This window comes from Nitrospirota bacterium, from assembly GCA_040757595.1.
Taxonomy (GTDB): Bacteria; Nitrospirota; Nitrospiria; order Nitrospirales; family Nitrospiraceae; genus JBFLWP01.
Genome location: JBFLWP010000007.1, coordinates 8,203 through 64,868, shown reverse-complemented (window position 1 = coordinate 64,868; position 56,666 = coordinate 8,203). Strand labels below are relative to the sequence as shown.

The following is a 56,666-nucleotide window of genomic DNA, read 5'->3' as shown; positions in this document are numbered from 1 at the left end:
TCCAGATCGCTCATGACCAGGAGCCGCTCCCCTTTGATCTCCAGGAAAATGAAAGGGTCGGGGGCCACGAACTTGGTCGCGTAGTAGAGGTTGGAATCGGCCTCGCTGGCCGCGATCATGAGCGTCGCTCGTTCCACGGTCATGACGGAGCCCCTGGATTCAACGGCTGGTTTCGGGAAAGAATGAAGAGAAACCCGTAGGCGAACCGATGCTATCACGCGATGCCGCGGGGGTCAAGGCGGCCGGATCACTGGTTGGTCGGCGGGCTCGCCTGGTCCCCGTCCTTGGGCCCGGCCTGGGGCGCGGCCGCCCCTTCTTCGTCCGGCGCGAGCAGATTCTTGGGCAGGAGCAACGTGTTCTTGAGCACGTCGAAGGCCAGGTGGGCCACGCCGGTCAGCCCGGTCGTCAAGGATTGCAGAGGGAGGTACTTGACCTCCGGGTCCTTGAGCGGGCCCTTCACTTCGAACAGGGCGGTGAGGATTCCCCTGCGCTCGCCGGCGAACAGCTTCCCGAAGAGCGGGATGCTCTCGACGAGGTTGGAATAGGAGCCGAGGGGACTGACGACGACGACGCCGTCCAGGCGGTCGGTCGGCAGGTCGTAGTTTCCAGCCGCGCTCATCTTGACGACCGGGCTGTCCATCACAAGGTTCTGGGTCGCGAACTGCCCGTTCTGGATGGTCAGGGTGCCGGTGACGGCCTCGAACGAAAGGCCGTCATTTGTCAGATCCACCTTCCCCTGAAGGAGCGCGGGCAGGTTGAGGATCTTGATGATCTTCGGGATCACGGTTCCGCGCAGGATGCGACCCTGCCGGAGGGACAGGTCGATTTTTCCGTTCAGGCTGTGGGCGGGACCCTTGGGGTCCTTGCCGGAGCCGGTGACCTGGGCGGCCAGCGTCAAGGTTCCACTGACCTGACGGTCCTGGTCGCCGAGGAGTTCCAGAACCTTCGCATAGGGCAGGTCCGTCGTCTTGAGCCAGACCGATGCCTCGGCGGGCCGCCGCTTCGGCAGGTGCACGAGCAGGCGGCCGCTGATTTGGCTGCCCTCGGACTGGCCGCTGATCCGGTCGACGTCGAGGGTGCCCTCCTGAATCGCGAGCCGCCAGGACAGGTTCGTGAGGGCCAGCGTCCGGTACAGGCCGCGCTCAATCGAGATGTCCGCAGCCAGCCGGCTGGTGGCCGCAAGCTCCTCCAGAGCGTCCCGGACCGGCGACCGCTCTCCTTTCGGAATCAGGAGATCGAGATCGAACTGGGACGAGTTCAGTTGAAGCGCATAAGTCGGCACCTTGTTCCAATCGCGAATCGTGCCGGACAGGCGCACGTCGCTGTCCTTCATCGTGAACGACAGCATCTTGACGTCCGCCCCGTTGCGGAGCAGCTTGAGGCGCAGGTAGAGGTTGGACAGGGGCGCGTCGAGTCCCTTGGCGGCGATCCGGCCGTTCGTCACCGCCACCCATCCGTGGTATTGCCAGTTTTTCCAGTTCGTGCCCCTGCCCTTGACGTCCAGGGCCACTTCCAGGATTCCCGCTTCCAGTCCTCCAAGGGACAAGCCCGCCGGCAGCGCGTCCACGGCGATCGGGCCGGAGAGAAAGGCCGCATTGATCGCGAACTTGCTCCCGAGCCGGATCTTGCCGTTGCTGGTCAACCGGACGGGAGGGAACAGGAAGTCCAGCCGGTTGACCGCCAGCTCCCGCTTGCGGGACAGGGCCGCTTCGAACTCGATCGAGGCCGGTGTGCCGGCCGGTTTTTGCACCGTACCGGGAAGATTCCAGCTTGCTTCTTTGAGGTCTATGGCGCCCTTGAACGACGGGGCCGCCGTGGGGCCGGACAGGATGGCGCTGCCGACGATGGTCCCGTGCAGGGACGACAGGGCCTTGGAAGCGGCGGGGAACAGGCGGACGATCAGAGCCGGTTCCGCCTTCGCCTGCACCGTGAAGCTCTGGAACGTCGCCGCGCCCTGCAGCGCGATGGCCCCGCGGACCTCCACCTGCCCCTTTCCGATGCGGGCCTTCACGTCGTCGAACTCCACGCGTTTGGGGGAATAGCGGATGCGGCCGGTGAGTCCGGTCACCGGCTCCGGCAGGTCGGCGCTTCGGAACGACACGTGCTGGGGTGCGAACTCGCCGCCGGTGAACGCCAGTTCGCCCTCCTCGCTCAAGGGGCCGGCCAGTTGGAACGCGATCTCGGTCCTGCCCTGAATGTCCCGCAGCCCGGCCAGGGTCTTCCCGAGTCCGCTTGAGCCGACCGACCCGGTCAGGGTCGGGATCAGGTCGGCCGCGGCCATGTCGCCCCCGATGGCCAATTCGAGCCAGGGAGCCGCATCCGCAAGCGTGACGGTCGCGCTGCCGCGCCGGACGGCGATGCGGTCGTATTCTCCGGTGATGTCGGCGATCCGAACCCGCCCCGGCTCGACCAGCACGGTGGCGTTGAGATGTTGCACCGGTGCGGCGTCCTTGCCGATCCTGGCCCGACCTTCCTGCACGCGGAATTCCCCGCTCATCGAGATCTGCGGATCCGGCACGGAGGTGCCGGTCACCGTGGCCTGGACGATCTGGACGATCCCTCCGATCCGCTGCCGCTCGAGGATCTCCGGCAGCTTCGGACCGAGCCATTGAGCCGGGAACCACTCGAACAGCCGGTCGAGGTCCACCGGCGAGGAGGCGACGGTCGCCGAGAAGGTCGGGTGCTGCGTCATGAGTCCGGAGATGCCCCCCTGTCCGGCGATGGCCAAATGGGCCAGTTCGGCTCTCATCTCCGACAGCACGAGGTCGTATCCGGCTACGCCCGGCGTCACCGTGAGAGAACCGCGGAGGTTGGCGGCACCGTGCAGTTGGGCCGGCACCGGTCTGGGGCCGAAGAGGTCCGCCATCTGGCGGATGTCCAGGTTCAGCGCCTCGACGGCCCCCTCGAACTGGACGGACGGAGAGGCCGGCGGCCCATCTGCCTGCTCGATCCTCATCGGCGTCTTGGCTTGGCGGAGTTTGCCGCTGAGGGACAGGGAAGAAGTGCCGTGCTCCGACGGCAGCGTCCCGGAGAAGCGAACCTGGGCCAGCGCCTCGCGTGACCCGGTGGTCATGTGGACGTCGATCGTGCGCAGGTGGAGCGACCGTATCCCGTCGGGGCGGAACTCGTCGTGGAGGGTGAGGGCCCCGTTGGTGATGGAGGTTTCCTGGACCGCCATGGCGAGTCCGAACGGCGAAGTGGCCGGCTGGGCTCCTCCCGGGCCCGAAGTCGGGGGCGCCATGAAATTCCAGCGGCCGGTCTCGTCCCGGCGCAGGGTGATTTCCGGCTGGTCGATGAGCAAGCGCTTGACGACCACTCGCAGGCGCATCAGCGGCGTGGAGCGCAGGACCAGATCCAGGCGCTTGGCTTTGAAGAATGGACGGGAAGGGTCGACGTCCCGAACGACGACGTCCGACAGGTCCAGGTGGATTCGAGGGAAGATGGCGAACCGGGCCTCGCCGACCTCGATCTTCCGGCCGATCTGGGCTTCGACCTGCGGGAGCAGCAGGTCCTTCAAGGAGTCGGGGTTGTAGAAGAACAGGGCAACGACGGCGGCTGCGGCGAGCAGAGCGGCGAGGAACCCGAGCAGGACAGGTCTGAAGCGGACCGTCACCCCTCCTCCGAACCAGGTCACCGTGAATCGCCGCCGGTGGACTTGCGGAAAACTTCGACTGATGCGTCGTATCTTAGCGAATCGCTCCGGTGAAATCCAGAACGCTGGCTCCCCCCTCGCTGAACGGCTATAATCCGTCCGCCTCAATGGATGCTCTTCGACCGTCTCATACCCGCTGGACGATCCTGGCCCTCCTGCTGGCCATCAGCGTCGTCACCTACGTCGACCGGGTGAACATCTCCGTGACGGCCAGGCAGATGATGCCGGCCTTGGGCTTGACCGAGCTGGAGATGGGCCAGGCGTTTTCGGCCTTCGTGTTGGGCTATGCCCTCTTCCAGATTCCGGGGGGATGGCTCGGGGACCGATGGGGCCCGCGGCTTGTCTTGACGCTCGCGATGCTCTGGTGGTCCCTGTTCACCGCGCTCACCGCCGTGGCGGCCACGCTGCCGATCGCCGGGCTGGTGGGGGGGCTTGGAGCACTGGTGCTGGTCCGGTTCCTCATGGGCGCTGGCGAGGCGGCGGCGCTCCCCAACTTCAACCGGGCCGTGGCCAACTGGCTGGCGCCGGGCGAGCGGGGGCTGGGGATCGGGATCGCCATCGGCGGGCTGGGTGTCGGCTCGGCCCTGACTCCGCCGCTCACGGCCTGGATCATGGTGAACTTCGGATGGCGGATGGCGTTTTATCTCGCCGGAGGCGTCGGCGCGCTGGTGGCGGCTCTGTGGTTCTTCTACGCCAGGGATCGGCCCGGGGATCATCCCCGCGTCAATCGAGCCGAGGCGGCGCTGATCGAGGCGGGTCCGGCTCAGGACCGGCCTGGACAGGCCGTGCCGTGGAGGACGTTCGCGCGAACCCCGACGGTCTGGTGGCTGGTGCTGAGTTACACCTGTCTGGGGTACGTGGCCTACGTCTACCTGTCCTGGTTCTACCTCTACCTGGTCAACGTCCGCGGGTTCGGGGTGCTCCGAGGCGCCTGGTTCGCCGCAGCTCCTTTCGCGGCGATCACGCTCTTCTGCCCGCTGGGCGGTTGGGCGACGGACCGGCTGGCGGCCACGTGGGGCGTGAACCGGGGCCGCGCGCTCGTAGGGGCGGCCGGGATGCTGCTCTCCTCCCTGTCCATCCTGTTCGGGGCGTTCCTCGAATCCCCCTCCTTCGCGATTACGCTCCTCTCGCTTGGGGCCGGCTGGCTCTACTTCGCGGCCGGGGCCTACTGGTCCTCCACCGTGGACCTCTCCCAGCCCCACGCCGGCACCCTCTCGGGGCTGATGAACACCGGCGCCAATCTCGGAGGCAGCCTCTCCCCGATGTTGACCCCGTGGCTGGCCGAGCAGGTGGGCTGGGCCGCGGCGCTGGGCGTGGCTGCGTCGGTCGCGCTCCTCGGGGGGCTCATGTGGCTCAGGATCAAGCCGGGGGACGGGCTGTGCCTGAAGGCAAGGGGCTAGAGGTTAGGGGCTAGGGGGCGGAGAAAAGACCGGCAAATTCGTCATCTCTAGCCTCTAGCCCCGTGCCCCTAGCCCGAGGGTGGTTCTTGCGCTAGCCCGATCTGGGCTGATAGATTGGCCCGCATGACGATGCAGTTCCAGAAGAAGAACCCCCGCGTGGTCATCTCGACCAAGTTCGGCGAGATGCTGATCCGGTTCTACCCCGAGGACGCCCCCCGGCACGTGGACAATTTCCTCAACCTGGCCAAGATGGGCTTCTACGACGGCTTGGCGTTTCATCGCGTGGTGCCGGGTTTCATCATCCAGGGCGGGGACCCGTTGAGCAAGAATCCGGACCGGAGCCTGCACGGCACCGGCGGGCCGGGCTACTGGCTCAGTCCGGAGCCGAACGACCGGCCGCACAAGCGCGGGGCCCTGTCCATGGCCAAGGTGCCGCGCGAGAGCAACAGCACCCGCGACTTCAACGACAGCGGCTCGCAGTTCTTCATCTGCGTCAAGGACTCGAGCGGGCTGGATCGAATGTACACGGTCTTCGGCGAGGTGTTCCGGGGGCTGGACGTGATCGACAAGATCGTGGCGGTGCAGCGGGACGAGCGCGACAACCCGATCGCGCCGGTCGAGATGAGGATCACGGTGAAGGAGTAGAGCTTGTGGCGAATGGCCTATCGCGTATGGCGGGGGCTGGGAGAGCATGTCCGAGCCTTTCATGCCATAAGCCATATGCTATACGCTCTTGGTCCTAGAAGAAGGCCATGCTGGCATACGTGATCGTCGAATTGTACTGGTCCGTAATCCCCCGGTCGTAGCGCAAAACCTCCCCCTTCCCCGCCTGGATCAGCCGCAGCATCGTGTAGATGGGCGCGAAGCCGGCGATGCGCCGGCTGTCGTGCTCCTTGTGGATGAACCGTGCGAAGGCCTCCGGGTTCAGCTCCTCCACCGGCTTGAGCATTTCCAGGTCGGTCTGCATGCACCGGTGGAAAGAGAAATCGGTGGGCGGCGCACTGTCCCCGTACCGCAGGCCGATGTGGGCCAAGTTCGAGCTGGCCACCACGCAGCACTCCTTGCCGGACCCGGCGACGGCGTTCCCGATCCCCGCGACGAACTGTTCGATCAGCTCCGCCTTGTCGCGCGATTGCGGCTCGAGGACCTGCGCCGGCGTGAAGGAGCAGAGGACCGGCAGGATCGTGAAGGGTTTGCGGCCGCCGACCGTGTGCTGGAGAAAGGGCAGTTGGAACTCGAGCGCGTGCTCGGTCTTGTGGCAGAGCTCCTCCTCGAAGAAGCGCTCCCCTCCGCTCTGCCTGAACCGGTCCAGGATCTTCCGGTCGGCGGACACCAGGCCGAGCGGGGTCTCGAAGTCCTTGTCCGTCACCGCGAAGAGATTGCTCAGCGCGACGTAGCTGGTCCCGAGGAGCAGGAACAGGTCGGGCAGGTCGGCCTCCTGCAGCTCCTTGTAGGCCCAGGCGCAGACCGGGCCGGCCTCGCGCAGCTCATAGTGGGGCGCGACGATCGCCCTGATCTTCTTGCCTCGATTGGCGGAGGGCTTCAGCGGCGGGCCTTCTTTCGAGCTGAAAAATCCCGCAAGCTGCGCCTTCAGCTTGTCCCCGTCCGCCTCGTAGCTCTTGCCGGCGAACGCGGCCCGCCGGACCGGCTCCCGTCGGTACGCGGCCAGCGCGTCGCGCCTGGCTGCCTCGACCCGCTCCCCTTCCAGGAACAGCTTGGCGTCCAGGTCGGCCACCAGCCTGGCGAGCCGGTCCGGCAGGAGGAACTCGCCGAACCGCTTGAGGTAGGCGACTCCGATCTGCTCCAGGGAATGCTCCCCGTCGAGGTGCTGGACTAGGAAGAAATAGTTCAGCGGGAGCACGAGTTTTTCCTGGCTCAGGCCCGTGGGGTCCCAGAGCACCATGTACTGCTCCTCGTCCTGCTTGATCGGCGAGAACTGGAGGTTCCGCAGCACCGGATACTGTTTCAGGTCTTTCGTCGTCGTCACGTCACCGCTCACTCAGGGTTCCTCATCGGCCGCCGGCTCGCGCTCCACCATACCCGCCGGACCGCCGCCGGCGCAACCTTGTGCCTTCACGGGCCGGGCGGCGGCTCCCCGCGGTCGGACCGGCGGGCGTTCCACACCGCGAGGGAGACCGCGGTCACCACGACGAGCCAGAGGGAGGCCCAGCCGTAGCGGGCGTCCGCGAACTCGATCAGGTCCGTCAAGCGTCCGATCAGGAGCGACATGCGGGCCATGACCGTATAGCCGAAAGCCGCGCCGAAGGCGATCATCAGGAACAGGATGCCGGTCCTGGCGGCGATCCGGACCGGGCCGCTGTGCTCGAGCGAGAAGAAGAAATAGAAGAGGACCGAGACGACGCCGATCAGCAGCACGATGCTGTTCAGGTTGCTCGCCGGGTCGGCCAGGCTGTAGGTGAACGTCAGGCCCCCGTCCGCCAGCGAGGCCAGCGGGCGCACCGTGTCCTCCACCTGCTTGAGGATGAACGAGGAGATGACGCGCGGGATGGCGAGCCCCGAGCCCACCCCGACGATGAAAGCGAAGGCGATCCGCGACAGCCAGGCGATCTTGGGGACGTAGCGGGCGAGCATCAGGGCGCCGATGCCGAGCGGAATCAGCAGCGACCAGTCCCCCTGCTTGACCATCGGCTCGTAGATCAGGCGGAGGAGGACCGTGTCGTAGGTCTTGACGATCGCGTAGCCGACCGAGACGCCCACGTAGAGGTGTTCCGCCAACTTGAAGAGCGGGTTGTCCTCGTAGAGGAAGGTCAGGATGAAGAGGGTCAGCCCGGCGGCCACCCACGCTCCCAGCAGCGTTTCAAACGGCATGGTTCCCCCGGCGTGCCCTCATGACGTGGGCGGCTGCCCCTGCCGGCCCCGCTCCTTCCGGATCGAGAGGTAGAAGACGTTGCAGAGGATGACCAGCACGATGATCGCGAAGTGCGTGGCGGACTGGGCGTCCATGCCCGCCACGGCCCGCCCCTTCTGCCCGATCAGCACTTCGTACTCGGCCGCTCCGCGCAGGCCGCCGATGAGCCCGTTGATCTGTCCGCTGCGCAGCAGCGGGTACAGGCCGGGCGCGATGACGCCCGTGCAGCCCCCGCCCAGCTCGAACTTGTACTTGTCCTTCCCGAACACGTACCAGGTCTCGATGCCCGTGGTGCCGGCCGCGAGGCTGATCACGTAACTCACGTCCCGCAGGTTCTGGATCCCCTGGAGGACCGGCAGCTCCCTGGTCGGCTGGTTGTTGTAATCGGTCGGGAAGGCCTTGTAGAGGTCCTGTCCCATGTTGATGATCACGGAGCTGCCGCCGGGGCTCCAGCCCAGGAAGACGTAGTCCTGACCCGGGACCTTGCCCTGCTCCGCGGCGATCTTGGTGAAGACCTCGTTGGCCATGCCGGTGCCGGGCAGCCAGAGGGTCATGCCGATCACCCGGAGCTTTTTCTTGAAGGCGTGCCGGAGTAGGGCCACGGCCTGGGGGTAGAGCTCCGGCTTGGAGGCTGGGTCGAAGTCCAGCGACAGGAGAAAGACGGAGCCTTCCGGCAGTTGCTCGACGTAGTCGTACACGGCGCGGACCTCGGGCGAGATCCGGATCGCCAGCCCGACCGGGTAGAGCAAGGGCAGAAGGGTGCAGATCCCGATGATCAGGAAGATGATCCGGCGGTCGATCTTCAGCATGCGCTCGGCGAACGTCATCGCGAAGCCACGTGAGACGTGAAGCGTGAGGCGTGAAACGTGACGGATCTCGACCCTTTGTTCCCTCGTCTGACGTCTAACGTCTCGCGTCTCACGCTATTCCTTCCCCCCGCCCAGGTACGCCCGCTCGATCCCGAAGATGATCTTGAGCGAGAGGGCCACGGCGCCGAGGCTGATTCCGATCAGGATCGCCCGCCGGACCGAGGCGTTGAGCACGTTCAGGATCCACTGGGTGACATCCCCGCTGACCGGGAGCAGGTACTCGCCGAGCGGGACCCGCCCCATCATGACGATGACCGCCGCGACCAGCAGCACCGCCGCCTCGCGGCTCCTGGCCCGGAAGGACCGGTAGGCGGCCGAGGCGATGAAGAAGGCCAGCAGCGCGAACATCGTTCCCTGGAGGGGCACCATCATGAAGTTATAGATCCAGCCGAACGCGGTCATCGTGCCGTTGACCGTCTCCTTGCCTTCCAGCCACAGGCCGACCGCGATCGTGCCGAGGATGCCGGCGTAGAGGACGAAGCTGTAGCCCCAGCCCGGCTCCTTGCGCCGGATCTTGACCGCGTGGATGTGAAAGAGGCTGGTGACGCCCAGCACGAGCGCGAAGCCGCCGATGATCTGCAGCCACTTGGTGACCGAGGTGAGCATCTGCTCGGAGGCCGGGTGCGGGACGTAGTACTGGGCGGCGAAGGCCAACCCGGTCACGAACGTGATGAGCAGCGGCAACTGGCGGCGCAGGAAGATCATTTCGAGTCCTTGAACAGGTCCAACAGGTACAGGGAGACGTCGCTCCCGGTCAGCACCCCGACCGTCGCCGCGACCGTGCCCAGGACCAGGACGCCGAGCAGGAAGGCCTTGCCGATGTCCTGACCGCGCAGCGTGCCCACTTGGATCGGTTCGCGCGACAGGTACGCGCTGGCCGCGTAGAGCTCCTCGCCGATCAGGGTGTAGTCGCAGGTGGTGACGAAAAACGGGAGCTGGTGGTCGGAGTCGGTGCCGGCGATCTGGATCGCGCCGGTGCTGGCGCCGGTCTCGGTCAGGAGCAGGGACTCGGCGAAATAGGACCCCATGAAGAAATTCGCGGCCGGCTTGCGCCGGAGCATGATCCCGTCCACCGCGGCCGTGTAGCTGAACTGGTCCGTGGTGATGAAGAAGTTGGAGTCCTCCTTGAACACGTCCGGCTTGCCCGCCTCCAGGTAAGCCTGTTTGGTGATCTCCTGGCAGACGGCCATCACGACCGGATCGCGGTGGGGCACGAGCAGGTCGGTCTCGTAGGACGCGACCCGCTTGGCGACCCGACCCAGGATCACGGCGGCCGCCAGCGTGGAGGGCTCGCTCATGTCGCCCGCCCCCGTGAGGTAGAGGATGGGCTTCCCCAGCTCGGTCGCCCGCCCGATCGCTTCGTCCACCGCGTCCAGGCCCGGGATGCGGCGCAGAAAGATCTCCTTCCGCTTGGCCGACCGGATCGAGGCCAGGACCACCGCGCCGAACAGGAGGGCCAGGAGGAGGTTGTTCGACTGGTTCCAGTTGAACCAGTTGGGTTCGGGCGAGGCCTGGACCGTAGTTGACGCCCGCTCCTCGTCTCTGACGGCGGTCACCGTGACCGCGTAGACGGTCCCGTCTTCGAGGGTCAGCCCCTTCCCGGACCTGATCTGGTAGAGGTGGAAGTCCGGTCTGGCCGGTCTCGTCCACCAGGGCCCCTTGAGATCGCGGACATAGTGGGAGTTGGCCGGAAATTCCGCGACGACCTTGGCGGGGGCCGCCTCCATGGAGCCGCCTCCCTCGGCGACCCGGATCTCGTACCGGAGCGTCGCGTCCTCTCCTTCGCTTGGCGCCCAGACCACCGTGAGGCTCCCTCCCCCGTCGCTGGGCGTGTCGAGGAGGCGGACCCGGCTCGGCTGGGGCGGGCCCGGCTGGGCCCAGGCCGGCCCGGCCAGACTCGCCAACAGAAACAGAAGGCCGGTCCAGGCGGAAGTCCGTTTCGCCAAGATTCGCAGGGTCGCCGGTTCCATCCAGTCAGCCTTCGATGAGCTCGACGTTGGCTCGCGGGATGACCGCGGTCGTGCGGTCGGCGAACTCGACTTCGAGGACGCGCACGTGGCTCTCGGTCTCGATCTGCTTGAGGTCATGGGGAAGCGCCTTGACCTGTCCGATCCTGCCGAAGAGGGGGTCGCGGATGACGCGAACCTGGTCGCCGATGCGAAGGCCCCCGCGTTCCCCCTCGCCCTTCCCAAAGTCCGGAGATGGGTGACGGGTGACGGGTGACGGGATGATGATCTCCGGACGGATGACCCCGGCCCGAATCTGCGTGGCGCCGGACACCGAGGCCTTCTGGCCGGCGTGCCGTGACAGGAGCGCGAAGGCCTTGGCGGCCATGGGAATCTTCCCGAACCCTTCCGTGATGACGAGGGTGAACCCGACCCGTTCGGTGCCGGTGATGGCGACGCCCAGGTCGTAGCCGAGCAACTCCCGCAGGTCCTTGTCGTGGATGCCGCCGACGACCAGGGCGGCCGCGCCCACGGCCTTGGCGCGGGACATGGCGTCGGCGCCGAGGAACGAGCCGCCCACCACGATCTTGCCCCGCATCTCCGGCTTCAGATGGGCTTGCGTCAGCGGCTCGTCCGGGGCCTGGACCGCCATGACGAGTTCGCCCCAGGTTTCGCCGCCGATTCCGAAGATGCCCTGCACCAGGCTGCAGGCCGTCTCGACCGTGACACCTTGATCCGGCAGGGCCTCCACCACTCTTCCGTCCACGTAGGACAGGAGCTCCAACGGGCGTGGCGGCTCCCGCAGCAACACCTGTCCGGTGATCGTGGAGACGGATTCGAGCGTGCCCTCGATCGGCGAGCGCACCTCCGTCTTGAACCATTTGATGAAGGGCTTGTTTTCGGCAATGACCTCGTCCCGTCCGACCCGGTCCCCTTCCCGCTTGACGAGATAGTCGCGAATCTCGTCCGGCGCGGCGCCCAACAGGTTGGCCACGTTGACGACGTGGACCTTGCCGGCCAGCTCGGTTCTGGCCACGACCGTCTCGGACGACACGTCCTGCCCGACCTGGGCCGTCACGGTGCCGGGAATCGGCAGCAGCCGCTTCTTCCGCAGGACCGTCGTCTCGGTGACCGTGAGGCCGGGAGTGTACGAATGCGCCATCTCTTCAACGACCGTGATGCGTGAAGCGTGATGCGTGACGCGCAAAAACCGCAAAGCCGACAGCCTGAGACGGTCTCTTCATAACTCGTCACCCGTCACGCGTCACCCGTCACGCTGGATAGAGATTCACCGCTTCGTGCCAGCGGGTCAGGGCTCTCACGCGGGCCTGCGGGTCGGCCGGCAGTTGGAGCGGACGTCCCCGCCCGTCCAGCAGGAGCCCCACGACCCCGCCCCGGACCTCTCTGGTCGCCGGCTGGCCCTTCCCCTGCCCCAGGTCCACCTGCTTGGCCGGCTTCAGCTCGACCGTGGCCCGCTCCTCCAATCCGAGGGTGATAAGCTTCAAGTCGCCGAAGGTCAACGTGCCTGTTTCCGACGGGCGGCCACCCTGGAAGGTGATCGTATAGTCCGCGCACCGGTCCCCCTCCTTCCCCTGCCCGATCGGCGCGACGCAGGTGCCGAGGTACACCATGCAGTCCCGCTCGAACACGTCGGTGGCGGCCCGCTCGCTGACCGTGGACAGGACGCCCAGGTGCGGCATCATGAAGATGCTGTCCACGGACATCACGGTGAAGCCCAGCGGCTCGTAGGCGTCCACCATCATGAGCATGGCCTGGACCCGTCTCGGAGCGTGGGAGAGGATGCCGCCGCTGCCCACGATGAGGTCCAGCTTGAGCATGTCGATCAGCGTGCGGCCTGTGGCCTGCTGCTCGAAGATGTCCGAGATCGTCCGCTCCTGCTGCACGCCCTTGAGGCCGGTCGCCAGCGACTTGTGGTGGATCAGGGCCAGACGCAGGGCTTCCCGCGCGATCGCCTGCTCGATCTGGAGCTCGTCCAGCGTCTGGGGGATGGTCGTGGGACGGATCATCTTGTTCTTGATCCGGTTGCGCAGGACCTGCTCCTCGATCGTGAAGGGCACCCAGCGCATGATGTTCGCGAGGCCGGCTTCCGCCAGCACGTTCGAGACGCTGTAGGACAGCCCCAGGTTGGCGCTGACGGTGCGGTTGAACAGGCCGTCGAACACGGAGAAGACATCGGTGGTGGCCCCGCCGATGTCCACGCCGATCAGGTTCAGGCCGTCGCGCTTCGCGATGGCCTGCATGATGAGTCCCACGGCCGCGGGGGTCGGCATGATCGGCGCGCCGGCCCAGCCGATCAGCTTCTTGTACCCCGGCGCCTGGGCCATGACGTGCTCCAGGAACAGGTCGTGGATCTTGGTCCTCGCCGGCGCCAGGTTTTCCCGCTCCGGGACGGGGCGCAGGTTCTCCGTGACGACCAGCGCGGTTTTTTCCCCCAGGACCTCCTGCACCCGGTCGCGCGCGTCCTTGTTGCCGGCATAAATCAGGGGAAGCCGGTAGCTCATGCCCAGGCGGGGGCGGGGCTCGGCGGCGGCGATGTACTCGGCCATCTCGATCACGTGCGTGACGGTGCCGCCGTCGGTCCCGCCCGACAGCAGGATCATGTCCGGGCGCAGGGTCCGGATGCGCTCGATTTTCTCGTGGGGCAGCCGGCCGTCGTTGGCGGCGAGCACGTCCATGACGATCGCGCCGGCGCCCAGCGCGCACCGCTGCGCGCTTTCGACGCTGATGTTTTGGACGACGCCGGCCACCATCATCTGCAGCCCGCCGCCCGCGCTGCTCGTGGACACGTAGATGTCCACGCCGACCTTCTTCCCGTCTTCCTCCCGTGCCGGCGTGATGATCCGCTCCCCCTCTAGGATTTTGCGGCCGGACAGCTCTTCCACCTCCGCGAACGCGTTCAGCACCCCGCGCGTGACGTCCTCGAAGGGAGCTTCCACGGTGGTCGGCGCTTCGCCCCGGTGGGTCTGCCGGTACTCCTGCCCGACCTTCTCGATCAGGATGGCCTTGGTCGTCGTGCTCCCGCAGTCCGTGGCGATGATCACCGAAAGGGGAGGGTCTGGCGGCTTCTGTCCGACGTCCGGGGACGAGTCCATCATCGAGCGGGCGTCTTTCCCTGATCGGACTTGGCCTCGATGAGCGCGATGAGCCGCGGAATCGCGTCGCGCCGTTCGAGCAGACGGGCCGCCCGTTCGATCTGGCCGGACTCGCAGGCGAGGTCGAGGATGGGGGTCAGGAAGTGCAAAGCCTGGCTGCCCAGGAAATTCATGGGGCCGGCGGATTCCAGGAACAGGACCGCCGGACCGGCCATGCCGCGGGCCACAACGGTCGCGGCGACCTTCTCCAAAAGTGCCAGGTCTTCGGCTGTCAACGGGTCCGCTGTTGGCCCGACCGCGAACGCGACCCGGGCCGCTGCTTTAACCCGCTGAAAGTGTTTGGAAAATTCCATGAGTTCTTAGCGAGAATTGCCGCTCAATAGTAACGGAGGCCGGGGGCTCCGTCAACTTTGAAAGAGATGCGGTTGCCTCAACCGGCTGGCCCGGCGGCCTGCCGTTCGGCGTGGTAGGAGCTCCGCACCAGCGGCCCCGACTCCACGTGGCTGAAGCCCAGCGCGAGTCCTTCTTCCCTGAGGCGGGCAAATTCGTCCGGATGGTAGAAGCGGGCCACCGGCAGGTGCTGCCTGGTGGGCTGGAGATATTGGCCGATCGTCAGGATGTCGCAATTGACGGCGCGCAGGTCCCCCATGACCTCTCGTACCTCGTCGAGGGATTCGCCCATCCCGACGATCAGGCCCGACTTGGTCCGAGCCCCTCGCCGCTTCGCGCGGCCGAGCAACTCGATCGAGCGTGCGTACCGGCCTTGCGGCCTGATCGAAGGGAACAGCCGAGGGACGGTCTCGATGTTGTGGTTGAGGATGTCCGGACGTGCCGCCGTGACGGAGGCCAGGGCCGCCTCGTTCCCTTCGAAGTCCGGGATCAAGACCTCCACCGCGCAGGTCGGGATCAGCCGCCGGATCTGTCTGATCGTCTCGACGAAGACCGACGCGCCGCCGTCCGCCAATTCGTCCCGGTTCACGGAGGTGATGACCGCGTGCCGGAGCCCGAGTGCCTGGACGGCCTCCGCGACCCTCAGGGGTTCGCTCCGGTCCAGCTCCGTCGGCCGGCCGGTGGTCACGGAGCAGTAGTGGCAGCGACGGGTGCAGATGTCGCCGAGGATCAAGAACGTCGCGGTCCGGTTGTTCCAGCATTCCCAGATGTTCGGGCAGCGGGCTTCCTCGCAGATCGTGTGGAGTTCGAGGCTGTCCATGATCCGCCGGATGTCCCGATAGTCGGGCCCCTGGGTGAGCCGGACTTTGAACCAGGAGGGAAGCCGGCGGGGTCCCGGATCGGGGGAAGCGGAGCCGCTCCGGGCGATCTCGTGTGTCGGGATGAAGGTCATCGTCGAAAGATCCGGCTGAGGTGCCGCAGCCACCCGGCAGACCCTGCAACGGATTTCCCGATTGGCTCAGGGGGACGATCGGGGTCCGGGTAGTCGATCCAGAAGTCCTGACCGCCGACGTACCGCGGCCCTTGGAAGCTGAGGCGGCTCCTCAATTGGGAATAGCCGCGCGCCTGCAGGGTTCGGATCAGCTCGTTGAGCGCGTCGGCCCGCGTGGGGAGCCAGTCGGTGACGATCCTGGTCGTCTCGTACCGGAACGTGGCCCGGCAGGCCTCGCCAGATCCGTTGATCTCCGCCGTCCGGTTGAAGCCGCGCTGCCGCTCGTCCAGCCCGGACACGTGATGTTTCTCGATGATCTCGTCGAACGGGGCTGGTTCCACGGCGACCTCGAAGTGACCTACAAGGCGCGAAAGACCGCCAGCAGATCGCTCAGCGCGATGGTCTTGTTCTGAAGCACGGCGCGCGCGTCCTCCACGTCGCCCAGCAGGGCGGCGCTCCTGGCTCCGTCCTTCAGACAGGCGGCGCCCAGGGACAGGATCCGTTCGCACTCGTACTCCACTTTGCCCTTGACGATCCGGTTGACGGACAGGATCGCGAGCAGTTTGGTCTTGGTCGTTGAGAGGTGGTGCTGGAGCTCCTGCTCGGGGAACGACCTGCGGAGGCCCTCGTCGCGGCACCGGTCCAAATACTGAGCCAGAAAGACGTAGAGCCGTACGAGCGTTTCCGTGATTTCGATGAGGCCGGACACCGACACCTGCGCGGCCATTCCGTCGCTCCTCCGTGAGGGTTCGCGGACAAGACGGAAAGGGAGAAGCCCTCTCCCTTCAGCAAGCCCCATTATGCAGGGCTGCCGGAAATGACTCAAGGGGCGAGGAAGGAAAAGGGCAGCTACAGGAGCACCTTCACGTCCGTTCCTTCGACCTTGACCTGGTAGGACTTGACGCAGGCCGAGGGGTTGGTCAGCGATTTGCCGGTTTTCACGTCGTACGCCCATCCGTGCCAGGGGCAGGTCACCGTGTCGCCGTCCAGTTCTCCTTCCCCCAGCGGGCCTCCGCGGTGGACGCAGGTGTTGTCGATCGCATAGAAGGTGCCGCCGACGTTGAAAACCGCGATGGACTGGCCGTTCACTTCCTTCACGATCCCGGAGCCAGGCGACACGTCTCCGGTGCCGGCGATTCTCACGAATTCACCCATCGGATTCTCCTTTCTCGGTTCTCGACAAGGGCCGCGGTCGAACCGCTCCCAATTCGACCGTCACCCGGCGCTAAGGGGGCGCTTGAGCTTTTTCAACAGGCTGTCAATGGGTGAGGCGCCCTTGCCCTCGGCTTCGACGTCGGCCGTGATCCTTTCGATCAGCTTCGCGGCGATTTTCGCGAAGGCCTTGGCCTGGGGGGAATCCGGGCGGGAGACGACGATCGGCAGGCCCGCGTCTCCTCCGGCTCTGATTTCCGGATCGATCGGGATCGTGCCGAGAAAGGGAATCCCCAGCTTTTCGGCAGCCCGTTCCCCTCCCCCGTGGGAGAAGATCTCGGTCCGGTGACCGCAGTGGCCGCAGACGAAATAGCTCATGTTCTCGATGATGCCCAGCAACGGCACGTTGACCTTCTGGAACATCATGAGCCCTTTCCGCACGTCGTGCAGTGCGACCTCCTGCGGGGTGGTCACGGCCACGGCTCCGGTCAGGGGGATCAGTTGGGAGATGGTCAACTGCGCGTCGCCGGTTCCGGGCGGCAGGTCAATCAATAGGTAGTCGAGCTCGCCCCACAGCACGTCCCGAAAGAACTGCTGGATCGCCGTGTGGATCATCGGCCCGCGCCAGACGATTGCGGTCTCTTCCGGCACGAAATAGCCCATCGAGATCAGCTTGACGCCGTGGCTTTCGGCCGGCTTGATCTTCCCGTCCTGCTGCTCGGGGGGCTTGGGCGCGCCCATCATCATCGGGATGTTCGGCCCGTAGACGTCCGCATCCATCAAGCCGACCCTCGCTCCGGACAGCCGGAGGGCGACCGCCAGATTCGCGGCGACGGTGGACTTTCCGACCCCGCCCTTTCCGCTGCTGATCGCGATCACGTGCCTGACGCCGGGAATCAGGTCCGATTTGCCCTGCCCGGAACCCTGGCGGGACGATTCGTTCACCTCGGCCATGCAGTGGTCTCCTCGGGGTTGAGTCGGGGTATCGTGGGATGGCGCGCATGCCGCAGGGCGACGACCGCGAAGCGCAACTCGGCTGTGCGCGGTTCGCGGCCTGTCCGGGGCGTCTGGGCCATCTGGCTAGCTCAATTGCGTGGCGAACTTCTTTCGCGCACGGCCCAGGAGCGGCGAGGGACGGGATTCTCGATTGGCAGCGATGACCGGATCAAGGATCTCTCCACAGAGGATGCAGCGCCATCCCTGGAAGTGGAGCGATCCTGTATCGTCCTGCATATCTTCAAAGACGTCTTGGACCATGACGCCTTTGCACCGTGGACAATGCATACGCCTCTCTCCTTTTGTAGAAATGAATGGATAGAATTGGATGAATGGGATCAACCTCCGCTGAAAGCCACATTATATGCTGAGGTCATGAAAAAAACCAGACCAAATCGGTCCGACTTATTTTCTCAATAAATCCAATGCTTAACATATTTTCAAGCAATACAAGACGAGTAGAAGTTTGGCCGTCTGCTGAAGATGACCGGGAGTCCATTACGGACCATGGCGCACGGCCGACATGGCGCGAGGGAGGATGCTCCGATGGGGCGCGAGCTGATTCGGGGGAAGGAAGGGGGCGGCTACCCGGCTAGGAGCTTCGCTGGAGGTTGAACGCGAGCCCCACCTTCGACATGGCGAAAATCAGCCACTTGGACGGATCGTAGTTATACCACTTGGGGCCGTTCCGATAGTCGCGCAGGTGGGTGTGGTGGTAATTGTGGTAGCCCTCACCGAAAGTGATCAGCGAGATCCACCAACTGTCCCGACTGCTGTCCTGGGTGCTGTGCGGCTGGGAGCCCCAGAGGTGGCAGATGGAGTTGATGCAGAAGGTGGAGTTCAGGACCAGGAAGGTCCGGCAGACTCCGGCGAGCACGAAGCAGCTCAACCCGCCCATCCAGCCGCCGTACAGCAGGCCGACGACGAACGGCAGGGCCAGACCGGACAGGACGATCGGCACGTAGTACCGGTGCTGCCACATGATGAGCGGGTCCTTGCGCAGACGCGACTCGTACTTCTCGTCGCGATAGGGGGACTTGTAGAAGATCCAGCCGCAGTGACTGTACCAGAACCCCTTCAACGCGTTGTAGGGGTCCTCCTCCTGGTCGCAGCGCGCGTGGTGCCGGATGTGATCGGAGCACCAGCGGAGCGCCGAGTTCTCCAACGCCCAGCCGCCCGCGATCAGGAAGCAGGCCCTGACCCATGCCGGGCACTCGAAGCTCCGGTGAGAGATGAGGCGATGGTAGCCGACCGTGATGCCCAATCCCGTGACGATGTACAGGATCGCAAACATGATCCAGTCCAGCGTGCTGAACCCGACCGTCGCGGCCACGACGGGCACGCCGACGAGCGTCGCCAGCGTGATGATGGTGAACAGCGCGATCGTAGGGTAATCCTTCTGCGGGACCGGTTTTGCCACTCTTCCCCCTCCTGGTTCGGGTTGCTGTCGCCCGGCGGGTTACGGCCAAAAAAACCGCGTCATGATAACGGACCGATCCGCAATTTTCAAGCAAATCTTTCTAGTCGGTGTATACTTGAAGCGTCCGTGTACGAGCCGGACGATCCTCTGAGGGGCGAAGGTCCAATGACCGGTTTCGACCCAGAACTGGAGCCGGCGGTTCGCCGGATCGGGCAGGCCTTGGCTGAGCGGTCAGCCGGGCTCGCGCCGACCCTCTTCGACTCCCGCTGGTGGTCCAGCACCCTGCTCGCCTGGTGCATGAAGGACGAGGCGTTCAAGGTGCAGCTCTTCCGCTTCATTGATCTGCTCCCGTCGCTCCGCACCGACGAGCAGGTCGCGCGGCTGGCCGAGGAATATTTCGGTGGGTTGAAGACGGCGGCGAACCCTCTTCAGATGGGCCTGCGCGCCCTCTCGGCGACCAGGCTCGGCTCCCGGCTGAGCGCCAGGACCCTCCGTCAACAGATCACCCAGATGGCCCGGACGTTCATCGCCGGCGCGTCCGTCGAAGAAGCGGTTCCGGTGCTCGCGCGCCTCTGGCGGGAGGGCCGGGGCTTCACGGTCGACCTGCTGGGCGAAGCCACGGTGAGCGAGAAGGAAGCCGACCAGTATCGGGACCGGTGCCTGGAGGCGTTGGCCACGCTCGGCAAGGCCGCGCTCGACTGGCCGTCGGCTCCCGATCTGGAGCGGGATCGCCTGGGGCCGGTCCCACGCGTGCACCTTTCCGTCAAGCTGTCGGCCCTGTATTCGCAACTGGATCCCGTCGATCCCGAAGGGGGGTATCGGGCCGTTTCGGCCCGCCTCCGCCCGATCCTGGACCTTGCCCAGTCCCTGCCGGCCGCCGTCACGTTCGACATGGAACAGGCCGAGCTGAAGGACCTGACCCTGTTGATTTTCACCCGCCTGCTCTCCGAGGAGCCTTACCGCCGGTACCAGTTCGGGGGGATCGCCCTGCAGGCCTACCTCCGGGAATCGGCTGGCGATCTGGAAACCTTGCTGCGCTGGGTCCGGCAGCGCGGCGTCCCGATCGCCGTCAGGCTGGTCAAGGGTGCCTATTGGGATTCCGAGATGGTTCGCTACCAGCAGCGTGGCTGGCCGGTGCCCGTCTTCCGGACCAAGGTGGAGACCGACGCCAACTATGAAACCATGAGCCGGACCCTGATCGCGCATGCCGAGTTGGTCCGGCCGGCGTTCGGCACCCACAACTTGCGCAGCCTGGCCCATGCGGAAGCCGCCGCGCAGACCGCCGGCCTCCCCTCCTCCGCCTATGAGTTCCAGATGATCTTCGGCATGGCGGAGCCGCTGCAGGCCGCGGTCGTCGAGAGTCGCCGCCGTCTCCGGCTCTACGCGCCGGTCGGGCAATTGATCCCGGGCATGGCCTACCTGGTGCGCCGTCTGCTGGAAAACACCTCGAACGAATCGTTTCTGCGGAAGGAATACGCCGAATCGGAGCCGCTGGACCGGCTATTGGCTCCCCCGGAGGCTCCGGTCGCACGCGGCGGTCCAGATCGGGACGGCCGCGAGGGGCAGGCTTCGGGTACGAAGCCCCTCGACGCGCCGTTCGTCAACGAGCCCCACACGGACTTTTCACGAGCCGGGGCTCGGGAGCGCATGGCCGAGGCGATTGCCCTGGTCCGGATGCAACTGGGCCGGACCATCCAGCCGGCCGGCTCTGAAGGGTCCTCCCCGACCGGTCCGGATCTGGTCTCCCTGAATCCCAGCCGGCCTCACGAGGTCATCGGACGGGTGCGGAGCCTCTCCCCAGCCGACCTCGATCCGGCGGTCAAGCGGGCCCTGACCAGCTTTCCCGACTGGAGCGGGACGGCGCCGGCCCGCCGGGCCGAGTTGCTGCTCGCCGCGGCGGCCGCCATGCGGCGGCGGCGGTTTGAGTTGGCCGTCTGGGAGATCTTCGAGACGGGAAAACCATGGCATGAAGCCGACGCGGACGTGGCGGAGGCGATTGATTTTCTGGAGTTCTACGCCAGGGACATGGTCCGGCTGAGACAGCCGCGCCGGCTGGGGCACGAGCCGGGAGAGTTGAACCACCTCACGTTTGCGCCCAGGGGCCTGGCCGCCGTGATTGCGCCATGGAACTTCCCCCTCGCCATCCCCGCCGGACTGGTGTCGGCCTCGCTGGTCACCGGGAACGTCGTGCTGTTCAAGCCATCGGAGCGGGCGCCGGTCCTGGGACACCTGCTGGTGGAGCTGTTCAGAGAGGCGGGGATCCCGGAAGGGGTGCTGCAATTTCTGCCCGGCGGACCGGACCTCGGCCAGGCCCTCGTGGCGCGGCCGGAGGTCCAGGTGGTCGCCTTCACCGGCTCCAAGGACGTGGGCCTGCAGATTCTGGCTCGGACGGTTCAGGTCAAACCGGGCCAGCGGTCCGTCCCGCGGGTCATCGCGGAGATGGGAGGAAAGAACGCGATCATCGTGGACGACACGGCGGACCTGGACGAGGCGGTGTTGGGGACGCTCGCGTCTTTCACCGGATACCAGGGCCAGAAGTGCTCGGCTTGCTCCCGGGCCATCGTTCTGGAACCGGTCCACGACCAGTTCCTGCAGCGGCTGGCCGACGCGGTGGCGAGCCTGAGGATCGGGCCTCCGGAGGATCCGGGCAACCGTCTGGGACCCATGATCGACGAGCGGGCCCGCGACAAGGTCCGGGCCTACATCGAGATCGGCCGCAAGGAGGGACGTCTCGTGCTGGAGCGTGAGGTGCCGGGGGAGGGCTATTTCATCGGTCCGGCCATCGTGGCGGAGATCCAGCCCCACCATCGGCTGGCCCAGGAGGAAGTCTTCGGGCCGGTCTTGGCGGTGATGCGGGCCAGGGATTTCAGCGAGGCGCTCGCGCTCGCCAACGCCTCCTGCTATGCGCTGACCGGCGGAGTCTATTCACGGAGCCCGGTCAACATCGGCCGGGCGCGCGAGTCGTTCGACGTGGGCAACCTGTACATCAACCGGCCGATCACCGGGGCCCTCGTCGGCCGACAGCCCTTCGGGGGGCACCGGCTGTCCGGCTTGGGCACGAAGGCCGGCGGGGAAGATTACCTGCCCCAGTTCATGGTGGCGCGCGTGGTCAGCGAGAACACCCTGCGCCGGGGGTTCGCCCCGATCGAGTGAGGCCGTCTCGGCCTTGATCTCGACCTCTTCGAGCTCCTCGGCGATCTCCGTCACCAGGCCTCGGTCCACCCGCACAGCCGGAATTTCCTGCCGCTCGACGTATTTGACGAGCCCCACGCCTCGGGCGAACCAGGCCGTCATCACGTCCGTGCCCAGCACCGTCCGCTGGCTGCCGGTCAGGCGGATGCGCATCTGCATCCTGGCTTCGATCCGGACCGCGTCCTGGTAGGCGCCGGCCGGCACGGTGAGGCTCTCTTTCCCGATGACGCTCACCGAGGCGTCCACGTCCACCAACTCGTCCTTGTCGTCGCCGTCCAGATCGGAGCCCAGGTTCAAGCCCTTCCGGTCGAACTGCTGGAAGGAGGAGGGGATTACCAGGGGGAATCGGACGATCTGGTACGGCACGAGCTGCTTCTCGAGCGGCGTACCCGGCTGGGAGCCGTAATAGACGATGCCGACCGCATCCCGCCGGTAGTAGCTGTCGGAGGGGCCGTGGTTGCCCGGATTCGTGTCGTGGAAGACCTTGACCGTCACGCCCTTGAAGGTCTCGACCCTCTTGACGGTGGACACGTTCACGAAGCCCTTGGTCTCGATCTTTTGGAGCGGGCCTTCGGTGACCTGTCCCCGGTACTTCCACCGGCTGCCGATCGTGTCGGGAAAGTAGGCCTCGGCCTGCGAGATCGTCTCCGGTTGGGGCTGGGCTCCGGCCGGGAAGGCCGTCGCCGCCAGGGGAACCAGAATTCCCCCCAGCGTGAGCCAGACGTGAAGCCAAACCCGATGATGCCGCATATCCCCCTTCCTGCTCGCGATGTCCGCGCCACCGTAACACAACGACTCGAAGGCCGGCAAGGGAGGAAGCCTCACCAAGTCGCCGCCTCAGGCTTGTCTTTACCGAGCGGAATTCCGATAATGCGCGACAGTTCCATGCCCAAGACCCCACGATTTTCTTCCGATGCCGAGCAGGCGCCGGCCCCCTCCCCGCCCCGTCGTCCCGCCGCCCTGGTGACCGGCGGGTCCGGCGGAATCGGCCGCGCCGTCTGCCTGACGTTCGCCCAGGCCGGCTGGAAGGTGGGGGTCCACTACCACCAACGGCGGGAGGAGGCGGAACGTACGGCGGGTCTCGTCAAGGATCGCGGCGGGGAATCCCTCCTGTGCCGTGCGGACATCCGGGACGGACGGCAGGTCGAACGGATCGTGAAGGAGTTCGTGGAACGATGGGAGCGGCTGGACGTGCTGGTCTGTAACGCGGGCCAGGCGTCCGACGCCTTGGTGCTGCGGATGAGCGCCGAGCAGTGGGCGTCGCTCATCGAGATCAACCTGACCGGAACCTTCCATTGCCTCCGCGCCGCCGGTCCCGTCATGGCGCGGCAGCGGGACGGAGCCGTGGTTGTGGTCACGTCCTTTTCGGCCTTTCAGGGGCAAGCGGGTCAGGCGGCCTATGCCGCGTCGAAAGCCGGACTCTTGGGACTGGCCAGGACCGCCGCCCGGGAGTGGGGCCGGTCGAACGTCCGGGTCAACGCGATCTGCCCCGGCTGGCAGCGAACCGAACTGGCCGGGACCTCCTTGCCGGACGATCCGGGAGCATCCGGAGTCGGCGAGCATGTCCTGGGGCGGTTGACGGATCTGGACGCCGTGGCGCAGACGGTCTTTCATCTGGCTTTGGCGCGCGACACTTCCGGACAGGTGTGGAATTGCGACAGCCGCATTCTGTGGCCATGCTGAACGCCGAGCAGAGGAAGGGCGTCTTCATCACCGGGACGGATACCGCCGTCGGGAAGACCGTCGTCACCGCCGCCCTGGCCCGGACCCTGAAAATGCGGGGACTCGGGGTCGGCGTGATGAAGCCGATTGAGACCGGCGTGAACGACGGGCTTGCGGACCGCTCGGACGGAGTCCGCCTGAAAAGGAGCGCCGGCGTCGCGGACCCGCTCGAGTTGATCAGCCCCTATCGGCTGGCTGCGCCGCTCGCCCCGCTGGCCGCGGCCAGGAGGGCTGGCGTCGCGATCGTGGTGGACCGGATCGTGGCGGCCTTCCATGAGTTGGCCAGCCGCCACGCCTTCCTGCTTGTCGAGGGGATTGGCGGCGTGCACGTGCCGATCGCACCGGGATTCGACGTGCGGGATCTGATCGCAAGGCTTGGGCTCCCCGCTGTGGTCGTCGGCCGGGCCGAGCTCGGCGGGGTGAACCATGCGCGGCTGACGATCGAAGCCTTGCGCCGGGTCCGCATTCCGGCCCTCGCGCTGTTTCTGAACCAACCGAGGCGGAGGCCCGACGAGCCGGGCGGGAGCCTCCAGACGGACTCGACCTCGGCCTTGCTCAGGGAACTCGGCGAAGTTCCGGTCGTCGGCCCGTTGGATTACGATGCGGCGGTCGGGGAGGAGTGGGAGGGAGCCCTGGCCAGGCTGGGCGAGACGGACGCGATCCGCGAGCTGGCCGACCTGGTTACCGCAGGCGCGCCGTAAAGGCCCGAACCGCCGCGGCAACGTCCGGAGCCCCCAGGACCGCAGAAATGACCGCGACCCCGTCCGCACCAGCTTGCCGCAGGTCTTCCACCGACTCCGCCATGATGCCTCCGATCGCGAAGATCGGGAGCCGGGTGAGAGGGCGAACCCGCCGCAACCCGTTGATGCCGACCACCGGTTCGTGGTCTGGCTTCGAGCCTGGCTGGAAAATCGGGCCGAACCCCAGATAGTCCGCTCCCCCCGCCGTCGCCTCCCGCACGTCTTCCGGCCGATGGGTGGAGATGCCGATGAGCTTTCCCGGCCCCATGATCTGCCTGGCTCTGGCGAGCGGCAGGTCGTCCTGTCCCAGGTGCACCCCGTCCGCGTCCACCGCCAGGGCCAGGTCGCAACGATCGTTGACCAGGAAGGTGACGCCGAGGTCCCGTGAGGCCTCGCGCAGGCTGAGCGCCTGACGGTAAACCTCGACCGGAGATGAAGTCTTGTCTCGGTACTGGAAGAGCCTGGCGCCGGCCGAGGCGGCCTCGTGCAGGACCTCCATGAGGGAGCGACCGCGAGAGGCCGACTGATCCAGAATGACGTACAGGCCGTTGAGCTGGGGCCTGTCCGGCTCGCGGGACACCGGCCTCAACCCTGGCTGCCGGCCGAATGGTTGGCGATGAACCGCTCGAGGAAACCGGTCGAGATCCGGCCCTTTTGGAACTCGGGATCGTTGAAGATGCGTCGGTGGAGCGGGATCGTCGTCTTGATCCCCTCGATGACGAATTCGTCGAGGGCGCGCCGCATCCGGGCCAGTGCCTCCTCCCTGGTCTGTCCGTGGGTGATCAGCTTGGCGATCATCGAGTCGTAATGGGGCACCACCTGGAAGTTGGATTCGACTGCCGAGTCGACCCGCACGCCGAACCCGCCTGGCGGATGATAGCGGGTCACCTGCCCAGGACAGGGGGTGAACCTCTCCGGACATTCCGCGTTGATCCGGCATTCGAAACTGTGACCCGTCATGCGGATGTCCTGCTGCCGGAAGGACAGGGACTGTCCGGCGGCGATCCGGATCTGCTCCTTGATCAGGTCGATCCCCGTGACCATTTCCGTGACCGGATGCTCGACCTGGATCCGGGCGTTGACCTCCATGAAGTAGAAGTTGTGGTCCTTGTCCAGCAAGAACTCCACCGTTCCGGCGTTGCGGTAATGGGTGGCGCGGACCGCGTCCACCGCCACCCGCCCCATCTCCCGCCGCAACCGTTCGTCCACGACCGGCGAGGGGGTCTCCTCGACCAGTTTCTGGTAGCGGCGCTGGATCGAACAGTCCCGCTCGCCGAGGAAAACCGCCCGGCCCTTCTCGTCGGCCAGCACCTGGACTTCGATGTGGCGCGGCTCCAGGAAGTACCGCTCCAGGTAGACCCCCTCGTGGCCGAAGGTGGCCTTGGCCTCCGCCTGGGCGGTCTGGAACGCCCGGACCAGCTCCTCCTCCTTGTTGACCACCCGCATCCCCCGTCCTCCCCCGCCGGCCGAGGCCTTGATGATGACGGGGAAGCCGATCTTGCGGGCCGCCTCGAGCGCGTCGTTCTCGTTCCGCAGCTCTCCCGGGCTGCCGGGCAGCACGGGCAGCCCCCGGCTGGCCATGATCTCCCGGGCTTTCGCCTTGTCCCCCACCGCCGCGATGTTCTCGGAGGTCGGGCCGACGAACTTGATCCCGATGGATTCGCAGACCTCCGCGAAGTGGGCGTTCTCGGCCAGGAACCCGTAGCCGGGGTGGATGGCGTCGGCGCCGGTGACCTCGGCGGCGCTGAGGACGTTGGGGATGTTCCGGTAGCTGAGCGCGGCGTCGGCCGGCCCCACGCAGACATGCTCGTCCGCGGCGCGGACGTGCAGGGCGTTGGCGTCCACGTCGGAGTGGATCGCGACGGTCTTGATCCCGAGCTCCTTGCAGGCCCGGATGATCCGTAACGCGATCTCCCCACGATTGGCAATGAGAATCTTTTTGAACACGGGCGGTTCCAGGGGGTTCCGTCAGGAGGCGTGGGCGGGATCGATGAGGAACAGCGGCTGCCCGTACTCGACGGGCTTGGTGCTCTCGGCCAGGATCTTGACGATCCGGCCGTCCGCCTCGGACTCGATCTCGTTCATCAGCTTCATCGCCTCCACGATGCACAGCACCTGCCCCTTCTTCACCAGGTCCCCTTCCTCGACGTAGGGATCGGCGTCCGGAGACGGGGATCGGTAGAAGGTGCCTACGATGGGAGAAGTGACGGTGACCAATCCGGCCTGGTGGCCGGCGGCCGGCAGGGCCGGGTTCTCGGGCTGGACCTCCGGCCCGACCGAGACGGTGATCTCCCGGGGCTGGGGCGCATGGGGAACGTGGCCGGCGTCCCGCCTCAGGCGGACGCGGAACCCTCCCCGCTCGAACTCCAGCTCCGCCAGGTCGTGCTGCTTCAGCAACTCGACCAGCTCGAGGATGTCCGTGCGCTCCCGGCCGGTCAGGCCGTCGGTGCCGGCGCCCGGCGGCTTGGGGACGGAGGCGGGCTTCACGGCCGGACGGCTGGCTCCGTTTCGTGGACGATTCCGGGGTCGCTTCACCGCACGCGCTCCACGTATTCCCGGGTCCTGGTGTCGATCTTGATGGTCTCGCCGACTTCCAGGTAGAGCGGAACCTTGATGACCGCGCCGGTCTCGACCACGGCCGGCTTGGTCCCGCCGGACGCCGTGTCGCCGCGCACGCCCGGCTCCGCGTCGACGACCTTCAGCTCGATGAAGATCGGCAGCTCCACCGCGATCGGCTGGTGCTCGTAAATCAGGATCTTGGCCACCATGTTCTCTTTCAAGAGGTCCGCGTTCTCGCCGAGCTGCTTCTTGTCGTACGTGAACTGCTCGAAGGTCTCGGTGTCCATGAACGTGTAGGAATCGCCGGACGCGTACAAGAACTGCATCTCACGCTCTTCCAGATCCGGCTCGTCGAACTTCTCCCCGGAACGGAACGTCTTGTCGATGACGTTGCCGGTCTTATAGTTCTTGAGCTTGGTGCGGACGAACGCCCCGCCCTTCCCGGGCTTCACGTGCTGGAACTCGACGATGTAATAGGGAGCCCCGTCGATCTTCAGCCGGACCCCGTTGCGAAAATCCGCCGTCGAAATTACGGACACTGGTTCTTCTCCTTCCGTTTCGGTGATACAAGAGGCTACCGGATGCCGGCGGCCTTGGTGGATCGTACGTGCTCGATCGCGGCTCTCAGGCCCAGCAGGTACCCGGTCGGACCGAATCCCGAAATTTGCCCCAGCGCGACTCCGGCGATGTACGAATGATGCCGGAATTCCTCTCGTTTGTAGATGTTGCTCAGGTGCACTTCCACGGTCGGAAGCCCGACCGCGGCGATCGCGTCCCGGATGGCGACGCTCGTGTGAGTGAAGCCCGCCGGGTTGATCAGGATGGCGTCGAACCGGTTCCGGGCCTCCTGGATCCAGGTGACCAGCTCTCCCTCCTGGTTGGATTGGTGGATCTCGACCCGGACCTTCTCCTCCTCGGCCAGCTTTTCGAGCGCGGCGTTGATGGCCTTCAACGACGTGTTGCCGTAGATCGCCTGCTCGCGCTGGCCGAGCAGGTTCAAGTTGGGCCCGTGGAGGACGAGGATGCGGTGCATCACGCCTTTCGTGGGAACCGTCAGCCCGAAATGAGCGGCTATTCTAACAGGCTCCTGATAGGGAGTAAATACTGGACAGGACGTTCGGTCACCCGGCGTTCGGGGTCTTGCCCCTAGGGAGAAGGCTCAGGGCGCGGACGGCGTCCAGGATGCGATCGGCCAGGGCGCGCTTGGGCATGAGGGGCAGCTCCGTGACGCGGCCGTGCCGGTCGATCAGCACGGCGGCGTTCGTGTCGGCGCCGAATCCAGACCCTTCGGCCGAGACGTCGTTGCCGACGATCAGATCCAGACCCTTGCGCGCGAGCTTGCCCTTCGCATGAGCCAGCACGTCACCGGTCTCGGCGGCGAATCCGACCAGGATCTGGCCGGTCCGGCGACGGGCCAGGACCTCCAGGATGTCGGGAGTCTGCTCCAACTCGAATCGTTGCCAGGCCAGGCTGTCCTTCTTGAGCTTGTGGGGCGCCGGCCGCTTGGGCCGAAAGTCCGCCACCGCCGCGGCCATGACGACGACGGTGGCCCAGCCCAGCCTGGCGGTCAAGGCCTTTTCCATTTCCTCGGCCGTCGTGACGGAGACGAGCTCCGCGCCGCGTGGAGTCTGAAGCGCCGTGGGGCCGCTGACGAGCACGACCTCTGCACCCCGCTCACGGGCCGCCTGGGCGATCGCGTAGCCCATCTTGCCGGAGGAGCGGTTGGAGATGAACCGGACGGGATCGAGCGCCTCCTGCGTCGGGCCGGCCGAAACCAGGACTCTCTGGCCGATCCAGTCGAACGACGGTCTGAGGACCCGTTCCAGCGCCGAGAGGATGACCGGCTCCTCCGGCAGCCGGCCTTGTCCGATCCGCCCGGAAGCGAGCGGCCCCTCCTCCGGCTCCAACACGGTCACGCCCCTCTCCCGCAGCGTGCGTACGTGGGCCTGGACCGCCGGATGCCGCCACATGTCCCCGTCCATGGCCGGCGCCAGGATCAGCGGGCCGGGAGCGTTCAGCAGAGCGGTGCTCAGCAGATCGTCCGCCAGCCCGAGGGCGCATTTGGCCAGCAGGTTGGCCGTCGCCGGTGCGACGAGCACGGCGTCGGCCTGCTCCGGCAGGGTCAGGTGGAGCATCTCCTGATGGGCGCCGAACAGATCGGTGGCGACGGGACGCCCGGACAGGACCTCGAAGGTGAGCGGGGTCACGAACTTCGTGGCCGCCTCGGTCATGACCACGGAGACGTCCGCCCCCTCCTGCACGAGCGTCCGGAGCAGTCCCACGCCCTTGTAGGCCGCGATGCTGCCGCAGACGCCGAGCAGCACCCGTTTTCCCGTGAACCGCGGTGTCGGGACGGAAGGCACGTTTACTCTTCGCTCTCCGGCTCCTCGGCCTTGGCTGAGTCGTCCACGTAGACGCTCAGCTCCTTCTTGATCTCGCGGGCGTCCTCGCTGGATTCCGTTATGGTCGCCCGTTCGACTTCACCTTCCTTGCTCCGTTTGGCTTCCTTCAGCGCCTGTCTGGCTTCCTTGCCGATCAGGAACTCGATGTGACCGTGCAGGACCTCCTCGAGGGCGATGGTGGTGGCCTTCGTGAACCGGGCCGGCGCGACCGGCTTGGCGCCCTGCATCAGGTGCTTGGCCCGCTGCGAGGCGGCGAGCACCAGTCGGTGGCGTGAATCGAACCGCTCGTGAATGTTTTCTGGCAACAGCGACAGCATGTCAATCATGGGCGCCTGCTCTCCTTTGCGTGGTGACGGATTCCGGTGGCTCCTGGGACGCCTGGCCCCGGTCCAGGAGGAAGTTCTCCTCCAGCCAGGCGATGTTGAGACGCTTGGTCCGGATGCGCTCCGCGGTGACGATGGACTCGAGCTCCTTCAGGGCCCGCTTGAGGTCGTCGTTCCTGACGATGTAGGCGTACTCCCGATAGTTCCACACCTCCTCGCGGACCTTCTGGAGCCGGCGCTGGATCTCCTCCGGCGAGTCGCCGCCGCGCTGCTGGAGCCTGGCCCGCAGGACCTCGATCGACGGCGGCAGGATGTAGATGTAGACCGCGTCCTCGAACCGCTTCTTGATCTGCATCGCCCCTTGGGCGTCGATCTCCAGCAGCACGTCGAGGCCTTGCTCCATCATGTCGGCGAGCGCCTGCCTGGGGGTGCCGTACAGGTGGCCGTACACGGGCGCCCATTCGGCGAACTCGTTCCGCTGGATCATCTCTTGAAACACCCGTTCCTCGACGAAGAAGTACTCGCGCCCGTGCACCTCGCCGGGCCGGGGCTTTCTCGTGGTGCAGGAAATCGAATGGCGGAGGCCGGGCACCTGCGAAACCAGCTCCTTGCAGAGCGTCGTCTTGCCGGCGCCGGAGGGCGCCGAGACGACGAAGAGGAGACCGCGACGATCCAAAGGTTCTTTAGGCATGAAAGAATGATCCGTCAAGAGGTTATTCGACGTTTTGCACCTGTTCCTTGAGCTTCTCCATCTCGCTCTTCAGGCGCACCACCTGGGACGAAATCTCGGCGTCGTTGGCTTTGGAGCCGATCGTATTGATCTCGCGGCCCATCTCCTGGAGAAGAAAATCCAGAGTCCGCCCGACCGGCTCCCGACTCCCGATCGCCGAGCCGAATTGGGCGAAGTGCGAGCCCAACCGGGCGAGCTCCTCGGACACGTCGCACCGGTCGGCAAACAGGGCGAGCTCCTGATGGAGCCGACCCTGATCCACCTGCCCCGGTTCGATCAGCTTCTCGACCCTGGCCTTCATCCGATCGAAGTGCTCCTGCACGACCGCCGGAGCCCGCGCCTCGATGAGTGCGACCAGGTCCCGAACCGACCCGAGGCGCCCTTTCAAGTCCCGAGCCAGGGCCTCCCCTTCCCGCCGCCGCATGGCGCCAAGGTCCTTCAACGCGCCGGCCAGGAGGCGCTTCGCGGTTCGGTACAGCGTCCGGTCCCGGGTCGGCAGGTCGGAAACGCTCACGATGTCTCGGAAGCCAGCCAGCAGGCCGACATCGATGACGCCGGGGAGGCGCAGTTCCTTCTGCAACTCGCGGAGGAGACGATAGTACTGCCTTGCGAGAGGCTGGTCAAGACTCGGCGCCTTTTCCCCTTCCCTGCCGCCGCCGAGCGAGACGGTCAGCTCGATCCGTCCGCGCTGACAGTGCTTCTGAATCTCGCGCTTGAACTCGTCCTCCAGAGGGACCAACGACTTCGGCAGGCGGGCCACGACCTCGCAAAAACGATGGTTCACCGCCCGCAGTTCCACGATCACCGATCCGCCGGCCCAGGCGGCCTCGCGTCGCCCGTATCCCGTCATGCTCCTGATCATCGTCGGCGCTTCCCCTCCCAATCGCAGTCCCGGTACACGGCGCACGCGTCGCACTGCGGCTTCCTGGCCAAGCACACGTACCGGCCGTGCAGCAGCAGCCGCTGCGATCCGTTCGTCCACGAGCCGCGCGGGACCAGCCGCTGCAGGTCCTCTTCGATCTTGTCAGGATCCTCATTGGCGGTGAACCCCAGCCTCTGCGCCACCCGCTTGACGTGGGTGTCCACGACGACGGCCGGCTGGCCGAAGCAGGCGCCCAAAATGACGTTGGCGGTCTTGCGTCCCACGCCGGGCAGCGTCACGAGCTCTTCCATGGTGCGCGGGACCTCGCCGCCGAACCGCTCGACCAGCGCCCGGCAGCATCCGAGGATGCTCCGGGCCTTGCTCTTGTAAAAGCCCGTCGTCCGGATCAAGGCCTCCAGCTCGGCCTGGTCGGCCGAGGCGTAATCGGCCGCGAGTCTGTAGCGGCGGAACAGGGCCGGGGTGACCTGGTTCACGCGCTGGTCCGTGCACTGGGCCGAGAGGATCGTGGCGATCAGCATCTCGAGGGGGCTCCGGTGGTTCAGCTCGACTCGCGGCGTCGGGATCGACCGTGCCAGGGCCGCGAGAATGCGGCCGGCCCGGCGCTTGGCCGCGGCGTCCGGTTGGCTCGCGGGGTTGCCGCTCGCACGCCGGCTCATGGGGCCACGGTCGCGCCAGCCACAGGCTGGGCGATCCCGATGCCGTGGTCCTCGCCGGCGGAAGAGGACGCCCGTACTTCGGTGATGGTCCGATCCAGCGCCGCGACCAGCGGGAGCAAGGTGGAGGGAGCCAGGGCCGAAATCCCGATGGCGCCGTGCCGGCGGCAGAGGGACTCCGCCTCCTCCGGCACGAGCCGGTCGCACTTGTTGAAGACCAGGAGTCTCGGAATTCCCCCGAGGTCCAGATCGGAGAGGATCGTCTCCACCGCGTTCATCTGCATCTCGAGGTCGCGCGAGTTGGCGTCCACCAGGTGCAGGAGCAGATCGGCGTCGCGCAGCTCCTCCAGCGTGGTGCGGAACGCGCCCACGAGCGCTTTGGGCAAGTCGCGAATGAAACCGACCGTGTCCGTGATGATCACGTCGCGATTCTGGGGGAAGCGCAGCCGGCGGCTGGAGGTATCGAGGGTCTCGAACGGGCGGTCCTGGGCCGGCACGTGGCTCTCGGTCAGCGTGTTCAGCAGGGTGGACTTGCCCGCGTTGGTGTACCCCACGATCGAAATGATGGGAAGCAGGTGGCGACACCGTCTGGCCCTCCGCTGGTCCCGGTGGCGGGCCAGGTTGGCGAGCTCCCGCTCCAGATGCGCGATACGGTCCCGCACGCGGCGCCGATCCGTCTCCAGTTTCGTTTCCCCGGGACCCCTCCCCCCGATGCCGCCCCCCAGCCTCGACAGGGCCGTGCTCCGACCAGACAGGCGGGGCAGGAGATACCGGAGCTGAGCCAGCTCGACCTGGACTTTTCCCTCCCGGCTGTGGGCCCGGCTGGCGAAGATATCCAGGATCAACTGGGTTCGGTCGATGACCTTCATCTCGGTCACTTCCGCGATGGCTCGAACCTGGGCCGGGGTGAGGTCCTGGTCGAAGATCAGCAGGTCGGCGCCCCGGTGCAGAGCCTTGATGACGACATCCTTGAGCTTCCCGCTCCCGAGCAGATACTTGGGGTGGGGTTCCTGGGTCCGTTGAGCCACGGTCTCCAGCACGGTGAGCCCATCGGACCGGACCAAGTCGGCCAGCTCCTCCAGCCGTTCTTCTTGACCAGCTTTGGATTCCCTCGAGGCGCTGACCAGGATTGCGGACTCCTGTCCGTCCTTCACCGGATGAGCGGCCCGCTCCCGGGCCAGCTCTTCCTCCAGGGCCTCCACGAACTTGTCGCACTCGAGATGAAAGGAGTGGAAGGGACGGGGCGCCAGGGTTTCGCACAGGCGGCCCTGGGGGTTGGGCGGCAACAGGTGGGCCAGGTGCAGGTCGGCCGGCAACCCCTGGGGGCCGACCCCGATCGCGGCGATCAGATCGAGACGGAGCAGGGCCAGGTCGGTCAGGTCGTCCTGGCTGAGGGGCTCGTTGTGGAGATGGGTGTGGACCAGCCGGATGCCGCGGAGCAGGCGCCGCCCGAGGCGGAAACGGGAAAGGTCGGAGATGACGAGCTCCTTCGCGTTTCCGACGATGACCTGTTCGATGGTCCCCCGTCTCGTGATCAGCAGCCCGATCTGGCAGCGAATCTCGTGAGACAGTTCCGTGCAGGCGCGAGCCAGCTCGGGGGTAATGACCCGGTCGACTGGCACACGCCGCCGGTACAGGTGCTCCAGTCTCAGGAGCTGGCTGGCTTTCAAGCCGTTCGTGTTGCCGTGGACAGTTGGAATCTGACGGTCCCCTTTCGCTCGGTCAGCAAACCGTTGCGATGGTCCCTCGCGGCTTGGCCGCCGGAGTCTCGGACAAGGGAAGCTCGGGAGCGGCTTCCAGGTCCCACGGGGCAAACCGGCCTTGCAGGCAGGCCCTTCGTCCGGCGGCGGCGATCATGGCGGCGTTGTCGGTGCAGTAGGCCAAGGGCGGGAGCGCCAGCGTGACTCCCCATGCTGCGGCCCGGTCTTCGAGTCGCGCGCGGAGCCTGGAGTTGGCGGAAACCCCACCGACCACGGCCAGGGCCTTGATCCGCAGGCGCCGCACCGCGCGGAACGCCTTTTCCACCAGCACGTCCACGATGGCTTCCTGGAATCCGGCCGCCAGGTCCGCCACCGGCCTGGGACGGCCAGCCCGGTCCAGGTCTCTGAGGCGGTACAGGAGCGAGGTCTTGAGCCCGCTGAAGCTGAAGTCCAAGGATCCGGGCGTCAAGTAGGGGCGCGGGAACCGGATCGCACCGGGATCGCCGGATTGAGCTACTCGATCAATGGCCGGCCCTCCCGGATAGCCCAATCCCAACATCTTGGCGGCCTTGTCGAACGCCTCGCCGGCCGCGTCGTCCAGCGTGCGCCCGAGCAGCTCGAGCGAGTGGTCCGGCCGGACCAGATACAGGTGCGTATGCCCGCCCGACGCGATCAGCACGACGGCGGGAGTCGGGAAATCCGGCTGCTCGATCCAGGCCGAGGCGACGTGCCCCTCCAGATGGTTGACGGCCACGAGCGGAACCTTGAGCGCGTAGGCCAGAGCCTTGCCGAAGCTCACGCCCACCAGCAGCGCCCCGGCCAGACCGGGGCCGCTGGTGACGGCCACCGCCTGCAGGTCCGTCCACCCGGCCCCGGCCCGCCTCATGGCTTCGGCTGCGATGGCCTCGACCGTCTCAACGTGCCGGCGGGCCGCCAGCTCCGGCACGATGCCTCCGTACCGTCCGTGCACGTCGTGCTGCGAAGCGAGGACGCTGGCGGCGATCCGGCCGTCCCCGAGCACGACGGCGGCGGCGGTTTCGTCGCACGAGGTCTCGAGCCCCAGGACTGTCGGGCCGGGCAGGCTCATCGGCGTGCCCCCTTCAATTGATGGCACGGAAAAATCCTGCAGAGACAGGACGACCCTCGCAGGCAGGGCCCCGCGAGGGTCGTTCGACTGCGGCAGACCGTGATCGACCGTGTCCGGGCATGCGCGGGCGGTCCGAGTGGTGCCCCGTCCTCAAACCTCCGCCAGCGCCTCCTCTTCCACGAAGGCCGGCTGGTCGTCCCGCAACACGACGCGGACCTTCCGGATGTCTTTGAAGCGGCCCTTGATCAACTCTTCCGAGAGCGGGTCGCCGATGTTCTTCTGGATCGCCCGGCGCATCGGCCTGGCCCCGTACAGCGGCTGATACCCTTCCTTGATCAGCCAGTGCTTGACGTCCTCGCCGATCTCCAACTGGACGCCGCGCTCCAGCAGACGGTCGTTCAATTCCTTGACCAGGATGTCGATGATGCGAAGGATGTGATCCTTCTCCAACTGGTGGAAGACCACGACCTCGTCGATCCGGTTCAGGAACTCCGGGCTGAAAGACCGGCGCAGCTCCGCCAGGACCTCGTCCTTGATCCGGCGGTTCTGCTCGGCCTCGGCTTGCTGGAAGCCGAGCGAGACGCCCTTCTGGATCAGCTTCGTGCCCAGGTTCGAGGTCATGATCACGACCGTGTTCTTGAAGTCCACCTTCCGGCCCAGGCTGTCGGTCAGGACCCCGTCGTCCAGGACCTGCAACAGGACGTTGAAGATGTCCGGATGGGCCTTCTCGATCTCGTCGAACAGCACCACGGAGTAGGGGCGCCGGCGCACCTTCTCGGTCAGCTGGCCGCCCTCCTCGTAGCCCACGTAGCCGGGAGGGGCTCCGAACAGGCGCGAGCTCGTGAACTTTTCCTGGTACTCGGACATGTCGATCCGCACGAGCGCATCCTCGGAGTTGAAAAGGAACTCCGCCAGCGCTCGGGCCAACTCGGTCTTGCCCACGCCGGTGGGCCCCAGGAAGATGAACGAGCCGATCGGCTTCTTGGTCTCCTTGAGCCCGGCCCGGGACCGCCGGATGGCGCGGCAGACCGCCGAGATCGCCTCTTCCTGCCCCACGATCCGCTTGTGGAGGAACTCTTCCATGTGCAGGAGCTTGTGGGACTCCTCCTCTTCCAGTTTGAAGAGCGGGATGCCCGTCATCTTGGACACGACGTAGGCCACGTCTTCCTTGGAGATGATCGGCCGGCGCTTTTCCTGGCTCTTTTTCCACTCGCGCTTGGACTCCTCCAGAAGCTTCCGCAGCCGCTCTTCTTCCTCCCGGTATTTGACGGCCTCCTCGAAGTTTTGGAGCGAAATGGCCATCTCCTTCTCGCGGGCGACCTTCTTGAGCTCCTGCTCCAGCGCCTTCAGCTCCGGCGGCAGTGCGTAGGTCTGCAGCTTGGCCCGCGACCCGGTCTCGTCGATCAGGTCGATGGCCTTGTCGGGCAGGAACCGGTCGGTGATGTACCGGTCGGAGAGCTTGACCGCCTCCGCGATGGCTTCCTCCGTGATCTCGACCCCGTGGTGCTCCTCGTACCGGTCCCGAAGGCCCTGGATGATCCGAATCGTCTCCTCGATGTTCGGCGGCTGGACGTAGATGGGCTGGAAGCGCCGCTTGAGCGCCCCGTCTTTCTCGATGTGCTTCCGGTACTCGTCCAGCGTCGTGGCTCCGATGCACTGAATCTCGCCGCGGGACAGGGCCGGCTTGAGCATGTTGGAGGCGTCGATCGAGCCCTCCGCCGCGCCGGCGCCGACGAGCGTGTGCAGCTCGTCGATGAAGATGATGATGTTTCCCGCCTGGACGATCTCCTTCATGACGACTTTGAGCCGCTCCTCGAACTGGCCGCGGTACTTGGTGCCCGCCACCAGGGAGCCGAGGTCCAGCGCAATGACGCGGCGGTTGAGGAGATTGTCCGGCACTTCGGATTGGACGATCCGCTGGGCCAGGCCTTCGACGATGGCGGTCTTCCCCACGCCCGATTCGCCGATCAGCACCGGGTTGTTCTTGGTCCGCCGGCTCAATATCTGGAGGACCCGCTCGATCTCGTCGGTGCGTCCGATCACCGGATCGAGCTGGCCGTCCTGGGCGAGCTGCGTGAGGTCCCGGCCGAATTCGTCGAGCGCCGGCGTGTTGCTCTTGCGGTCGCGCTCGCGCGGCGCGGATTTGCGCAGGAAGGTCACGGTCAGCTGGCGGGCCGTCAGCAGGTTGGCCCCCAGGCTCCGCAGGATCTTCCCGCCGATTCCCTCCTCTTCCCGCAGCAGACCGAGCAGCAGGTGCTCGCTGCCGATATGGTTGTGACCGAGCAGGCGCGCCTCCTCGACGCCGTACTCGATGACTTTTTTCACGCGCGGGCTGAACGGAATCTCTCCGAACGTCATCGTGGTGCCGCCGCTCGGCAGGTTCCGCTCGATCTCGAGCCGGATCTGCTCGGTGGACAGCCCCATCTTCTTGAGGATCATCAGGGCGATCCCGTCCGTTTCGCGGAGAATCGCCAAGACCAAGTGCTCCGTGCCCAGATAGTCGTTCTGGTGGCGTTCCGCCTCCTCTCTGGCCAGGATGATGATCTTGCGACCCTTGTCCGTGAATCGTTCGAACATCCCTCCTCCTTTTGCTCGTGACGCGTGAGAGGTCCGGCTCGCTCGGAATCCAAGAGAACTGTCGGAAAAACTGTCGTAATTCTATAGGGGGGTACTTTCGCTGTCAAGACCTGGAAGGAACGCGGATGGCGTCCAACCGTCTCTGCCCGGACGGTTTTTTCGGACGAGCGGGGACATGGTGCCCGACCGCTCCCAATGCGCGCCGTTAGGCGCCGTTCGTTGACAAGGGCCGGGGCCTCCCGATACAATCCGCCACCGTTTTTCTCTCGTCGCTGTTCCCGCCTCGCACCGTCGTTCATCGGAGCTTGCGCGGCCCCCATGCGTCGTCGTCCATGAAAACGATCGGGATCCTGACCAAACCCAAGTTCCCGGACGTCAAGCACATCCTGAAAGACCTCGTGGCGTGGCTGCGGGAGCGACGCAAGGAGGTCGTGCTCGACGGATCCACCGCCGCGCTCATCGGAGAGCCTGCGACCTTCAAGAAGACCCAGATCGCCACGCTGGCCGACATGGTCGTGGTGCTGGGAGGCGACGGGACCATGCTGAACGCCGCGCGGCTGGTCGAAGAGCGGGGGGTGCCGATTCTGGGCGTGAACATGGGGGGGTTGGGGTTTTTGACCGAGGCCAGCGTCGAGCAGCTCTACCCGGCGCTCGAGAAGGTCTTCGCGCAGGAGTTCTTGCTCGACGACCGGCTGATGCTCCGGTCCCAGCTGCACCGTCACGGGGAACACGTCGCCCAGGCGACGGTCCTCAACGACGTGGTGATCAGCAAGGGGACGTTGGCGCGGATGATCGAGGTTCAAATCGCGATCGACGGGCAGCTCGTCACCAGACTGCGGGGGGACGGACTGATCGTTTCGACGCCGACCGGCTCAACGGCCTATTCGCTGTCGGCCGGCGGTCCCATCGCGGCTCCGTCGATCCAGGCCCTGATCCTGACTCCGATCTGCCCGCACACCCTGACCCACCGTCCCCTGTTGATCCCGAGCGGCGCGTCGCTGGAGGTGACGCTGTTGAGCGAGGACGAAGGGGCGATGACGACGTTCGACGGGCAGGTGGGGGTCGCCATGACGCAGGGCGATACGGTGACGATCCGGGTCTCCGAGCACCGGACCCGCCTCATCCGATTCCCGGACCGGACCTACTACGAAGTCCTGCGGCGGAAGCTGAAGTGGGGGGACGGCTGAGGCACGGGGCTAGCGCGCCGCCGTGGCTTTGGACGTCTCGCGCCGCCGCTGGATCTGGGCGAGCATCTCCTGGTTGGAGGCGAACTTGAACTCGCCGATGCAGTCGGCCGTCGGCCCGTAGGCCTTTTCCGCTTCCTCCAGGGCCCGGAGCCCTCCGGCGTCGATGACCTGGACGCCGCGCTCCTCCAGCGTCCGGCGGAGCCGGTGCAGGAGGCCGTCGATCGCCGACCGGTCTCTGGGCGTCTGGGTTTCCAGATGGCGGCTCACGACCTCGGCGCACCATTCCCCGTCCCGCTTGGCCACGCCCACGAGCCCCTCGCTGGCCTTCCGCGCCCAGCCGGCGAGGAAGACGCCCTCGACGATCTTGCCCGAGGCCTCGTCGTAGGCCTGGAACAGGGCGTCGTCCGGCTCGTTGGTCGTGCGTGCGGGGTTCGTCAGGAACGAGCCGTTCTTGTATGGGAGCCCCAGCGATTCGTCCACCTTGTCTCCGACCGCAAACACCACGCTGTCGCACGGGAACTCGTAGAACTGCTTGAGCCCGACCGCGGAGAAGTCCTGGCCCTTCGGTTCCAGCCCGTTCTCCTCGATCTCCAGGGCGCGCACCCGGTTGTGGCCGTCGGTCAGCACGCGCCGCGGAGAGGCCAGGAACCGGAAGCCCATCCTGGTCCGGCTCTGCAGCGGCTCGCACTTCGTGAACTCGTCGAGCATGGCCTTGAGGATCTCGTCCGGGTTCTGCCCGATTGCTTCCAGCCTGGGCCGGATGCGGGCCAACTCCTTGGCCAGGGCGTCCCGGTCAATGTTCGCGCAGACGGCGCGGATCTCCTTCGGGTTGTACTTCCGCTCCGCCGGTCCGCGCCTGGCGATCGCCGTGACCTCCCCCACCTGCTTGTAGCGGATGAGCCAATGGGCGATGTCCACCATGACGTCGCCGACGCCGATGATGGCCACCCGCTCGCCCATGTCGAACGGACGCTGGGCGAATCCGGGCAGGCGGTTGAAGTGATAGACCAGGTCCTTGGCATGGTAGACCCCGACGGCCGTGTCTCCCTCCACGCCGATGGTCTTGGTGCCCTGGGCGCCGGTGGCGAACACCAGCGCGCTCGCCCCGAGGCTTCGAAGGTCGTCCAGGGTCAGGTCCTTGCCCCGACCGACCGAGACGTTCCCGAAATAATGGACGTTGGGCCGCTCGATGATTTCCCAGTAAGTCTTCCGCAGCCCGCCGCGCAGCTTCAGCTTGTTCGGGAAGATGCCGTATTCCGCCAGCCCGCCGAATTTGATGTCCCGGTTCAGGATGATCACCTCGTGGCCGGCTTTGGACATGAGGTTGGCGACGGACATCCCGGCCGGGCCGGACCCGACGACGAGGACGACATGAGACCGCTGACTGCCCGATGAGGCCATTCCGCCACTCCGTGATAGGCGCTGCCACCGCGCCAATTGTGAGCCGTTGGCGGCCCAAAAGTCCGGCGAATCTAGCATACAACTCGTTGGATTGTCAAAAGGATTGACTGGCCGGCCGGCGCGCGGACCTTCAAGTCTGGAGCCCGCTCTGCCGGTGAGACTGAACGGCCGGACGAGGGCCGATCGGGGGCGGTCAGGTCCGTTTCGACTTGCCGGACCAGACTTCCCGGAGCAATTCGCGCCACTCGCCGCGCGAGACGGCCGGCATCGTGGTGATTCTGATGTGGCCCATCGCCGAGTTCAGCACGGCCGCTTTCATGGCCGCCCGGTTGTTGGGAAATTCCAGGATGGCCACGACGTCGTAGTCGCCGAGGCAGTAGTAGGCGTCCAACAGTCGGCCCCCGAGTGATTCGATGTTCTTCTGGACCCCCTCCGACCGGGCGATCCCCTGCTGCTTCATCGTCGAAATGCCGTGCTCGGTGAATTTGACCAGACTGACATAGATGGGCATGGGGGCCTCCTTTCGGCGACTCGGTGGGATGACCGCCTTGACCGCCGGCTCGATCTTAGCCCTTTGCCCGGTGCCGGACAAGTCTCCCGATCTTGCCCCGTCCGGCCGTTGACAGGCCTGCCGGCTCGCGATATCGTTCGCTCATGACGAGGCAGTCCATCGGCTCGGCAGCAGGAGCGTCCGGCGGGGGGAACGTGGTCGTCGAGGCCTATGCCGGGTACAAGGGCGAGGAGACGCCACGCTCCTTCCTCTACGAGGGGGTCCGATACGGGGTGCGGGCGGTCGTGGCGCGCTGGTACACAGAGCGCCACAGCGTCTTCAAGGTCCTGGCCGACGACGAGCACCGCTACGTGCTGCGCCATGACCCGGACGAGTTGGTCTGGGAGCTCGTGATGCGGGAAGAGATGCGTCGTCCGCGTTGACGGTTCCCCTTCGCGCCGGAGTTTTCCTTCCCGCCTTCCGTCTCACTTGACTCTCGACCGGAAGAAATTACCTGAGATGCCGCCGGAGGCCGAGCGTCCTGCCCGCGACGGTTCGCCCGCGCCGTGAGAACCTGGGTTGCGAACGGAGGAACTTGAATAATGATGATGGTAAAAGCGTTGCATGTGAGCATGCGCCTGGGATTCCTGCTCCTGCTCGCCGGCATGGTCCATTGCTCGGAGGGTCCGGGGTCCGATGCCATCCCTGCGGCCCTGGCCGCCCCTCCAGCGGTTTCGGCCCAGCCGGCCGGCAGCGTTCCGTCCAACGAGACGTTCGTCTCCGTCGCCAAGCTGGCCCGGGCGTCGGTCGTCAACATCTCGTCGGTCCGCAAGACCCGCCTTGAATCCGAGCCGATCCCCAGCCCCTTCTTCGACGATCCCTTCTTCCGGCGCTTTTTCGGCGAGGAATTCGAGCGGCGCTTCCAGCCGCCGCGCGAGCGGCGGGAGCAGGGGATGGGTTCCGGGGTGATCGTGAGCGCGGACGGCTACATCGTGACCAACAACCACGTCGTGGACCAGGCGGACGAGATCACGGTGCTGCTGCCGGACAAGCGGAGCCTCAAGGCGAAGCTGGTGGGCACCGATCCCAAGACCGACGTGGCCGTGATCAAAGTCGAGGCCGCGGATCTCCCCACCCTCGCCTGGGGCGACTCCACCCGACTCCAGGTCGGGGAATTGGTGCTGGCGGTCGGCAACCCGTTCGGCCTGAACCAGACGGTCACGATGGGCATCATCAGCGCGGTGGGCCGCGCGAACATGGGTATCGTCGATTACGAGGACTTCATCCAGACCGACGCCGCGATCAATCCCGGCAATTCCGGCGGAGCGCTGGTGAACCTCAGGGGGGAGCTCATCGGCATCAACACCGCGATCTTCACCAGAAGCGGCGGCTACATGGGGATCGGGTTCGCCATCCCGAGCAACATGGTCAAGAACGTGATGAGCAGCCTCGTCAAGCACGGGAAGGTCGTGCGGGGCTGGATCGGGGTCTCCATCCAGGAAGTCAGTCAGGATCTGGCCAAGGAGTTCGGCGCGCCGGACACCAAGGGCGCGCTGGTGGCCGACGTCACGGAGGACAGTCCGGCGGCCAAGGCCGGACTGGAGCGCGGGGACATCATCACCGCCTACAACGGGACGGCGGTCAACGATCCGGCGCACCTGCGTTCACTGATTGCGGAGACCGCCCCCGGCGCGACCGTGACGCTCCGGGTGTGGCGCGAGAAGTCCGTCCGCGACGTGAAGATCACGATCGGCGAGCTGCCGAAGGAACTGGCCAAGGCCTCGCGCGGCCGCTCCGAGGGCGGCCGGGGTGACCATGCCCTGGCCGGCGTCACCGTGGAGACCTACGCCCCGGACCGGCCCGGACGGCAGGGCCGGTCCCGCGGCGACTCCGGCGCGGTCGTGAAGGACATCGAGCCGGGCAGCCCGGCCGAACGGGCCGGATTGCAGGCCGGGGACATCATCCGGGAGATCAACCGCAAGCCGGTCCGCTCCGCGCAGGACTTCGAGCGGCTGACGGAGCGCCTCTCCCCCAAGGCCCCGGTGCTGCTCCTCATCAGCCGCGGCAATGCCACGATCTTTCTCTCGATCAACCCGGCGGGATAGAGCCTGGAAGGCGAGCGTCAGCGGCGGTCGATGGGCACGTAGGGGCGGTTGTGCTCGCCCGCGTAGATCTGCTCGGGCCGGTAGAGCTTGTTCTCCCGCAGTTGCTCGAACCAGTGGGCCAGCCAGCCGGCGACCCGCGCCATCGCGAAGATCGGCGTGAAGAAGTCCACCTCGATGCCCATCTTCTCGTAGACGATCCCCGAGTAAAAGTCCACGTTCGGATAGGTCTTCTTCTCCCTCAACAGCTCCGTGGAAACCCGCTCCACTTCCAGCGCGACCTCATAGAGCGGAGAGGTGCCGCAGGCCTTGAACAGCCGCTCGCAGAGCCGCTGGAGGATCGTGGCCCGCGGGTCCTTGACCTTGTAGACCCGGTGTCCCAGCCCCATGATCTTCTGCTTGTTCCCGAGCTTTTCTTCCAGGTAGGGGCGCACGCGATCGGGCGTACCGATCTCCTTGAGCATCTGCACCACTTCCTCGTTGGCCCCGCCGTGCAGGGGGCCCTTCAAGGCCCCGATCGAGGAAGCCACGACCGTGTAGGGGTCGGCCAGCGTCGAGGCCGTCACCAAGCCCGTGAACGTGGAGGCGTTCATCGTGTGCTCCGCGTGCAGGATCAGGCAGACGTCCAGCGTCCGGCTGACGACCGGCTCCGGGGCTTTCTCGGTCAGCATGTAGAGGAAGTTCTCCGAGAAGCCCAGGTCGTCCCGCGGCGGAATCTGATCGTCGCCCCGGCGCAGCCGCGCACAGGCCGCGACGATCGTGGGCAGTTTGGCGACGAGCCGGACGGCGGACCAGTAATTGTTCTCCATGTCCTTCACGTTTCGGCCCGGGTAGAACATGCCCAGGGCTGCCACGGCCGCCTGGAGAGCGTCCATCGGGTGCCCGTGCTCAGGCAGGCACTTGATGAGGTCCACGAGCCGGTACTTGATCCGCCGATGGCCGGTGATGTCGCCGGTGAAACGGTCGAGCTCGGACCGGGACGGAAGCCGTCCGAAGAGCAGGAGAAAGGCCGTCTCGAGGAACGAAGACTTTTCGCAGAGCTCCTCGATCCTGATGCCCCGGTATTCCAGGACGCCCCGCTCCCCGTCCACGTCGCTGACCGAGGACTTGGCGGCCGGCACGCCCGCTAATCCTGGCATGAAGTCATGCGGCATTCCTCACACTCCTTCGTGACACGTGACGCGTTGCGAGATCGACGCGGAGACACGGCGAGGGGGCGACGCGGCGATCTCCGTGTCTCCGCGTCCCCGCGTCGTCTTGCACAGGTCACCCTTCACCCATCACCCGTCACGGCTTTTTACGGCGGTCCCATGAACTCCGGCCCGACCGGCGTCGGGACAGCCTCGGCCACGATCCGGTTGATTTCCTGCTGCTCCTCGGCGGTGAGGCGCCAGTCTGCCGCGCCCACGTTCTCCTCGATCTGCTCCGGCCGGCGGGCTCCGCAGAGAGCGACGGTGACTCCCCGCTGGTCAAGGCACCAGCGGACGGCCAACTGTCCGACCGTCTTGCCCCTCCGCTTTGCGACCGTCGCCAACCGATCCGTGCAAGCCACGTAGTCCCGAAACCGCTCGCCCTGGAACTTGGGGTCCAGTCGTCGCACGTCGCCCTCGGTGAAGGTCTCGGTCCCCCGGTACTTCCCGGAGAGGAGCCCGCGGCAGAGGGGGCTATAAATGAGCGCGCCGATGCGGCGGGTCTGACAGAAGTCGAGCAGGCCGGTCTCCTGCGCAGCGCGCTCGAACAGGTTGAAGGGGGGCTGCAGGACGTGCACCGGTCCGACGGCGCGACATTGCTCGACCTGGGCTTGGGTGAAGTTGCTGAGCCCGATGAACCGGATTTTGCCCTGCCGCTGTACCGCGACAAGCGTTTCCATCGTCTCTTCGAAGGGGGTGGCGGGATTGGGCCAATGCACCTGGTAAAGGTCAATCACGCCGGTGCGCAGGCGCCTGAGGCTCTCTTCGACTTCGCGGAGAATGCGGGCCCGGCCGGAGTTCCGCCAGACCCTGGTGCGTGCTTCGTCCCACTCCAGCCCCACCTTGGTGGCGAGGATGAGCCGGTCCCGTTGGCCGGACTCGGCCACGGCCCGCCCGACCAGCTCCTCGGACCGCCCGTGTCCGTAGATCGGGGCCGTGTCAATCAGGTTCACACCCAGCTCGATGGCCCGGCGGATCGCGGCCAGGGACTCGCGGTCTTCCGCGCCTCCCCACATCCACCCTCCGATCACCCAGGTCCCCAGGCCGACGACCGAGGCTTTGAGGCCGGTGACGCCGAGCTCGCGATACTCCATAGGCCTCCTGCTTGGAAAACAGCGAATAGCCACCAGCGAACAGCTTCACTTCCGGAAAGAGTGTCCCGCCTTGGCTCGGCGCTGTTCGCTGCTCGCTCCGTTCTGCCGCGAATTCTAGAGAGGGGCTTCCGGCGAGTCAAGGAAGCGCGTCCCTTGAAATGACCGAAGCGGCTTCGGCATACTACGTGTCGGGGTCCGTGCGGAGACGAACGGGCGGGACGGATGGACGTGGAACGGGCCGTGAAGCTTCTCTTGGCTCTGGGAGTCGTCGCCCTTCTCGTCGGCTGGTTCTTCCTCTACCGTGGCGCCTCCGAGCGGCCCGAAGCCCAGTCCAGGCCGGTCGGCACGAGCGTCCTGAGCCACGGAGGGCCGGCCCCGGATCGTTCGGCCTCCCCCGCAGCCGGGAGGGAGGGGCTCAAGCAGAAAGGCGAAGAGCGATGAACGTTCGGCGCAGGGGCGGACTGATGGCCGGATTGATCCTGCTGTTGGCAGCGGGCCCCTGGCCCATCGCGCTGGCCCAGCAGGATCCCCTGGTCGTATTCGCGGTGGTGACCAAAGTTCCAAGGGACAAGAGCCGAGTGACCGCGCAGGTGTCCGAAGGGGGGCCGCCGAGTGAGGCGGTTCTGATCGCCACCGACTCCATCCTGGACAATCTCATCTGGAAAAAACTCGAAATCTGCCACGCGCTCCGGGTCGAGGCCTGGAAAACTCCCGATGGCTACCGGGTCGTCTCGGTCAGGGTGCTGGACGCGGGGATGCTGCCGATGACGCTGCAGGGGATCGCCGGCGACTGTCTCTTGAAAAAAGCGCTGGAGTTTGCGCCACAGATCGATTAGGGGTGCGGCGCGCCTTTCGGAATCGCCTTACGGCGTGCACTCGGGGCAATCGGTCCGCTCCTGCTCCGCGTTGGCCTCCTCGGACGTCAGGGGGAACAACTGGTCGCAGGTCCGGCACTTGCGGATCTCGAAGTAGGCTACGCCCTTCTCGTCGATTTCCGTCGGGAGCAGCAGCTCCACCGGATCGTAACCCAGCATCGTCTCGTCCGAAAACTTCACGATGGCGAGCCGGACGTTGAACAGTTCGAAGACCGCCTCCTGTCCCCGGCGTTCCGGATCATGACCGAGGACGAAGACCGGCTGGCCTTTCCGCTTCGTCCGCAGGTCCTTCAGGGTGCGCTGGGCGGCGCTGGCTGTCGCGAACTCTCCGCTGGAGCTGGTTCCCGCTGTCGGCATAGGTCTGAACAGGACGAGCAAGGCTGTTGAGTGCTTCTAACATGCGCTCGGGAACGAGTTCAAGCTCTGGAAAACTCGGGAGGATGAGGAGAAAGCCCATGGCGAAGCTGACGATCTATCAGAAACCCACGTGCAGCACCTGCCGGGAGGCCGTCAAGCTGGTGCAGGCCAGCGGCACTCCCTACGAAACCGTGAACTATTACGAGACGCCCTTCACGAAGGCGTCGCTCAAGAAGCTGCTGAAGAAAGCGGGCCTCGGCGCGAGGGAGGTCCTGCGGGCCAAGGAGGAGGTCTACAAGAAGCTCGGGCTGGCCAAGAAGGACCTGTCCGAGGACGAGTTGCTCGATCTGATGGTCAAGCACCCGGATCTGATCCAACGGCCGATCGTGGAACGGGAGGACCGGGCGATTCTGGCCAGGCCGGCGGAAACGGTCAAACGCCTGCTCGGATAACAATGCTGAATGCAGAACGATGAATGCTGAACGGTAACATCTGGAACTCTTTCGTTCAGCATTCCGCGTTCATCCTTCATAATTCATACTTCACGCTTCATCCTTGCTGCATCAGCCTGAGCTTCCCGGTCTTGGGGTCCACGCTGAGGGTCGTTCTGCCCCTGAGGATGTCCAGCAGGGCCTCCCCGGCCAGCTCCCGCCGCCAACCCTGCAGGATCGGAAGGTCCAGTGTTTCCCTCTCGTGCTTGGCCTCGACCAGGGCTTGGAGATCGGCGGAACTGGCCAGCAGGCTGGGCGCGATGTGCTCTTTCGAGGCGAGGGCCTTGAGCGCCGCCTGCAGGAGATCCACCAGCCCGGCCGCTTCCGGTTCGGGTCTGCCGGTCTTCGGCACCTCCGGCCATTCGGACTGGGGAACGGCCAAGCCGGCCTTGATCGCCGCCAGCATGGCCTCCCCGTTCCGCTCGACCTCCGAAGGATGGAGCCCCCGAATCGCCCGCAGGGCCGACTGGCTCGTAGGAGCACGGCGGGCCAGCTCCACGAGCCCCTCGTCGCGGACGATCCGCCCCCGCGGCACGTTCCGGCGACGGGCTTCCTCTTCGCGCCAGGCCGCCAACTCCCGCAACACGGCCGCCGCCCTGGGCTTCAGTCCCTCCCATCCCTTGATCCGTTGGTAGCGCAGCCGGGGATCCTGCGAGCCGTCGCTCAACCGGGTGCCCAGGCGGGCGAATTCCTCCCGCGCCCAATCCAGCCGGCCCAGGGACAGGAGTCGCGTCTGAAGATGCTCCCGGATGGGCAGCAGGAACTGGACGTCCTCCAGGGCGTAGGTGATCTGCTCGCGGGTCAGCGGGCGCTGGCTCCAGTTCGACAGGGTGTGGGACTTGTCCAGCTTCGCTCCCGTGATCCGCTCGACCAGGCTGGCGTAGGCCACCTGCGTGCCGTAGCCGACCATGGCGGCTGCGACCTGGGTGTCGAAGACGGGGGTCGGCACCTGCCCCATGTGGGCGAAGAAGAGCTCCAGGTCCTGGCGGCCCGCGTGGAAGACCTTCTCAATCCGGGGCTCGGCCAGGATCTCGGCGAAACTGTCGAGCGCGCCGATGGCGGGAAAGTCGAGCACGGCGCAGAGGTCCCCCGCCGCGACCTGGATCAATTCCAGGCGCGGCACGAAGCTGCTCTCGCCCACGAACTCGGTGTCCACGGCCAGCCGATCGTGCTCCAGGAGCCGGCGGCAGAGGGCGCGCAGGCTGTCCCGGTCGGTGACGTACTGTGGCGTGTGGGGCTTCACGAGAGGTTGGAGCCTGCCAAGTTCAGCTCTCCCGGGGCGGCTCGGTCAGGGTGGCGCTCCAGTACTCCTTGAGGTATTGATAGGCCTCGATGATGCGGCGCAGCTCCGGCTCGGCGCTCCGGTCGCCCTTGCGGACGTCCGGATGGAGGTCCTTGGCGCGCTGCCGGAAAGCGGTCGTGACCGCCCGCATCGGGCTGCCGTACTCCAACCCGAGGGCGGCGAAGGCCTCGGTCGGGCTGGTGATCTCGCCGCGGGGGCCGTCGGCGCCCGTCCCTCCCCCGCCGGCGGCCTTGAAAAAGTCGGAGAAGTTGATCCGCCGGCGGCGGCGCCTGGGCCGCTGGCGGATCTCGCTGTCGAACTCCTCGAGCCGGTCCTCGATGAACTCCAGACGCGACTCCAGCCGGAGGGCGCCGGACTGGTCCTGAACGGCGACCAGCTCCTCCTCGATCAGCGGGAGCATCCGGTCGATCTCGCCCAGCCCTTCCTCGATCCGGAAATAGGAGTCCACCCGCTCCAGCATCATGTGGTCCATCGCGAAGTCCAGGCTGTCCTCGGTGCGTCGCCTGAGGTCTTCGATCCGGCGGCGCATCCCCGCCCGGTACTTCGCCAGCCTGTTCGCATCAAAGGGCATGCCCTTCCCTTGCCGTCCGCTCTGCGAGGCGCGGGCGCATTGTAACACAATCGCCCGCGCCGGCAGGAGATGCACCGTTGCCCGGCCGCCGGCCCTGTGCTAGACTCCAGCGGTTTTTTCGGCCGAGGCTCACGACTTTTCTGTGGAGGGATCATGACGCGGAAGGTTCTCATGGCGGTCTGTGGAATGACGCTCACGCTGGCGGCCGGCTGGTGCCTGGCGGCCGATCCGTCCGGCTACGGCCAGGCGGGCGGTGAGTTCGACATCCGGGTTCCGCGGGTGCCGGCCGCCGAATTGGCCGAGGCCAAGGCGCTGAAGCCCCCGTTCCAGCCGACTCCGGAAATCCTCGCGGAGGGCAAGGCAATCTTCTTGGGCCGGGGGACCTGCTTCCAATGTCACGGGCCGGAGGGCAAGGGCAACGGAGGCGCCGCCAAGGTGCTCCCGATCCAGCCCCGCAACTTCACGAACCCGAAGTTCAGGACCCTACGGACTCCCGGCGAGCTCATGTGGGTGCTGAAGAACGGCAGCCTGGGCCAGTCCGGCAAGGTGCCGGGGACCGGCATGCTGCCCATCGTCGGCCAGTTCCTGAGCGAAGAGGATGGATGGAAGGTCCTCCTCTACGAGTTAAGCCTGGGCAGTTCGCAGTAACCGGGGGCGTCGCCCGTCACTCGTCGCTCGTGAAGCGTGAAACTGACTGCGGTTGACCGGCCCTTTCACCGGATGGTACGGTGGCCGCATGTCGAACGAGCAGCGCGCGCCCAACCGGCTGATTCACGAGACCAGCCCCTACCTCTTGCAGCATGCCTACAACCCCGTGGACTGGTATCCCTGGGGGGAGGAGGCGCTGCGCCGCGCCAAGGAACTCAACCGGCCGATCCTCCTCTCCATCGGCTATTCGGCCTGCCACTGGTGCCACGTCATGGAACGCGAGTCCTTCGAGGACGAGCGGATCGCCTCGCTCATGAACGCGCGCTTCGTCTGCGTCAAGGTGGACCGGGAGGAGCGGCCCGACCTGGACGAGATCTACATGCAGGCCACCCTCCAGCTCAACCACGGCCAGGGGGGCTGGCCCATGACGGTCTTTCTCACGCCCGAACAGGAGCCGATCTTCGCCGGCACCTACTTCCCCCCCACCGACCGGTGGGGCCGGCCCGGCTTCCCCACCGTGCTCCAGCAGATCGCCGAGTGGTGGCGCAGGGATCAGGACGGACTCAGGCAGCAGGCGGCGAGCGTGACCGCCCGTCTGCGCCAGTCCATGCAGGTCGGCTCGCCTCTGGCGGTGGGCGAAGAGGAGCTGGACGCAGCGGTCGCCCAGTTCGCTGAAGACTTCGATTCCCGGTACGGCGGGTTCGGCCAGGCGCCAAAATTTCCGCCCGCGACCGGCCTGTCGTTCCTTCTCCGTCGCCATGCCCGGACGGGGGACGGGCAGACCCTCCTGATGGTGCGGAAGACCCTGGACGGAATGGCGGCCGGCGGGATGTATGACCAGATCGGCGGAGGCTTCGCCCGCTATGCCACGGACGACCGGTGGCTGGTTCCCCACTTCGAGAAGATGCTCTACGACAACGCGCTTCTGGCCCACGTCTATCTGGAGGCCTATCAGGTCACCGGCGAGACCACCTACCGGCGGATCGCCGTTGAGACGCTCGACTATATCCTGCGGGAGATGACCTCCCCCGAGGGAGGCTTCTACTCAGCCACCGACGCAGACTCCGAAGGGGTGGAAGGCAAATTCTTCGTCTGGACGCCGGAGGAGATCGGCGAGGCGCTCGGGAACGAGGAGGAGGCCCGGCGCTTCTGTGCCTACTACGACATCACGCCGGGCGGCAACTGGGAACACAAGAACATCCCCAACACGCCCCGTCCGTTGGAAGAAGTCGCCAAGGATCTGGGCGTCGCGCCGGAGGAGCTCCACCGCTCGATCGAGTCGGCTCGACTGAAGGTCTACGGAGCGAGAAGGAAGCGGGTTCCGCCGGGGCTGGACGACAAGATCCTCACCGGCTGGAACGGCCTCATGATCCGGGCGATGGCGGAAGGAGCCAGGGTCCTGGGAGAACCTCGGTACCGGCTTGCGGCGGAACGGGCGGCGGATTTCCTCCTGTGCACCCTCTGTCGTCCGGACGGAGGGCTCTACCGGACCTATCGAGCCGGCAAGGCGCATCTCCTCGCCTGTCTGGAGGACTATGCCTTTCTCGCCGAGGGGCTGGTGGAGCTCTACGAGGCGGGAGGCTCGGAACGCTATCTGCGCGAAGCCGTCCGTCTGGCGGAGCGGATCACGGCGGATTTTGCCGACGAGGCCAACGGAGGGTTTTTCACCACCGCCGCAGACCACGAGACGCTCATCCTGCGCAGCCGGGAAGGACCGGACGGCGCCGCCCCGAGCGGCAACGCGGTGGCCGCCTCGGTGCTCGCCCGGCTCTCGTTCCACTATGGCCGCGAGGATTTCCGGGAAGCGTCGGCCAAGGCGGTCCGGGCCTACGGCCGGCAGATATCCAGATATCCCCGCGCTTTTACCAAGAGCCTCATCGTCGTAGACCTGCTCCTGCGCGGACCGGTGGAACTGGCCTTCGTCGGCAGGCCCGGCGAGCCGCGCTATGAGGCGCTCTGCCGCTCGGTCGGCCGCCTGTACCTTCCGAACCGGATCATCGCCCATCACGATCCAGCCGGTCCGAAGACGGACCATCCCCTGCTGCTCGGCAAGGAGCTCGTCAAGGGAGCGCCGGCCCTCTACGTCTGCCGGAATTTTTCCTGCCAGGCCCCGATCACCGATCCGAATGCGGTGGCAGAAGGGCTCAAGGAATCGGCCAAGGATCAGGGGGGAACGCCGAAGACGTTGCAAGGCTCCCGTCTCTCCGGTCAAGCCACGACCGGCGGGACCGCCGCCTATGCGGTTCGCTTCGTCAACCGGCCCGATGCGCCGCCGAGCGCAGCCTTGGGGTTTGGCCCGCTCGGCTCGACCGGGCTCACGACCAGCCGTCTCGGCTTCGGTTGCTACCGGGTGGGTCTGGAGGAGCCGGAGCACAGGCAGGCGTTGGTCAAGGCCCTGCGCGAGGGCTGCAGCCTCATTGACACCTCCACCAACTATGGCGACGGGGACAGCGAGCGGCTGGTCGGCGCCGTGCTGGCGGAGCTTGTCCGGTCCGGAGAGCTGAAGCGCGAGGAAGTCATCGTCGTCTCCAAGATCGGCTACGTGCAGGGGCAGAATCTCAAGCAAGCCGAGGCGCGCGAGAAGGCGGGACGTTCCTACCCGGAGATGGTGAAGTATGCGGAGGGCGCCTGGCACTGCGTGCATCCGGAGTTCCTGGCCGATCAACTGGCCCTTTCATTGGACCGGCTGGGTCTTCAGACGCTGGATGTCTGCCTCCTTCACAATCCCGAATATTTCCTCTCGGACGCCAAGCGGCGCGGCGGCGATCTGGCGCGTCTGCGGGACCAGTTCTACGCCAGGCTGGAAGCGGCCTTTGTCTTCTTCGAGTCCCAGGTCCAAGCCGGCCGCCTCCGCTGGTACGGCGTCTCCTCCAATACCAGCACGGCCGAGCCTCACGACCCGGAAGCCACGTCCCTGTCGCTCATGCTCGAGGCGGCGCGGAGGGCGGCGGCCACGGCCGGCAGCGACACCCACCATTTCGCGGTGCTGCAATGTCCGATGAACCTGTTCGAGTCCGGCGCGTGCCTGACGCCCAACACGGGACGGGATCAGAGTCAGACCCTGTTGGAGCTGGCCAAGTCGGAGGGGGTGGCGGTGCTCGTGAACCGGCCCCTCAATGCGATGCAGCCGAAGCGGGGCGGACAGGGGATGATGGTCCGCCTGGCGGACCTGCCGCTCGAGCCGCAGGTCGTCCCCTTCGACGTGCAGCGGGACAAGGTGGCGGCCTTGGAGCGTGAGTATCGCAATGACATCGCCCCGCTGGTCCCGCACCCGGGCCAGGGCCTTCCGCCCCGCGATTACTTCGCCTGGGCGGAGGAATTGCCCCGGCTCAGACCGCTCGTGCAAAGCCTGGAACATTGGAACCAGGTTGAAGCCCAGATGATCGCCCCCCACGTCAACCAGGTCCTCCGCGCCCTGACGCAGCACTTCAGCGGCGATTCGGGAGAGAAGTGGCACGACTGGCGGGAACGGTACCTCCCCGAGCTGCTCGCGCTCCTCGGAGAGTTACGGCGTGAGGCCACGGTCAAGAGCCGGGAGAAGACCGAAGCGGTGGCCCGGCTCATTGACCCGCTCCTGCCCGAGCTCCGACGGAGTGAGAGTCTGTCCCGGAAGAATCTCTGGATCCTCACCTCGACGCCGGGCGTCAGTTGCGTCCTGAACGGGATGCGCACCCCCGCCTACGTGGAGGACTCCCTCGCCGTCCTCCGCTGGGAACCCCTGCCGGACGTGCGGCCGGTTTACGAAGCAGTCGCGCAGGCGTAGCGGCCCAAGCTTGCAACCGGCGCGGCGCATTCGATCCGCCGCCTTCCCGTTTACAGCTCCTTGTCACCTCGGTGAAAGAAGGTGCCTTGACAATCCACCAAGAGGAGAGTAACCAAATTGTCCGTGACGCCCAATCTGATCAAACCTCAACCCGGGAGGTCGGTATGAAGTGGCGGGGTTGGGTTGGAGGAATGTTTTTTGCGGTTCTACTGCTGGTCATGAGCCTCGCTGCGCCGCTCGTTCCCGGGGCCGACACGCCCCAGGAGACGACGGTCAAGTATATACTGGAGACGGCGCAGGCCTTTCGCACGGTCTATTCCAAGACCATTGTCGAGCAGGCCGACAAGGTCGGAGTCAAGCCCACCGAAAACTGGGCGACTGAGGCGCACGGGATCATGTTGCCCGCTCAATTCGTGAAGGCGGCTGGCGCGGAGATCAAGAATTTCGACCTTGGGCTCATCGGTCTCACGCCGATTTACAAGTCCAACCTCCCGAAGACCAAGGCGGAAGCCGACGCCTTGCAGAAGATGATGGCCAATCCCGAGATCAAAGTCCTGACTTTCATGGACGGGAATCAGGTTAAGGGCGTGGCGGCGGACTATGCCATCGTCCAGGCCTGCGCGGACTGCCACAATCATCATCCGGGCAGTCCAAAGAAGGATTTCCGGCAGGGCGACTTGATGGGCGCGATCGTGGTCCGATTGAACGCGAAATGATCCCTTTGAGCGGATTCGCAGGGCGGATCCACATGGTCGGCTCCGCCCGCGCTCTCAGTCAGCCGCCCGATTCCGCCTTGGCCGCGAGGGTATTCTTGAAGGTCCCATCGCCTAGCTGGCCGTCCTCGTTCTCTCCCCAGCAAGTGACGGAGCCGCGGGTCAACGCGCAGGTGTGTTGCCCTCCGGCGGTAATGGCGACGATCTCGCCCGGGACTTGCAAGACGTCAACCGGGCGCTTCTGATCCGTGCCCGTCCCGTCGCCTAACTGTCCTTCGTGGTTGCTCCCCCAGCATTTCGCGTTGCCGTCGGTCATCAGGACGCAGACGTGCCGCCACCCGCTCGCTATGGCCTTGGCGCCGCTCGCCAACCCCGCAACGTCAACCGGCGCGGGGCGATCCGTCCTGGTGCCGTCGCCCACCGCGCCGTCGTGATTGCCCCCCCAGCACTTGACGCCGCCCGCGCTCGTGATGGCGCAGGTGTGCCGCCATCGAGCCGAAATCGCGGCGACTCCGCTCGTCAGTCCTACGACATCCACGGGAGCGGGGCTGTCGTTGTGCGTCCCGTTGCCCAATTGCCCGTCGTGGTTGTTTCCCCAGCACTTCACGCCCCCCGCGGTGGTCAAGGCGCAGGTGTGCCGCCATGCGGCCGTGATCGCCGTGACGCCGCTCGTCAACCCTTTCACGTCCACCGGGGTCACCCGATCCGTCCTGGTGCCATCGCCCAACTGGCCGTCGTGGTTGTTTCCCCAGCACTTCACGCCTCCGTTCGTGGTCAGGGCGCAGGTGTGCCGTTCCCCGGCCACGATCGCGGTGACCCGCGTCAGGAGTCCCACCACGTCCTGCGGGGTGTTGCGGTCAGTCTGGCTCCCATCGCCGACCTGACCATCGTGGTTGTTTCCCCAGCACATGATCCCTCCCGCCGACGTGATGGCGCAGCTATGGCGCCAGCCAGCGGTAATGGCCTTCGCGCCGCTGGTCAGGCCCGCCACATCAGCGGGTAGGCTGCGGTCCTCCCCCCGCCCATCGCCCAACTGCCCGTCGTGGTTGAACCCCCAGCACTTCACGCCGCCGGCCGAGGTCAGGGCGCAGGTGTGGCGTTCGCCGGCCTTGATCTCCACCACGTCGGTCAACAGGTGCGCGGGGGGGGCAATTCCAACACAGGCAGACAGGGCCAGGGCGGGGGAAAGCCACAAGCCGACTTTCATCTGGCGCTCACGATGGCGGTTCAGGCCTTGCAAAACGACGAGAGGAGTCATGGCTGTCCTCCATTCTCTCTCTTTAGCTCCGCGTTGTCCAGAGAATGAAACCCCAGGTGCGTATTTTTAAGTTGCATCTTAGGACTCTTCCCTAATTGTACGCTAGGTGCTACCCTAGGGCCGATCCTTTGCGACGTTCCGCTGAGATGCCACGTTCGAGGTGAGAACCGTGAAGTGGCGCGTCCTGCTGTTGTCCATCGTATCGGTCGCCTCGCTCGTTTCGGCGGCGGGCGCGGCTGAGGACGTGCTGGATTGGGCGGCGACGGTTCACTGGGTCCCCACGGAAGAGGAGATCAAGAAGTACCGGAAGAGCTGGAATCCGCTGTCGCACGGTCCGATGCTGATTTCATCCCCGGACATTCAGCCCAAGGGCCAGTGGTACATCCGCCCTTTGATCTTCTCGCAGATCGGTGAGAGCAGTTTCGGCAACCAGTTCCGTCTTGCGACGGACCCCAATCGTGGCCCCCTTCACCTGTACAGCGTTCAGTCCCCCTTCATCCAAAGCGCCTATGGCGTCACCGATCACCTGGAACTGGTCGGGCAGACGTCAATAGGGGGGTTCTGGTCCAACGAGAACGGCCGGTCGAAAAACGACTTTGGCGTTGGCGATTCCTCGATTATCCTCAAGTACCGGCCGATTGTGCAGGACCCTGATTCCTGGGTGCCGAGCATCAATTGGTTCAATCAGCTCTCGCTCCCCACGGGGAAATGGTTTGGAACGGAAAAGACGCCCGGCGGGTTTTCTCCCATCGGCCGGTTTCCCTCGACTCGCTCCGGGGAGGTCAGCATGACCACCGGGATCGCCTTCCGGAAGAACCTGAAGCCGTACCGGTGGAGCGGCGGGGTCTACTACACCTACTCCACTCCCGGCTTGAAGAATCCTCAGGGCGAGGCATCTTATTTCGGCGACTTGATCAATACCCGTCTGATCTTCGAACACATTCTGAGCGACAAGCACGGGTTCGGATACAATCTGGAGTTCGTCACCCTCCACGGACTCACGAGCCGTCTCGACGGGCACAACATCAACTCTGGACAGAAGAGCGGGTTTTCAGTGATCGGCGTAGAACCTTCCATCCAGTATCGGATTGGGGATACGAACTTCTTGATCGCCGGCGGCGTCCTGTTCACGCTCGCCGGCCAGAATGCCACCAACTCGTTTTACCCGAACTTTTCCCTCTTCTATTATTGGAGCAAGTCCGGCAAGGTCTTGATGCGGTGAGCGCCTCGCCCATCGGTAGGAAGGAACGAACGCTTGACACGATGTTCACGATAGATTACAAAATTAAAAGTATATTGACGTTCTACGTCCAAACGGCCACCCGCTGATCAAGCCAGAGGAGGAGCCAGCCATGAAGATGCTCATGGTCATCTATCGGCGCTCGCTCGATCAGGACATCCGGCATTTGCTCAAGGGGCTCAACGTCCGGGCGTTTACGGAAGCGCCGAAGGTGCTGGGGATGGGCGAAGCGGGACACGCCTTCGACTCGCTGGCTTGGCCGGGGCACAACGTCATGATCCTGTCGGCCATGCGGAACGAAGAGGCGGAGCACGTCGTGGCGGAGCTGAAGTCGTTTCGCGATCATCTGCAGGGCCTTCAGGATGGAGCCAAGGTACCACTCCGCGTCTTCACCCTCCCCTGTGAGCAGGTGATCTGAAGCTTAACGGGCCCGTAACAGAGACATAACAGAGATGCGGTAAGGCCTCTCCGTGATTCAAGCTGCCCTGCGCAATCCCTATGCGGTGGTCGCGATCAGCCTGATCGTGGTGATCTTGGGGGTGGTGTCCTTCCAGAACATGGTGGTGGACATCTTCCCCGAGATCAACCTGCCGGTGGTCGCGGTGGCCACCTTCTAC

53 protein-coding genes (1 of these 53 running past the window's edge) are annotated in these 56,666 nt (G+C 66.0%); 16 read left to right on the top strand and 37 right to left on the bottom strand.

Features of this window, described 5'->3' with window-relative positions; genetic code table 11:
- Both AB1411_08270 and AB1411_08265 read right to left on the bottom strand, forming a co-directional pair.
- Window positions 1–143, bottom strand: partial view of a Xaa-Pro peptidase family protein gene (locus AB1411_08270; protein MEW6543593.1) — the 5' end (the start) only. It extends 997 nt beyond the left edge of the window; 143 of the gene's 1,140 nt are visible here — the first part of the coding sequence; it begins with the start codon at window positions 141–143; its stop codon lies beyond the left edge, outside the window.
- Between the two features lie 104 nt (window positions 144–247).
- Complete coding sequence (locus tag AB1411_08265) at window positions 248–3,634, bottom strand: AsmA-like C-terminal domain-containing protein (GenBank protein MEW6543592.1); 3,387 nt, start codon at window positions 3,632–3,634, stop codon at window positions 248–250.
- A gap of 125 nt (window positions 3,635–3,759) precedes the next feature.
- Here AB1411_08265 and AB1411_08260 point away from each other — a divergent pair, with 125 nt between their 5' ends.
- Both AB1411_08260 and AB1411_08255 read left to right on the top strand, forming a co-directional pair.
- Window positions 3,760–5,052 (top strand): MFS transporter, encoded by a 1,293-nt coding sequence (locus AB1411_08260; GenBank protein MEW6543591.1) that lies wholly within the window; start codon window positions 3,760–3,762, stop codon window positions 5,050–5,052.
- A 123-nt stretch (window positions 5,053–5,175) separates the two neighbouring features.
- A complete protein-coding gene (locus tag AB1411_08255; protein ID MEW6543590.1) occupies window positions 5,176–5,697 on the top strand; it encodes a peptidylprolyl isomerase in 522 nt (173 codons plus the stop codon).
- Window positions 5,698–5,791: 94 nt separating this feature from the next.
- On the opposite strand, the gene amrB is transcribed toward AB1411_08255, so the two are convergent.
- The 14 genes from amrB to AB1411_08185 form a co-directional block, all read right to left on the bottom strand.
- Window positions 5,792–7,039 carry an AmmeMemoRadiSam system protein B gene (amrB, locus tag AB1411_08250; GenBank protein ID MEW6543589.1) on the bottom strand — a complete coding sequence of 416 codons (1,248 nt, stop codon included), beginning with the start codon at window positions 7,037–7,039 and terminating at the stop codon, window positions 5,792–5,794.
- 86 nt (window positions 7,040–7,125) lie between these two features.
- On the bottom strand, window positions 7,126–7,881 hold the full coding sequence (locus AB1411_08245) for a hypothetical protein (GenBank protein ID MEW6543588.1): 756 nt from the start codon (window positions 7,879–7,881) through the stop codon (window positions 7,126–7,128).
- Between the two features lie 18 nt (window positions 7,882–7,899).
- Window positions 7,900–8,748 (bottom strand): hypothetical protein, encoded by an 849-nt coding sequence (locus AB1411_08240; GenBank protein MEW6543587.1) that lies wholly within the window; start codon window positions 8,746–8,748, stop codon window positions 7,900–7,902.
- Window positions 8,749–8,844: 96 nt separating this feature from the next.
- Entirely contained in the window at window positions 8,845–9,495 is a 651-nt protein-coding gene (locus AB1411_08235; protein MEW6543586.1) for a hypothetical protein, read from the bottom strand.
- Window positions 9,492–10,760, bottom strand: coding sequence for a DUF6754 domain-containing protein (locus AB1411_08230; protein ID MEW6543585.1), 1,269 nt, complete (start codon window positions 10,758–10,760; stop codon window positions 9,492–9,494). The genes AB1411_08235 and AB1411_08230 overlap by 4 nt, the downstream gene beginning before the upstream one ends.
- Window positions 10,761–10,764: 4 nt before the next feature.
- Complete coding sequence (locus tag AB1411_08225) at window positions 10,765–11,898, bottom strand: hypothetical protein (protein MEW6543584.1); 1,134 nt, start codon at window positions 11,896–11,898, stop codon at window positions 10,765–10,767.
- Between the two features lie 109 nt (window positions 11,899–12,007).
- Window positions 12,008–13,849, bottom strand: a complete 1,842-nt coding sequence (locus tag AB1411_08220; protein MEW6543583.1) for a glutamate mutase L — start codon at window positions 13,847–13,849, stop codon at window positions 12,008–12,010.
- On the bottom strand, window positions 13,849–14,202 hold the full coding sequence (locus tag AB1411_08215) for a hypothetical protein (protein MEW6543582.1): 354 nt from the start codon (window positions 14,200–14,202) through the stop codon (window positions 13,849–13,851). The genes AB1411_08220 and AB1411_08215 overlap by 1 nt, the downstream gene beginning before the upstream one ends.
- Window positions 14,203–14,279: 77 nt before the next feature.
- A complete protein-coding gene (gene lipA, locus AB1411_08210; GenBank protein ID MEW6543581.1) occupies window positions 14,280–15,191 on the bottom strand; it encodes a lipoyl synthase in 912 nt (303 codons plus the stop codon).
- Window positions 15,188–15,571: a hypothetical protein gene (locus tag AB1411_08205; protein MEW6543580.1), complete on the bottom strand. Its 384-nt coding sequence runs from the start codon at window positions 15,569–15,571 to the stop codon at window positions 15,188–15,190. Before AB1411_08205 ends, lipA begins: the two co-directional genes overlap by 4 nt.
- A gap of 17 nt (window positions 15,572–15,588) precedes the next feature.
- Window positions 15,589–15,957 (bottom strand): hypothetical protein, encoded by a 369-nt coding sequence (locus tag AB1411_08200; GenBank protein ID MEW6543579.1) that lies wholly within the window; start codon window positions 15,955–15,957, stop codon window positions 15,589–15,591.
- 122 nt (window positions 15,958–16,079) lie between these two features.
- Window positions 16,080–16,385, bottom strand: a complete 306-nt coding sequence (locus tag AB1411_08195; protein ID MEW6543578.1) for a non-heme iron oxygenase ferredoxin subunit — start codon at window positions 16,383–16,385, stop codon at window positions 16,080–16,082.
- Window positions 16,386–16,445: 60 nt separating this feature from the next.
- Entirely contained in the window at window positions 16,446–17,336 is an 891-nt protein-coding gene (locus AB1411_08190; GenBank protein MEW6543577.1) for an Mrp/NBP35 family ATP-binding protein, read from the bottom strand.
- A 634-nt stretch (window positions 17,337–17,970) separates the two neighbouring features.
- Window positions 17,971–18,798: a fatty acid desaturase gene (locus AB1411_08185; protein ID MEW6543576.1), complete on the bottom strand. Its 828-nt coding sequence runs from the start codon at window positions 18,796–18,798 to the stop codon at window positions 17,971–17,973.
- Between the two features lie 165 nt (window positions 18,799–18,963).
- Between AB1411_08185 and AB1411_08180 the strand changes: the two genes are divergently transcribed.
- The 3 genes from AB1411_08180 (at window position 18,964) to bioD (ending at window position 24,413) form a co-directional block, all read left to right on the top strand.
- Complete coding sequence (locus AB1411_08180; protein MEW6543575.1) at window positions 18,964–21,951, top strand: proline dehydrogenase family protein; 2,988 nt, start codon at window positions 18,964–18,966, stop codon at window positions 21,949–21,951.
- A gap of 924 nt (window positions 21,952–22,875) precedes the next feature.
- Entirely contained in the window at window positions 22,876–23,673 is a 798-nt protein-coding gene (locus AB1411_08175) for an SDR family oxidoreductase (GenBank protein ID MEW6543574.1), read from the top strand.
- Window positions 23,667–24,413, top strand: a complete 747-nt coding sequence (gene bioD, locus AB1411_08170; GenBank protein ID MEW6543573.1) for a dethiobiotin synthase — start codon at window positions 23,667–23,669, stop codon at window positions 24,411–24,413. The genes AB1411_08175 and bioD overlap by 7 nt, the downstream gene beginning before the upstream one ends.
- On the opposite strand, the gene thiE is transcribed toward bioD, so the two are convergent.
- The 13 genes from thiE to AB1411_08105 form a co-directional block, all read right to left on the bottom strand.
- The gene (gene thiE / locus AB1411_08165) at window positions 24,394–25,041 is read right to left on the bottom strand and encodes a thiamine phosphate synthase (GenBank protein ID MEW6543572.1); all 648 of its coding nucleotides are present in this window, start codon (window positions 25,039–25,041) and stop codon (window positions 24,394–24,396) included. The genes bioD and thiE overlap by 20 nt on opposite strands.
- Entirely contained in the window at window positions 25,038–26,399 is a 1,362-nt protein-coding gene (gene accC / locus AB1411_08160; protein MEW6543571.1) for an acetyl-CoA carboxylase biotin carboxylase subunit, read from the bottom strand. The genes thiE and accC overlap by 4 nt, the downstream gene beginning before the upstream one ends.
- Before the next feature lie 21 nt (window positions 26,400–26,420).
- A complete protein-coding gene (gene accB, locus AB1411_08155) occupies window positions 26,421–26,987 on the bottom strand; it encodes an acetyl-CoA carboxylase biotin carboxyl carrier protein (protein ID MEW6543570.1) in 567 nt (188 codons plus the stop codon).
- Window positions 26,984–27,550 (bottom strand): elongation factor P, encoded by a 567-nt coding sequence (gene efp / locus AB1411_08150; GenBank protein MEW6543569.1) that lies wholly within the window; start codon window positions 27,548–27,550, stop codon window positions 26,984–26,986. Before efp ends, accB begins: the two co-directional genes overlap by 4 nt.
- 35 nt (window positions 27,551–27,585) lie before the next feature.
- Window positions 27,586–28,044 (bottom strand): type II 3-dehydroquinate dehydratase, encoded by a 459-nt coding sequence (aroQ, locus tag AB1411_08145; GenBank protein ID MEW6543568.1) that lies wholly within the window; start codon window positions 28,042–28,044, stop codon window positions 27,586–27,588.
- Between the two features lie 88 nt (window positions 28,045–28,132).
- Window positions 28,133–29,374, bottom strand: coding sequence for a bifunctional phosphopantothenoylcysteine decarboxylase/phosphopantothenate--cysteine ligase CoaBC (gene coaBC, locus AB1411_08140; GenBank protein ID MEW6543567.1), 1,242 nt, complete (start codon window positions 29,372–29,374; stop codon window positions 28,133–28,135).
- 2 nt (window positions 29,375–29,376) lie between these two features.
- Entirely contained in the window at window positions 29,377–29,739 is a 363-nt protein-coding gene (rpoZ, locus tag AB1411_08135; protein MEW6543566.1) for a DNA-directed RNA polymerase subunit omega, read from the bottom strand.
- Window positions 29,732–30,412, bottom strand: coding sequence for a guanylate kinase (gmk, locus tag AB1411_08130; GenBank protein ID MEW6543565.1), 681 nt, complete (start codon window positions 30,410–30,412; stop codon window positions 29,732–29,734). The genes rpoZ and gmk overlap by 8 nt, the downstream gene beginning before the upstream one ends.
- Window positions 30,413–30,449: 37 nt before the next feature.
- Window positions 30,450–31,316, bottom strand: a complete 867-nt coding sequence (locus AB1411_08125; GenBank protein ID MEW6543564.1) for a YicC/YloC family endoribonuclease — start codon at window positions 31,314–31,316, stop codon at window positions 30,450–30,452.
- 8 nt (window positions 31,317–31,324) lie between these two features.
- Window positions 31,325–32,005, bottom strand: a complete 681-nt coding sequence (gene nth / locus AB1411_08120; protein ID MEW6543563.1) for an endonuclease III — start codon at window positions 32,003–32,005, stop codon at window positions 31,325–31,327.
- Window positions 32,002–33,672, bottom strand: coding sequence for a GTPase HflX (gene hflX, locus AB1411_08115; GenBank protein ID MEW6543562.1), 1,671 nt, complete (start codon window positions 33,670–33,672; stop codon window positions 32,002–32,004). Before hflX ends, nth begins: the two co-directional genes overlap by 4 nt.
- Before the next feature lie 52 nt (window positions 33,673–33,724).
- Window positions 33,725–34,789, bottom strand: a complete 1,065-nt coding sequence (tsaD, locus tag AB1411_08110) for a tRNA (adenosine(37)-N6)-threonylcarbamoyltransferase complex transferase subunit TsaD (protein MEW6543561.1) — start codon at window positions 34,787–34,789, stop codon at window positions 33,725–33,727.
- A gap of 150 nt (window positions 34,790–34,939) precedes the next feature.
- The gene (locus tag AB1411_08105) at window positions 34,940–37,366 is read right to left on the bottom strand and encodes an ATP-dependent Clp protease ATP-binding subunit (GenBank protein ID MEW6543560.1); all 2,427 of its coding nucleotides are present in this window, start codon (window positions 37,364–37,366) and stop codon (window positions 34,940–34,942) included.
- 332 nt (window positions 37,367–37,698) lie between these two features.
- Here AB1411_08105 and AB1411_08100 point away from each other — a divergent pair, with 332 nt between their 5' ends.
- Window positions 37,699–38,553, top strand: a complete 855-nt coding sequence (locus tag AB1411_08100; protein MEW6543559.1) for an NAD(+)/NADH kinase — start codon at window positions 37,699–37,701, stop codon at window positions 38,551–38,553.
- Between the two features lie 9 nt (window positions 38,554–38,562).
- Here AB1411_08100 and AB1411_08095 read toward each other — a convergent pair whose 3' ends face one another.
- Together AB1411_08095 and AB1411_08090 are read right to left on the bottom strand one after the other, a co-directional pair.
- Complete coding sequence (locus tag AB1411_08095; protein MEW6543558.1) at window positions 38,563–39,954, bottom strand: FAD-dependent oxidoreductase; 1,392 nt, start codon at window positions 39,952–39,954, stop codon at window positions 38,563–38,565.
- Between the two features lie 193 nt (window positions 39,955–40,147).
- A complete protein-coding gene (locus tag AB1411_08090; protein ID MEW6543557.1) occupies window positions 40,148–40,465 on the bottom strand; it encodes a GYD domain-containing protein in 318 nt (105 codons plus the stop codon).
- 143 nt (window positions 40,466–40,608) lie between these two features.
- On the opposite strand from AB1411_08090, the gene AB1411_08085 reads away from it, so the two are divergent.
- On the top strand, window positions 40,609–40,887 hold the full coding sequence (locus tag AB1411_08085; GenBank protein MEW6543556.1) for a hypothetical protein: 279 nt from the start codon (window positions 40,609–40,611) through the stop codon (window positions 40,885–40,887).
- 189 nt (window positions 40,888–41,076) lie between these two features.
- Window positions 41,077–42,549, top strand: a complete 1,473-nt coding sequence (locus tag AB1411_08080) for a DegQ family serine endoprotease (protein ID MEW6543555.1) — start codon at window positions 41,077–41,079, stop codon at window positions 42,547–42,549.
- A 17-nt stretch (window positions 42,550–42,566) separates the two neighbouring features.
- Here AB1411_08080 and AB1411_08075 read toward each other — a convergent pair whose 3' ends face one another.
- On the bottom strand, window positions 42,567–43,685 hold the full coding sequence (locus tag AB1411_08075; protein ID MEW6543554.1) for a citrate synthase: 1,119 nt from the start codon (window positions 43,683–43,685) through the stop codon (window positions 42,567–42,569).
- A gap of 158 nt (window positions 43,686–43,843) precedes the next feature.
- Complete coding sequence (locus tag AB1411_08070; protein MEW6543553.1) at window positions 43,844–44,830, bottom strand: aldo/keto reductase; 987 nt, start codon at window positions 44,828–44,830, stop codon at window positions 43,844–43,846.
- Between the two features lie 240 nt (window positions 44,831–45,070).
- On the opposite strand from AB1411_08070, the gene AB1411_08065 reads away from it, so the two are divergent.
- Together AB1411_08065 and AB1411_08060 are read left to right on the top strand one after the other, a co-directional pair.
- Window positions 45,071–45,271, top strand: a complete 201-nt coding sequence (locus tag AB1411_08065; protein MEW6543552.1) for a hypothetical protein — start codon at window positions 45,071–45,073, stop codon at window positions 45,269–45,271.
- Window positions 45,268–45,666 carry a hypothetical protein gene (locus AB1411_08060; protein ID MEW6543551.1) on the top strand — a complete coding sequence of 133 codons (399 nt, stop codon included), beginning with the start codon at window positions 45,268–45,270 and terminating at the stop codon, window positions 45,664–45,666. Before AB1411_08065 ends, AB1411_08060 begins: the two co-directional genes overlap by 4 nt.
- Before the next feature lie 27 nt (window positions 45,667–45,693).
- On the opposite strand, the gene AB1411_08055 is transcribed toward AB1411_08060, so the two are convergent.
- The gene (locus tag AB1411_08055) at window positions 45,694–46,062 is read right to left on the bottom strand and encodes a hypothetical protein (protein MEW6543550.1); all 369 of its coding nucleotides are present in this window, start codon (window positions 46,060–46,062) and stop codon (window positions 45,694–45,696) included.
- 98 nt (window positions 46,063–46,160) lie between these two features.
- On the opposite strand from AB1411_08055, the gene arsC reads away from it, so the two are divergent.
- Window positions 46,161–46,514, top strand: a complete 354-nt coding sequence (arsC, locus tag AB1411_08050; protein MEW6543549.1) for an arsenate reductase (glutaredoxin) — start codon at window positions 46,161–46,163, stop codon at window positions 46,512–46,514.
- 97 nt (window positions 46,515–46,611) lie between these two features.
- On the opposite strand, the gene rnd is transcribed toward arsC, so the two are convergent.
- Both rnd and AB1411_08040 read right to left on the bottom strand, forming a co-directional pair.
- Entirely contained in the window at window positions 46,612–47,796 is a 1,185-nt protein-coding gene (gene rnd, locus AB1411_08045) for a ribonuclease D (protein ID MEW6543548.1), read from the bottom strand.
- A 22-nt stretch (window positions 47,797–47,818) separates the two neighbouring features.
- The gene (locus tag AB1411_08040) at window positions 47,819–48,427 is read right to left on the bottom strand and encodes a DnaJ domain-containing protein (GenBank protein ID MEW6543547.1); all 609 of its coding nucleotides are present in this window, start codon (window positions 48,425–48,427) and stop codon (window positions 47,819–47,821) included.
- 153 nt (window positions 48,428–48,580) lie between these two features.
- Between AB1411_08040 and AB1411_08035 the strand changes: the two genes are divergently transcribed.
- The 3 genes from AB1411_08035 to AB1411_08025 all read left to right on the top strand — a co-directional run bounded on the left by AB1411_08035 (window position 48,581) and on the right by AB1411_08025 (window position 53,554).
- The gene (locus AB1411_08035) at window positions 48,581–49,075 is read left to right on the top strand and encodes a c-type cytochrome (protein MEW6543546.1); all 495 of its coding nucleotides are present in this window, start codon (window positions 48,581–48,583) and stop codon (window positions 49,073–49,075) included.
- An 88-nt stretch (window positions 49,076–49,163) separates the two neighbouring features.
- Window positions 49,164–52,838: an aldo/keto reductase gene (locus AB1411_08030; GenBank protein MEW6543545.1), complete on the top strand. Its 3,675-nt coding sequence runs from the start codon at window positions 49,164–49,166 to the stop codon at window positions 52,836–52,838.
- A gap of 218 nt (window positions 52,839–53,056) precedes the next feature.
- Window positions 53,057–53,554 (top strand): DUF3365 domain-containing protein, encoded by a 498-nt coding sequence (locus AB1411_08025; protein MEW6543544.1) that lies wholly within the window; start codon window positions 53,057–53,059, stop codon window positions 53,552–53,554.
- Window positions 53,555–53,612: 58 nt separating this feature from the next.
- Here the strand turns inward: AB1411_08025 and AB1411_08020 are convergent, their stop codons facing one another.
- Complete coding sequence (locus AB1411_08020; protein MEW6543543.1) at window positions 53,613–54,809, bottom strand: chromosome condensation regulator RCC1; 1,197 nt, start codon at window positions 54,807–54,809, stop codon at window positions 53,613–53,615.
- A 169-nt stretch (window positions 54,810–54,978) separates the two neighbouring features.
- Between AB1411_08020 and AB1411_08015 the strand changes: the two genes are divergently transcribed.
- A complete protein-coding gene (locus AB1411_08015) occupies window positions 54,979–56,031 on the top strand; it encodes a hypothetical protein (protein MEW6543542.1) in 1,053 nt (350 codons plus the stop codon).
- 130 nt (window positions 56,032–56,161) lie between these two features.
- Window positions 56,162–56,467 carry a PG0541 family transporter-associated protein gene (locus tag AB1411_08010; GenBank protein MEW6543541.1) on the top strand — a complete coding sequence of 102 codons (306 nt, stop codon included), beginning with the start codon at window positions 56,162–56,164 and terminating at the stop codon, window positions 56,465–56,467.
- Window positions 56,468–56,666: the final 199 nt, after the last annotated feature.

Excerpts from the sequence above, each read along its gene's own strand:
- AB1411_08260 (MEW6543591.1), top strand. The coding sequence starts at position 3,760 with ATGGATGCTCTTCGACCGTCTCATACCCGCTGGACGATCCTGGCCCTC.
- AB1411_08255 (MEW6543590.1), top strand. The coding sequence starts at position 5,176 with ATGACGATGCAGTTCCAGAAGAAGAACCCCCGCGTGGTCATCTCGACC.
- AB1411_08245 (MEW6543588.1), bottom strand. The coding sequence starts at position 7,881 with ATGCCGTTTGAAACGCTGCTGGGAGCGTGGGTGGCCGCCGGGCTGACC.
- AB1411_08240 (MEW6543587.1), bottom strand. The coding sequence starts at position 8,748 with ATGACGTTCGCCGAGCGCATGCTGAAGATCGACCGCCGGATCATCTTC.
- AB1411_08235 (MEW6543586.1), bottom strand. The coding sequence starts at position 9,495 with ATGATCTTCCTGCGCCGCCAGTTGCCGCTGCTCATCACGTTCGTGACC.
- AB1411_08230 (MEW6543585.1), bottom strand. The coding sequence starts at position 10,760 with ATGGAACCGGCGACCCTGCGAATCTTGGCGAAACGGACTTCCGCCTGG.
- AB1411_08225 (MEW6543584.1), bottom strand. The coding sequence starts at position 11,898 with ATGGCGCATTCGTACACTCCCGGCCTCACGGTCACCGAGACGACGGTC.
- AB1411_08220 (MEW6543583.1), bottom strand. The coding sequence starts at position 13,849 with ATGGACTCGTCCCCGGACGTCGGACAGAAGCCGCCAGACCCTCCCCTT.
- AB1411_08215 (MEW6543582.1), bottom strand. The coding sequence starts at position 14,202 with ATGGAATTTTCCAAACACTTTCAGCGGGTTAAAGCAGCGGCCCGGGTC.
- lipA (MEW6543581.1), bottom strand. The coding sequence starts at position 15,191 with ATGACCTTCATCCCGACACACGAGATCGCCCGGAGCGGCTCCGCTTCC.
- AB1411_08200 (MEW6543579.1), bottom strand. The coding sequence starts at position 15,957 with ATGGCCGCGCAGGTGTCGGTGTCCGGCCTCATCGAAATCACGGAAACG.
- AB1411_08195 (MEW6543578.1), bottom strand. The coding sequence starts at position 16,385 with ATGGGTGAATTCGTGAGAATCGCCGGCACCGGAGACGTGTCGCCTGGC.
- AB1411_08190 (MEW6543577.1), bottom strand. The coding sequence starts at position 17,336 with ATGGCCGAGGTGAACGAATCGTCCCGCCAGGGTTCCGGGCAGGGCAAA.
- AB1411_08180 (MEW6543575.1), top strand. The coding sequence starts at position 18,964 with ATGACCGGTTTCGACCCAGAACTGGAGCCGGCGGTTCGCCGGATCGGG.
- AB1411_08175 (MEW6543574.1), top strand. The coding sequence starts at position 22,876 with ATGCCCAAGACCCCACGATTTTCTTCCGATGCCGAGCAGGCGCCGGCC.
- bioD (MEW6543573.1), top strand. The coding sequence starts at position 23,667 with ATGCTGAACGCCGAGCAGAGGAAGGGCGTCTTCATCACCGGGACGGAT.
- aroQ (MEW6543568.1), bottom strand. The coding sequence starts at position 28,044 with ATGCACCGCATCCTCGTCCTCCACGGGCCCAACTTGAACCTGCTCGGC.
- rpoZ (MEW6543566.1), bottom strand. The coding sequence starts at position 29,739 with ATGATTGACATGCTGTCGCTGTTGCCAGAAAACATTCACGAGCGGTTC.
- AB1411_08125 (MEW6543564.1), bottom strand. The coding sequence starts at position 31,316 with ATGACGGGATACGGGCGACGCGAGGCCGCCTGGGCCGGCGGATCGGTG.
- nth (MEW6543563.1), bottom strand. The coding sequence starts at position 32,005 with ATGAGCCGGCGTGCGAGCGGCAACCCCGCGAGCCAACCGGACGCCGCG.
- tsaD (MEW6543561.1), bottom strand. The coding sequence starts at position 34,789 with ATGAGCCTGCCCGGCCCGACAGTCCTGGGGCTCGAGACCTCGTGCGAC.
- AB1411_08105 (MEW6543560.1), bottom strand. The coding sequence starts at position 37,366 with ATGTTCGAACGATTCACGGACAAGGGTCGCAAGATCATCATCCTGGCC.
- AB1411_08100 (MEW6543559.1), top strand. The coding sequence starts at position 37,699 with ATGAAAACGATCGGGATCCTGACCAAACCCAAGTTCCCGGACGTCAAG.
- AB1411_08095 (MEW6543558.1), bottom strand. The coding sequence starts at position 39,954 with ATGGCCTCATCGGGCAGTCAGCGGTCTCATGTCGTCCTCGTCGTCGGG.
- AB1411_08090 (MEW6543557.1), bottom strand. The coding sequence starts at position 40,465 with ATGCCCATCTATGTCAGTCTGGTCAAATTCACCGAGCACGGCATTTCG.
- AB1411_08085 (MEW6543556.1), top strand. The coding sequence starts at position 40,609 with ATGACGAGGCAGTCCATCGGCTCGGCAGCAGGAGCGTCCGGCGGGGGG.
- AB1411_08080 (MEW6543555.1), top strand. The coding sequence starts at position 41,077 with ATGCGCCTGGGATTCCTGCTCCTGCTCGCCGGCATGGTCCATTGCTCG.
- AB1411_08075 (MEW6543554.1), bottom strand. The coding sequence starts at position 43,685 with ATGCCAGGATTAGCGGGCGTGCCGGCCGCCAAGTCCTCGGTCAGCGAC.
- AB1411_08070 (MEW6543553.1), bottom strand. The coding sequence starts at position 44,830 with ATGGAGTATCGCGAGCTCGGCGTCACCGGCCTCAAAGCCTCGGTCGTC.
- AB1411_08060 (MEW6543551.1), top strand. The coding sequence starts at position 45,268 with ATGAACGTTCGGCGCAGGGGCGGACTGATGGCCGGATTGATCCTGCTG.
- AB1411_08055 (MEW6543550.1), bottom strand. The coding sequence starts at position 46,062 with ATGCCGACAGCGGGAACCAGCTCCAGCGGAGAGTTCGCGACAGCCAGC.
- arsC (MEW6543549.1), top strand. The coding sequence starts at position 46,161 with ATGGCGAAGCTGACGATCTATCAGAAACCCACGTGCAGCACCTGCCGG.
- AB1411_08040 (MEW6543547.1), bottom strand. The coding sequence starts at position 48,427 with ATGCCCTTTGATGCGAACAGGCTGGCGAAGTACCGGGCGGGGATGCGC.
- AB1411_08035 (MEW6543546.1), top strand. The coding sequence starts at position 48,581 with ATGACGCGGAAGGTTCTCATGGCGGTCTGTGGAATGACGCTCACGCTG.
- AB1411_08030 (MEW6543545.1), top strand. The coding sequence starts at position 49,164 with ATGTCGAACGAGCAGCGCGCGCCCAACCGGCTGATTCACGAGACCAGC.
- AB1411_08025 (MEW6543544.1), top strand. The coding sequence starts at position 53,057 with ATGAGCCTCGCTGCGCCGCTCGTTCCCGGGGCCGACACGCCCCAGGAG.
- AB1411_08020 (MEW6543543.1), bottom strand. The coding sequence starts at position 54,809 with ATGACTCCTCTCGTCGTTTTGCAAGGCCTGAACCGCCATCGTGAGCGC.
- AB1411_08010 (MEW6543541.1), top strand. The coding sequence starts at position 56,162 with ATGAAGATGCTCATGGTCATCTATCGGCGCTCGCTCGATCAGGACATC.